The sequence below is a fragment of the Fodinicurvata halophila genome, assembly GCF_042651425.1.
GTDB classification, from domain to species: Bacteria; Pseudomonadota; Alphaproteobacteria; order Kiloniellales; family DSM-21159; genus Fodinicurvata; species Fodinicurvata halophila.
In genome coordinates this window covers 282,333-339,236 of the sequence record NZ_JBHSCW010000003.1, presented here as the reverse complement: position 1 = coordinate 339,236, position 56,904 = coordinate 282,333, and the positions used below count along the sequence as shown (strand labels likewise).

At 59.5% G+C, this 56,904-nt stretch carries 54 protein-coding genes (2 of these 54 running past the window's edge); 26 read left to right on the top strand and 28 right to left on the bottom strand.

Annotation, left to right across the window (positions count from 1 at the left end):
• On the bottom strand, positions 1–538 hold the 5' portion of the coding sequence (locus ACFOW6_RS06410; protein WP_382421515.1) for a LysM peptidoglycan-binding domain-containing protein. Its footprint begins 1,295 nt before the window's first position; the window shows 538 of its 1,833 coding nt (coding positions 1–538); the start codon lies at positions 536–538; its stop codon lies beyond the left edge, outside the window.
• A gap of 234 nt (positions 539–772) precedes the next feature.
• On the opposite strand from ACFOW6_RS06410, the gene ACFOW6_RS06405 reads away from it, so the two are divergent.
• The 4 genes from ACFOW6_RS06405 to ACFOW6_RS06390 all read left to right on the top strand — a co-directional run bounded on the left by ACFOW6_RS06405 (position 773) and on the right by ACFOW6_RS06390 (position 3,752).
• Positions 773–1,357 carry an LOG family protein gene (locus tag ACFOW6_RS06405; protein ID WP_382421514.1) on the top strand — a complete coding sequence of 195 codons (585 nt, stop codon included), beginning with the start codon at positions 773–775 and terminating at the stop codon, positions 1,355–1,357.
• Between the two features lie 109 nt (positions 1,358–1,466).
• Positions 1,467–2,684, top strand: a complete 1,218-nt coding sequence (locus ACFOW6_RS06400; protein WP_382421513.1) for an NADP-dependent isocitrate dehydrogenase — start codon at positions 1,467–1,469, stop codon at positions 2,682–2,684.
• Entirely contained in the window at positions 2,681–3,238 is a 558-nt protein-coding gene (locus ACFOW6_RS06395) for a peptidylprolyl isomerase (protein WP_382421512.1), read from the top strand. The genes ACFOW6_RS06400 and ACFOW6_RS06395 overlap by 4 nt, the downstream gene beginning before the upstream one ends.
• A 28-nt stretch (positions 3,239–3,266) precedes the next feature.
• Entirely contained in the window at positions 3,267–3,752 is a 486-nt protein-coding gene (locus ACFOW6_RS06390; RefSeq protein WP_382421511.1) for a peptidylprolyl isomerase, read from the top strand.
• A gap of 64 nt (positions 3,753–3,816) precedes the next feature.
• Here ACFOW6_RS06390 and alaS read toward each other — a convergent pair whose 3' ends face one another.
• The 9 genes from alaS to flgB all read right to left on the bottom strand — a co-directional run bounded on the left by alaS (position 3,817) and on the right by flgB (position 13,774).
• Positions 3,817–6,474 carry an alanine--tRNA ligase gene (gene alaS, locus ACFOW6_RS06385; RefSeq protein WP_382421510.1) on the bottom strand — a complete coding sequence of 886 codons (2,658 nt, stop codon included), beginning with the start codon at positions 6,472–6,474 and terminating at the stop codon, positions 3,817–3,819.
• A 227-nt stretch (positions 6,475–6,701) separates the two neighbouring features.
• On the bottom strand, positions 6,702–7,784 hold the full coding sequence (gene recA / locus ACFOW6_RS06380) for a recombinase RecA (RefSeq protein WP_382421509.1): 1,083 nt from the start codon (positions 7,782–7,784) through the stop codon (positions 6,702–6,704).
• A gap of 122 nt (positions 7,785–7,906) precedes the next feature.
• Complete coding sequence (locus ACFOW6_RS06375) at positions 7,907–10,279, bottom strand: ATP-binding protein (RefSeq protein ID WP_382421508.1); 2,373 nt, start codon at positions 10,277–10,279, stop codon at positions 7,907–7,909.
• Positions 10,280–10,367: 88 nt separating this feature from the next.
• The gene (gene flhB, locus ACFOW6_RS06370) at positions 10,368–11,465 is read right to left on the bottom strand and encodes a flagellar biosynthesis protein FlhB (protein WP_382421507.1); all 1,098 of its coding nucleotides are present in this window, start codon (positions 11,463–11,465) and stop codon (positions 10,368–10,370) included.
• Between the two features lie 18 nt (positions 11,466–11,483).
• On the bottom strand, positions 11,484–12,245 hold the full coding sequence (gene fliR, locus ACFOW6_RS06365; protein ID WP_382421506.1) for a flagellar biosynthetic protein FliR: 762 nt from the start codon (positions 12,243–12,245) through the stop codon (positions 11,484–11,486).
• A 5-nt stretch (positions 12,246–12,250) separates the two neighbouring features.
• Positions 12,251–12,517: a flagellar biosynthesis protein FliQ gene (gene fliQ, locus ACFOW6_RS06360; RefSeq protein WP_382421505.1), complete on the bottom strand. Its 267-nt coding sequence runs from the start codon at positions 12,515–12,517 to the stop codon at positions 12,251–12,253.
• A gap of 23 nt (positions 12,518–12,540) precedes the next feature.
• Complete coding sequence (gene fliE / locus ACFOW6_RS06355; RefSeq protein ID WP_382421504.1) at positions 12,541–12,870, bottom strand: flagellar hook-basal body complex protein FliE; 330 nt, start codon at positions 12,868–12,870, stop codon at positions 12,541–12,543.
• Positions 12,871–12,931: 61 nt separating this feature from the next.
• Entirely contained in the window at positions 12,932–13,339 is a 408-nt protein-coding gene (gene flgC, locus ACFOW6_RS06350) for a flagellar basal body rod protein FlgC (RefSeq protein WP_382421503.1), read from the bottom strand.
• Between the two features lie 24 nt (positions 13,340–13,363).
• Complete coding sequence (flgB, locus tag ACFOW6_RS06345; protein ID WP_382421502.1) at positions 13,364–13,774, bottom strand: flagellar basal body rod protein FlgB; 411 nt, start codon at positions 13,772–13,774, stop codon at positions 13,364–13,366.
• Positions 13,775–13,911: 137 nt separating this feature from the next.
• On the opposite strand from flgB, the gene csrA reads away from it, so the two are divergent.
• The 4 genes from csrA to fliP all read left to right on the top strand — a co-directional run bounded on the left by csrA (position 13,912) and on the right by fliP (position 15,700).
• Positions 13,912–14,151, top strand: coding sequence for a carbon storage regulator CsrA (gene csrA / locus ACFOW6_RS06340; RefSeq protein WP_382421501.1), 240 nt, complete (start codon positions 13,912–13,914; stop codon positions 14,149–14,151).
• 102 nt (positions 14,152–14,253) lie between these two features.
• The gene (locus tag ACFOW6_RS06335; RefSeq protein WP_382421500.1) at positions 14,254–14,595 is read left to right on the top strand and encodes an EscU/YscU/HrcU family type III secretion system export apparatus switch protein; all 342 of its coding nucleotides are present in this window, start codon (positions 14,254–14,256) and stop codon (positions 14,593–14,595) included.
• A complete protein-coding gene (locus ACFOW6_RS06330; RefSeq protein ID WP_382421499.1) occupies positions 14,592–14,930 on the top strand; it encodes a FliO/MopB family protein in 339 nt (112 codons plus the stop codon). The genes ACFOW6_RS06335 and ACFOW6_RS06330 overlap by 4 nt, the downstream gene beginning before the upstream one ends.
• Positions 14,927–15,700, top strand: coding sequence for a flagellar type III secretion system pore protein FliP (gene fliP / locus ACFOW6_RS06325; RefSeq protein ID WP_382421498.1), 774 nt, complete (start codon positions 14,927–14,929; stop codon positions 15,698–15,700). Before ACFOW6_RS06330 ends, fliP begins: the two co-directional genes overlap by 4 nt.
• A gap of 2 nt (positions 15,701–15,702) precedes the next feature.
• Here fliP and ACFOW6_RS06320 read toward each other — a convergent pair whose 3' ends face one another.
• The 9 genes from ACFOW6_RS06320 to ACFOW6_RS06280 all read right to left on the bottom strand — a co-directional run bounded on the left by ACFOW6_RS06320 (position 15,703) and on the right by ACFOW6_RS06280 (position 24,479).
• Entirely contained in the window at positions 15,703–18,903 is a 3,201-nt protein-coding gene (locus tag ACFOW6_RS06320) for a tetratricopeptide repeat protein (protein WP_382421497.1), read from the bottom strand.
• 6 nt (positions 18,904–18,909) lie between these two features.
• Positions 18,910–19,707, bottom strand: coding sequence for an OmpA/MotB family protein (locus ACFOW6_RS06315; RefSeq protein ID WP_382421496.1), 798 nt, complete (start codon positions 19,705–19,707; stop codon positions 18,910–18,912).
• Complete coding sequence (locus tag ACFOW6_RS06310; protein WP_382421495.1) at positions 19,704–20,342, bottom strand: hypothetical protein; 639 nt, start codon at positions 20,340–20,342, stop codon at positions 19,704–19,706. Before ACFOW6_RS06310 ends, ACFOW6_RS06315 begins: the two co-directional genes overlap by 4 nt.
• 65 nt (positions 20,343–20,407) lie before the next feature.
• Positions 20,408–21,055 (bottom strand): protein phosphatase CheZ, encoded by a 648-nt coding sequence (locus ACFOW6_RS06305; RefSeq protein WP_382421494.1) that lies wholly within the window; start codon positions 21,053–21,055, stop codon positions 20,408–20,410.
• Between the two features lie 11 nt (positions 21,056–21,066).
• Complete coding sequence (locus ACFOW6_RS06300) at positions 21,067–21,456, bottom strand: response regulator (protein WP_382421493.1); 390 nt, start codon at positions 21,454–21,456, stop codon at positions 21,067–21,069.
• 133 nt (positions 21,457–21,589) lie between these two features.
• Complete coding sequence (locus ACFOW6_RS06295) at positions 21,590–22,327, bottom strand: MotE family protein (RefSeq protein ID WP_382421492.1); 738 nt, start codon at positions 22,325–22,327, stop codon at positions 21,590–21,592.
• The gene (locus ACFOW6_RS06290) at positions 22,324–22,839 is read right to left on the bottom strand and encodes a DUF6468 domain-containing protein (protein ID WP_382421491.1); all 516 of its coding nucleotides are present in this window, start codon (positions 22,837–22,839) and stop codon (positions 22,324–22,326) included. The genes ACFOW6_RS06295 and ACFOW6_RS06290 overlap by 4 nt, the downstream gene beginning before the upstream one ends.
• Positions 22,836–23,924 (bottom strand): flagellar motor switch protein FliM, encoded by a 1,089-nt coding sequence (gene fliM, locus ACFOW6_RS06285; protein WP_382422095.1) that lies wholly within the window; start codon positions 23,922–23,924, stop codon positions 22,836–22,838. The genes ACFOW6_RS06290 and fliM overlap by 4 nt, the downstream gene beginning before the upstream one ends.
• Positions 23,925–23,957: 33 nt before the next feature.
• Entirely contained in the window at positions 23,958–24,479 is a 522-nt protein-coding gene (locus ACFOW6_RS06280) for a flagellar basal body-associated FliL family protein (protein WP_382421490.1), read from the bottom strand.
• A 270-nt stretch (positions 24,480–24,749) separates the two neighbouring features.
• Here ACFOW6_RS06280 and flgF point away from each other — a divergent pair, with 270 nt between their 5' ends.
• The 4 genes from flgF to flgH are packed head-to-tail and all read left to right on the top strand — an operon-like array spanning position 24,750 to position 28,159.
• Entirely contained in the window at positions 24,750–25,517 is a 768-nt protein-coding gene (gene flgF / locus ACFOW6_RS06275) for a flagellar basal-body rod protein FlgF (RefSeq protein WP_382421489.1), read from the top strand.
• A gap of 52 nt (positions 25,518–25,569) precedes the next feature.
• Entirely contained in the window at positions 25,570–26,355 is a 786-nt protein-coding gene (gene flgG, locus ACFOW6_RS06270; RefSeq protein ID WP_382421488.1) for a flagellar basal-body rod protein FlgG, read from the top strand.
• Positions 26,356–26,369: 14 nt separating this feature from the next.
• On the top strand, positions 26,370–27,353 hold the full coding sequence (flgA, locus tag ACFOW6_RS06265; protein ID WP_382421487.1) for a flagellar basal body P-ring formation chaperone FlgA: 984 nt from the start codon (positions 26,370–26,372) through the stop codon (positions 27,351–27,353).
• A gap of 23 nt (positions 27,354–27,376) precedes the next feature.
• Positions 27,377–28,159 (top strand): flagellar basal body L-ring protein FlgH, encoded by a 783-nt coding sequence (gene flgH, locus ACFOW6_RS06260; protein WP_382421486.1) that lies wholly within the window; start codon positions 27,377–27,379, stop codon positions 28,157–28,159.
• Between the two features lie 118 nt (positions 28,160–28,277).
• Here flgH and dksA read toward each other — a convergent pair whose 3' ends face one another.
• Complete coding sequence (dksA, locus tag ACFOW6_RS06255) at positions 28,278–28,694, bottom strand: RNA polymerase-binding protein DksA (RefSeq protein ID WP_382421485.1); 417 nt, start codon at positions 28,692–28,694, stop codon at positions 28,278–28,280.
• A gap of 115 nt (positions 28,695–28,809) precedes the next feature.
• The gene (locus tag ACFOW6_RS06250; protein WP_382421484.1) at positions 28,810–29,220 is read right to left on the bottom strand and encodes a flagellar assembly protein FliX; all 411 of its coding nucleotides are present in this window, start codon (positions 29,218–29,220) and stop codon (positions 28,810–28,812) included.
• Positions 29,221–29,484: 264 nt separating this feature from the next.
• Here ACFOW6_RS06250 and ACFOW6_RS06245 point away from each other — a divergent pair, with 264 nt between their 5' ends.
• From ACFOW6_RS06245 to ACFOW6_RS06195, 11 genes are all read left to right on the top strand, one after another.
• The gene (locus tag ACFOW6_RS06245) at positions 29,485–30,621 is read left to right on the top strand and encodes a flagellar basal body P-ring protein FlgI (protein WP_382421483.1); all 1,137 of its coding nucleotides are present in this window, start codon (positions 29,485–29,487) and stop codon (positions 30,619–30,621) included.
• Positions 30,621–30,980 (top strand): rod-binding protein, encoded by a 360-nt coding sequence (locus ACFOW6_RS06240; protein ID WP_382421482.1) that lies wholly within the window; start codon positions 30,621–30,623, stop codon positions 30,978–30,980. Before ACFOW6_RS06245 ends, ACFOW6_RS06240 begins: the two co-directional genes overlap by 1 nt.
• Positions 30,981–30,984: 4 nt before the next feature.
• Positions 30,985–31,449 (top strand): hypothetical protein, encoded by a 465-nt coding sequence (locus ACFOW6_RS06235; protein ID WP_382421481.1) that lies wholly within the window; start codon positions 30,985–30,987, stop codon positions 31,447–31,449.
• 35 nt (positions 31,450–31,484) lie between these two features.
• Entirely contained in the window at positions 31,485–32,009 is a 525-nt protein-coding gene (gene fliW / locus ACFOW6_RS06230) for a flagellar assembly protein FliW (RefSeq protein WP_382421480.1), read from the top strand.
• A gap of 188 nt (positions 32,010–32,197) precedes the next feature.
• Positions 32,198–33,511 carry a flagellar hook protein FlgE gene (locus tag ACFOW6_RS06225; protein ID WP_382421479.1) on the top strand — a complete coding sequence of 438 codons (1,314 nt, stop codon included), beginning with the start codon at positions 32,198–32,200 and terminating at the stop codon, positions 33,509–33,511.
• 52 nt (positions 33,512–33,563) lie between these two features.
• Positions 33,564–34,880 (top strand): flagellar hook-associated protein FlgK, encoded by a 1,317-nt coding sequence (gene flgK, locus ACFOW6_RS06220; RefSeq protein ID WP_382421478.1) that lies wholly within the window; start codon positions 33,564–33,566, stop codon positions 34,878–34,880.
• Entirely contained in the window at positions 34,877–35,851 is a 975-nt protein-coding gene (locus ACFOW6_RS06215) for a flagellin (protein ID WP_382421477.1), read from the top strand. Before flgK ends, ACFOW6_RS06215 begins: the two co-directional genes overlap by 4 nt.
• Before the next feature lie 80 nt (positions 35,852–35,931).
• Positions 35,932–36,132 carry a DUF2905 domain-containing protein gene (locus ACFOW6_RS06210; protein ID WP_382421476.1) on the top strand — a complete coding sequence of 67 codons (201 nt, stop codon included), beginning with the start codon at positions 35,932–35,934 and terminating at the stop codon, positions 36,130–36,132.
• 283 nt (positions 36,133–36,415) lie between these two features.
• Entirely contained in the window at positions 36,416–37,879 is a 1,464-nt protein-coding gene (locus tag ACFOW6_RS06205; RefSeq protein ID WP_382421475.1) for a glycosyltransferase, read from the top strand.
• Positions 37,876–41,319 (top strand): NfrA family protein, encoded by a 3,444-nt coding sequence (locus tag ACFOW6_RS06200; protein WP_382421474.1) that lies wholly within the window; start codon positions 37,876–37,878, stop codon positions 41,317–41,319. Before ACFOW6_RS06205 ends, ACFOW6_RS06200 begins: the two co-directional genes overlap by 4 nt.
• Positions 41,319–42,308, top strand: coding sequence for a DUF4434 domain-containing protein (locus tag ACFOW6_RS06195; RefSeq protein ID WP_382421473.1), 990 nt, complete (start codon positions 41,319–41,321; stop codon positions 42,306–42,308). The genes ACFOW6_RS06200 and ACFOW6_RS06195 overlap by 1 nt, the downstream gene beginning before the upstream one ends.
• Before the next feature lie 7 nt (positions 42,309–42,315).
• Here ACFOW6_RS06195 and ACFOW6_RS06190 read toward each other — a convergent pair whose 3' ends face one another.
• The gene (locus ACFOW6_RS06190) at positions 42,316–43,698 is read right to left on the bottom strand and encodes an ABC1 kinase family protein (RefSeq protein WP_382421472.1); all 1,383 of its coding nucleotides are present in this window, start codon (positions 43,696–43,698) and stop codon (positions 42,316–42,318) included.
• A gap of 39 nt (positions 43,699–43,737) precedes the next feature.
• Entirely contained in the window at positions 43,738–45,558 is a 1,821-nt protein-coding gene (locus ACFOW6_RS06185; RefSeq protein WP_382421471.1) for a M3 family oligoendopeptidase, read from the bottom strand.
• A 159-nt stretch (positions 45,559–45,717) separates the two neighbouring features.
• On the opposite strand from ACFOW6_RS06185, the gene ACFOW6_RS06180 reads away from it, so the two are divergent.
• A complete protein-coding gene (locus tag ACFOW6_RS06180) occupies positions 45,718–47,484 on the top strand; it encodes an AMP-dependent synthetase/ligase (RefSeq protein ID WP_382421470.1) in 1,767 nt (588 codons plus the stop codon).
• A gap of 256 nt (positions 47,485–47,740) precedes the next feature.
• On the top strand, positions 47,741–51,244 hold the full coding sequence (locus tag ACFOW6_RS06175; protein ID WP_382421469.1) for an indolepyruvate ferredoxin oxidoreductase family protein: 3,504 nt from the start codon (positions 47,741–47,743) through the stop codon (positions 51,242–51,244).
• Between the two features lie 91 nt (positions 51,245–51,335).
• On the opposite strand, the gene ACFOW6_RS06170 is transcribed toward ACFOW6_RS06175, so the two are convergent.
• The 5 genes from ACFOW6_RS06170 to ACFOW6_RS06150 form a co-directional block, all read right to left on the bottom strand.
• Positions 51,336–52,946: a BCCT family transporter gene (locus tag ACFOW6_RS06170; protein ID WP_382421468.1), complete on the bottom strand. Its 1,611-nt coding sequence runs from the start codon at positions 52,944–52,946 to the stop codon at positions 51,336–51,338.
• 349 nt (positions 52,947–53,295) lie between these two features.
• On the bottom strand, positions 53,296–53,544 hold the full coding sequence (locus ACFOW6_RS06165; RefSeq protein WP_382421467.1) for a DUF2312 domain-containing protein: 249 nt from the start codon (positions 53,542–53,544) through the stop codon (positions 53,296–53,298).
• 137 nt (positions 53,545–53,681) lie between these two features.
• Complete coding sequence (locus ACFOW6_RS06160) at positions 53,682–53,990, bottom strand: DUF1244 domain-containing protein (protein ID WP_382421466.1); 309 nt, start codon at positions 53,988–53,990, stop codon at positions 53,682–53,684.
• Positions 53,991–54,084: 94 nt separating this feature from the next.
• Positions 54,085–55,218, bottom strand: a complete 1,134-nt coding sequence (locus ACFOW6_RS06155; protein WP_382421465.1) for a carboxylate-amine ligase — start codon at positions 55,216–55,218, stop codon at positions 54,085–54,087.
• Positions 55,215–56,054 carry an N-formylglutamate amidohydrolase gene (locus ACFOW6_RS06150; RefSeq protein WP_382421464.1) on the bottom strand — a complete coding sequence of 280 codons (840 nt, stop codon included), beginning with the start codon at positions 56,052–56,054 and terminating at the stop codon, positions 55,215–55,217. The genes ACFOW6_RS06155 and ACFOW6_RS06150 overlap by 4 nt, the downstream gene beginning before the upstream one ends.
• Before the next feature lie 81 nt (positions 56,055–56,135).
• On the opposite strand from ACFOW6_RS06150, the gene ACFOW6_RS06145 reads away from it, so the two are divergent.
• A protein-coding gene (locus ACFOW6_RS06145; RefSeq protein ID WP_382421463.1) for a 4-hydroxyproline epimerase crosses the window boundary here: on the top strand, positions 56,136–56,904 show its 5' portion. 242 nt of this gene lie beyond the right edge of the window; 769 of the gene's 1,011 nt are visible here — the first part of the coding sequence; it begins with the start codon at positions 56,136–56,138; its stop codon lies beyond the right edge, outside the window.

The window sequence follows — 56,904 nt, the reverse complement described above, 5'->3', positions numbered from 1 at the left end:
CTTCCTCCGAGTCGGCCGCATCCAGGGCTACCCGATCTTCGGAATCTGCAGGCTCCGATGTGGTCTGAGGCGAGGTCTCCTCCTGGCCTTGCTCCCGGGATGAGGCCGTGGAGCCTTCCTGAACACCATCTGCTTCTTCGCTGGCAACGGATGGTGTATCGCCCTCGCCCTCCTGGGGGGGCACCGCTTCTCCTTGGGAGAGTGCATCTCCATTCGCGGCGGAAGACGTTGTCTCCGTAACTTCAGAGGTTTCTTCCGCTTCAGAGGTTTCTTCCGCTTCAGAGGTTTCTTCCGTTGCGGTGGTTTCTTCGGCTGCGGTGGTTTCTTCGGCTGCGGTGGTTTCTTCGGCTTCGGGGGTTTCTTCGGCTGCGGGGGGTTCTTCAGCGCGTTCGGTCTCGGAATCCGTCTCGCTCACACCGTTTTCGACGGTCGCGACACTCTCTTCCGTTTCACGATCCTCATCGCCGAAGAAGATAATGCCACCCGCGACAACCAGGATTCCAAGGGCGACAACAGCAATAACAAGAAACGACTTCAAGGCGACGAGAACTCCTCAGAGACAATTTTTAGACATTAATATGCCGCGCTAGTCGTGACAACGACACAGCATTCACCTCTTACATAAGAAAAAAATGAAGATTCCCCAAACGCCTGGTGCTTCAGGTGCCCCCCTCTTATCCTGCGCAGTGGGCTTGCAGTATCCCCCGCTTTGAGGTTTCTTCCCCCGCTCATGATAGAGTTCAGCTGCCCCTTGGATCAGGATGAGGCTTTGATGCCCGAGATCACGTCATTGTGTGTCTACTGCGGTTCCTCGAAGGGAAACGACCCGGCCTACGTGGAAGCTGCCCGTGAACTGGGGTATGCAGCGGCCGCCCGGGGCATAAGAATCGTCTTCGGCGGCGGGCGCGTCGGCCTTATGGGAGAATTGGCCGATGCAGTGCTGTCGGCACACGGCGAAGTTCTGGGGATCATTCCCCGTCACCTCATGGAGTTCGAGGTCGGCCACAATAACCTGACCGACCTGCGTGTGGTCGAAAGCATGCACGAGCGCAAATTCGAGATGTTCCGGGAATCCGACGCTTTCTGCATCCTTCCCGGCGGCTTTGGCACCCTGGATGAGACCTTCGAAATGATTACCTGGGGTCAGCTTGGCCTGCACGCCAAACCCGTCGGCCTGCTCAATGTCAATGCCTTCTGGGCCCCGCTGGTCCGGATGCTGGAACATCAGGCCCAAGAGGGATTCATCAGGCAGCATGATCTGAAACGCTGCTTTGTTGCCGAAACGGTCGAGGACTTCTTTACGCAACTCGAAACCACCCCGGTGATCCCTGAAAACCCGAAAACCAAGTGGAGCTGAGCGGGTTCCATCCGGATCGAGGGCCCGGCTCGCAAGGCTTGTAGCCTTGGGCAAGCCTGCTATTCTGCGCGCCATCTGACACCCACCCTAGGACAAGACGGAAGAGGCAATGGCAAAAATCAAGGTTCAGAACCCGATCGTCGAGCTCGACGGTGACGAGATGACTCGCATCATCTGGGATTTCATCAAGAACAAGCTGATCCTGCCCTATCTGGATGTCGATCTTAAGTACTACGACCTCAGCGTCCAGGAACGCGACCGCACGGACGACCAGATCACCGTCGATGCCGCCGAGGCCATCAAGCAATACGGCGTCGGCGTAAAATGCGCCACGATCACTCCCGATGAAGGCCGTGTCGAGGAGTTCGGTCTCAAGAAGATGTGGCGCTCCCCGAACGGCACCATCCGCAACATCGTCAATGGCACGGTCTTCCGCGAACCGATCATCTGCAAGAATGTTCCGCGCCTCGTGCCGGGCTGGACGCAGCCGATCATCATCGGGCGCCATGCCTATGGCGACCAGTACAAGGCCACCGACTTCCGCGTTCCGGGACCGGGCAAGCTGACCATAACCTTCACGCCCGAAGGCGGCGGCGAGCCCATCACACACGAAGTGCACAACTTCCCGGACAGCGGCGTGGCAATGGGCATGTACAACGAGGATGAATCCATTCGCGGTTTCGCGCGCTCCTGCTTCAACTACGGACTGCAGCGCGGCTATCCCGTCTATCTCTCCACCAAGAACACGATCCTGCAGTCCTATGACGGCCGTTTCCGGGATCTCTTCCAGGAGGTCTTCGACGCCGAATTCAAGGAAGCCTTCGACAAGGCCGGCATCACTTACGAGCATCGCCTGATCGACGACATGGTGGCCGCCGCCCTCAAGTGGTCTGGCGGATTCGTCTGGGCCTGCAAGAACTATGACGGCGACGTACAGTCCGACACCGTGGCTCAGGGCTTCGGGTCGCTCGGCCTCATGACTTCGGTGCTGATGACGCCGAACGGCAAGACCGTCGAGGCGGAAGCCGCACACGGCACGGTCACACGCCACTATCGACTGCACCAGGAAGGCAAGGAAACCTCGACCAATCCGATCGCCTCCATCTTTGCCTGGAGCCGGGGTCTCTTCTATCGTGGCACCTTTGACGAAACACCGGAGGTCGTGGACTTTGCCCGGAAGCTGGAGCAGGTCTGCATCGATACCGTCGAGGATGGCGACATGACCAAGGATCTCGCCCTGCTGATCGGCCCCAACCAGAAGTGGCTGACCACCAACCAGTTCCTCGACAAGCTGGATGCCAACCTGCAGAAGGTCATCAACTCGTGAGTGGGGTCCTGAGAAGCCTGGCCTTGGCGCTATCCCTCCTGTTGCCGCTGCAGATTGCAGCGGCCCAGGAAGGCCCCGACAGCGAGAATGTTCTCGTGATGGAGCTCGAGGATGGCCGGGTGCTTATCGAAATGTTGCCGGAGGTCGCTCCGGATCATGTCGAACGCATTCGCACACTGGTTCGCGATGGTTTCTACGACGGGCTGAAGTTCCACCGGGTCATCGAGGGCTTCATGGCCCAGACCGGTGACCCAACCGGAACGGGCCGCGGCGGGTCGGAACTACCGGACCTGGAAGCGGAATTCTCCGATATACCCTTCGAGCGGGGAACCGTTGGCATGGCGCGCAGCAGTGAGCCTGACAGTGCCAACAGTCAGTGGTTCATCACCTTCGACCGTGCCCCCTGGCTGGACGGCGAATACACGGTTTGGGGGCAAGTCCGCCAAGGCATGTCCTTTGTAGACCAGATCCGCAAGGGCAACCAGCAACGCGGCGGGATCGTCGACGATCCGGACGAGATCGTGCGCATGCGTGTTCTCGCCGATATCGAGTAAGCGCAGCAGCAATAGGAGGGACCAGGGTTTGTCCTCGGATACCGACAACACGCTTATCCTCGAACTTGACACTGGTTCTGTGACAATCGCCCTAAGGCCCGATCTGGCCCCTAATCATGTGGCCCGGGTCAAGGAGCTGGTGCATGAAGGATTCTATGATGGCCTGCCCTTCCACCGGGTCATAGAGGACTTCATGGCGCAAAGTGGCTGTCCGCATGGCACCGGCACCGGTGGCTCCGGACACAACCTGAAGGCCGAGTTCAGTGACGCACCCTTCCAGCGTGGAACGGTCGGGGCCGCCCGCGCCCAGCATCCGGACAGCGCCGACAGCCAGTTCTTCATATGCTTCGGGGATGCCGACTGGCTTCAGGGGCAATACACTGTCTGGGGCGAGGTCATCGAGGGGATGGAAGCTGTGGACGCACTCACCAAGGCCCCATCGGGTGCACCGGGTGGACTTGTTCCGGAGCCCGACCGGATCGTAAAGGCCTGGTTGCAGGACACCAGAGAATAAGAAAAGGACCGGCCTCTTTTAGCAACCGGTCCTTTCTTATCTTGAAGGGCTCTCCTGCCGATGCTCAGTAGGCCGAGATGGCCGCTTCGATGGCCGCGATAGCGGCGTCGGCCTGAGAGGCATTGGGTCCTCCGGCCTGGGCCATATCCGGACGCCCGCCTCCACCTTTTCCGCCCAGGGCTTCGGCCCCGACACGAACCAGATCAACTGCAGAATAGCGCTCCGTCAGATCTGACGTGATTCCGACCACCAGGGAGGCTTTGCCCTCATTCGTCGAAATCAGGGCGGCGATGCCCGAACCAAGCTGCTTTTTCAAATCGTCAGCCATGGGCTTCAGGTCCCTGGCCGGAATGTCCTCGAGGACACGCGCGGCCAACCGGGTTCCATTCACCTCACGGGTCATGGTCTCGCTTGCCCCACCCGTCGCCAGTTTGCGGCGCAAGTCCGAGACTTCCTTTTCCAGTCGGCGGCGCTCCTCGAGAAGTGTCTCGATACGTTCCGGAAGCTCCGTGGGGGACACACGAAGGCTGGCCGCCGTATGACCCAACAGCTCCTCCTGTTGCTCCACGTATCTCAGAGCGGCCGAGCCCACCATGGCCTCTATACGTCGGACCCCGGCGGCTAGTGCATGTTCGGAAATGATCTTGAAAAAACCGATATCGCCGACACGGTTAACGTGGGTGCCACCGCAAAGCTCGGTCGAGAAATTCCGGTTGGGCCCCTTCTCCTCGTCGGGCCCGCCCATGGAGATGACACGCACCTCCTCGCCATACTTCTCGCCGAACAGGGCCAGAGCGCCTTCCTGGATCGCTTCATCGGGTGTCATAAAACGGGTTTGCACCTCGGCATTCTGGCGGATGCGTTCATTGACCATGTCCTCGATCGCAATGAGATCGTCCCGCGTCAGAGGATGCGGATGACTGAAATCGAAGCGTAGTCGGTCAGGCGCCACCAGCGACCCCTTCTGGGTGACATGCTCGCCCAGTCGCCGCCGCAGGGCTTCATGCAAGAGATGCGTGGCCGAATGATGGGCCCGCAGGTTCCGGCGCCGGGTGCTGTTTACACGCATTTCCACGGCAGTTCCCACACGCAATGTGCCCTTGCGCACCTGCCCATGGTGGACATGCACGTCACCAGCCTGCTTGGTGGTATCCTCGATCTCCACCTCGACACCGTCCGGGGAGAAGACCACCCCGGTATCGCCCATCTGGCCACCGCTTTCGCCATAGAAGGGCGTCTGGTTGGTCAAGAAGGCAATCTTCTGGCCCGCCTCGGCCTCTTCGGCTTCACTTCCATCCACCACGATGGCTTGGACGATGCCCTCGGCCGTCTCGGTCTCGTATCCCAGAAACTCCGTTGCACCGTGCTTGTCCCTCAGAGTAAACCAGAGCGCCTCCGTGGCGGCTTCACCGGAACCGCTCCAGGACCTGCGGGCCGCTTCGCGCTGGCGTTCCATGGCCGCCTCATAGCCAGCCACATCCACGCTCAGGTTCCGCCCGCGCAGAATGTCCTGGGTCAGATCCAGGGGAAAACCAAAGGTGTCATAAAGCTTGAAGGCGACCTCGCCCGGCAGGGGCTGGCCCTCGCCCAGGCGCGAAACCTCGTCCTCCAGAAGTTTCAAGCCACGCCCCAGCGTGTCCTTGAAGCGCGTCTCCTCCAGCTTCAGGGTTTCCTCGACCAGCGCCTGGGCGCGGTTCAGTTCGGGAAAGGCCGTGCCCATCTGCTTGACCAGGGCCGGCACGAGCCGCCAAAGCAAGGGATCTCGCGCACCCAGCATGTGCGCATGACGCATGCCGCGACGCATGATTCGCCGCAGGACATAACCCCGCCCCTCATTCGATGGCAGAACACCATCGGCAATCAGGAAGGACGTGGCCCGCAGGTGGTCCGCGATCACACGGTGAGATACCGCGTGGGACCCATCCGGATCGGTCCCGCTGGCCTCCGCGGAGGCTTCGATCAGGGAGCGCATCAGGTCGATGTCGTAGTTGTCGTGCTTGCCCTGCAGGACGGCGGCGATGCGTTCCAGACCCATGCCGGTATCGATCGAGGGCTTCGGCAGTTCGACACGTTCCCTGCCGGCCATCTGTTCGAACTGCATGAACACGAGATTCCAGATCTCGATGAAGCGGTCGCCGTCCTCGTCCGCGCTGCCCGGCGGACCGCCGGGGACGTTCTCACCATGATCGAAGAAGATCTCCGAACAAGGTCCGCAAGGCCCCGTATCTCCCATCGCCCAGAAGTTATCCGAGGTGGGGATGCGGATAATACGATCCTCGGGCAACCCGGCTATTCGGCGCCACAGGTCATAGGCATGATCGTCCTCGTGATAGACCGTGGCCAGCAGCCGATCCTTCGGCAGACCGAACTCCTTCGTCACCAACTCCCATGCAAGCTCGATCGCGCGCTCCTTGAAGTAGTCCCCGAAGGAGAAGTTGCCCAGCATCTCGAAGAAGGTGTGGTGCCGCGCGGTATAGCCCACGTTTTCCAGATCGTTGTGCTTGCCGCCGGCGCGCACGCACTTCTGGGAGGTGACCGCGCGCGAATAGGGACGCGACTCCGCACCCGTAAAGACGTTCTTGAACTGCACCATGCCTGCATTGGTGAACAGCAGGGTCGGATCGTTGCGCGGCACCAGAGGCGAGGACGACACGATCTCGTGCCCGTTGCGCTCGAAGAATTCCAGAAAGCGACTGCGAATGTCGTTGGTCGTTGTTGTCATGACTGTCTGTTGCATACCCACGTGTGTCTGCCGGAGATTTAAGGCGCATGCGTCCCTTTACACAAGGCAGGATTTGGGTCGGCCGTCCTGCGAGAGCAATGCCCGGTCACCAGACAGGTCCGAGGCGTGGAATCCACAATCGCCTGCCCTCGTGATGCGCACGAGCAGAAGTCCCGACACACCATCAATGCAACAAATTCATGCCCGACTTGTAGGCACGCCGAGGTTCACTCGTCGTTATCGGACTCCGCGGCCTCCTCCGACTTGCTGTCGGCCAGCATGGCCTCTGAAACCATTCCCGCATTGGATTTCACGGCATGCTGAATGTTCTCGGCAACATCCGGATTTTCCTTAAGGAAACGCCGCGCGTTCTCCCGGCCCTGGCCGATGCGCTGTCCCTCGTAGGAAAACCAGGCGCCGGACTTCTCCACCACGTTGGCCTGGACTCCCAGGTCCAGGATTTCTCCGGCCTTTGAGATTCCCTCGCCGTACATGATGTCAAACTCCACCTGCCGGAAGGGCGGTGCCATCTTGTTCTTGACCACCTTCACCCGGGTCTGGTTGCCCACCACGGTATCCTTCTCCTTGATCGAGCCGATGCGGCGAATATCCAGGCGGACCGAGGAATAGAACTTGAGTGCATTGCCGCCGGTCGTGGTTTCCGGACTGCCGAACATGACACCGATCTTCATGCGGATCTGGTTGATGAAGATCACCAGCGTGTTCGAACGGGAGATCGAAGATGTCAGCTTGCGCAGAGCCTGGCTCATCAGGCGCGCCTGCAGGCCAGGCATCTGATCGCCCATGTCACCTTCCAGTTCGGCCCGCGGCACCAGGGCGGCCACGGAATCGATCACCAGCACATCCAGACCTCCGGAACGCACCAGGGTATCGGCGATTTCCAGCGCCTGTTCGCCGGCATCCGGCTGGGCAATCAGCAACTCCTCGATATCGACGCCGACCTTCTTCGCATAGCTCGGATCAAGTGCGTGCTCGGCGTCCACGAAGGCACAGGTTCCGCCCGCCTTCTGGGCTTCGGCCACGGCATGCAGGGCGAGCGTGGTCTTGCCGGAAGATTCGGGTCCGTAGATCTCGACCACCCGGCCACGGGGCAAGCCACCGATACCAAGGGCGATATCAAGTCCCAGCGAACCGGTGGAAACAGATTCCGTCTCAACCACCTCACGCTGGCCGAGACGCATCACAGAGCCTTTTCCGAAAGCCCGTTCGATCTGGGAAAGCGCTGCATCAAGCGCTTTGTTGCGGTCGGAAGTTTCTTTGTTCACGAGTTCGAGCACCATTTCTGACATTGGAAGAGCTTCTCCTCTTATCCCATGCGCGTGGAGTCGCTGCAATGGTCAGAATGTACTTGATATGTTCTCCCCCAACAAGAAAAAGATCAAAACAGGAACACTTCCTCGAACCCGCCGGTTCACCCCATCACTTCCTTCACCTTGCCCGCCAGTTGCTTGAGACTGAAGGGCTTGGGCAGGAAATGGATCCCCTCGTCATTATCCATCTGCTCGCGAAAGGAATCCTCGGCATAGCCCGAGATGAAAATGACCTTCAGCTCGGGGAACAGCCGCCGCGCCTCGCGTACGAGAGAGGGGCCGTCAAGCTGAGGCATGACCACGTCGGTAATCAGCAGGTTGATGTTGCCGGGATCCTCCTCCCCGGACTCCGGCGGAGCCTGCAGCATTTCCAGGGCCATTTCCCCCGACCGGGCTTCCAGCACCTGGTACCCCTTGTTGCGCAAGGCCCGAGCAGAGAAGGCTCGCACCGCCTCTTCATCCTCCACAAGCAACACGGTACCCCGCCCCGTCAGATCCCGGGACGACTGGACATCGATGTCCTCTTCCTCGCTGTGTGCCCGGCTGTGCTGCGGCAGATAGATGGAAAAGCGCGTACCCTTGTTCAGGTGGCTGTCGACGAAGATATACCCCCCGGTCTGCTTGACGATTCCGTAGACCGTGGAGAGCCCGAGGCCTGTTCCTTCTCCCACCTCCTTTGTCGAGAAGAACGGCTCGAAAATCCGGTTCAGGTTCTCCCGTGAAATGCCGCAGCCCGTATCCTCCACCTCGACCAGCACGTAGTCGCCTGGCGGCACGGTTTCGTTACCAATCCGCCGCGAACTTTCGAAAGCCACATTGCTGGTACGGATCAACAGGCGACCACCCTCCTGCATGGCGTCACGCGCATTCACGGCAAGATTGATGATCACCTGTTCCAGTTGCCCCTGGTCCGCCTTGACCGGTCCCAGGTCACGCCCGTGCACCACCTTCAACTCTATGCGCTCACCGATCAGGCGGCGCAGCAGGTGGGAAATCTCGGCCAGGATATCGGTGACGTTGAGCACCCGCGGTTGCAGGGTCTGCTGCCGGGAGAATGCCAGGAGCTGACGCACCAGATTGGCGGCCCGATTGGCGTTCTGCTTGATCTGCATAATGTCCACGAAGGACTGGTCCCCGGGACGGTGGCGCAGCAGGAGAAGGTCGGAGAAGCCGATCATCGCGGTCAGCAGGTTGTTGAAGTCGTGCGCGATACCGCCTGCCAGCTGTCCCACGGCCTGCATCTTCTGGGACTGTGCGAACTGGATCTCCAGAGCCTTTTGCTCCGTCGTATCGATCATGTGCGCGATCAGGCCGTCTTCCGCATCTTCCCCGAAACTGCGCAGCGTCAGGGAACAGCGTAGTTCCCTGGCACAGGCTAGCTGGATATCGGCAAAGGAGGGCCCGCTCGCGACAGGATCGGGGGCCAGCGCCTGCTCCACCGTCGCATGCACGCGTGCGCGCGAACCTTCTGCCACAAGATCGGCCAGCGGCTGACCGACCGGACTTCTGCCATGGTCGTCGACCATCTCCTGGAACGCTTGGTTACACTCGCTTACGCGGCCATCCCGGCTCAGGAGTGCAATTCCGACCGGGGCCTCGCTAAACAGCCGCTGGAAGCGCTGCTCCGTCAACTCCAGGGCGGCTTCGGTCTGACGTTCGGCCGTCAGATGACGCACCACCGAACGGGTACGCAGCTCACCTGCACTTCCTGAATCCTCGACCTGGTCCTGAATGATCAATGCCGTGAAGCTGCTTCCATCGGCACGCAGCAACTCGACCTCTCCCTCTCGGCGGTCCGTGGGAAACGGCAGATACGCCTCGTCCGGACGCATCGCCTGGGGCGCCAGGATATCATGCAGGCGCAAGTTGCCTTCCGTGAATTCACTTACCCCCCGTCCCAGCCATTGCGCCAAGACGCGGTTGACGTAAATGAAGCCCCCTTCGCCATCCACCGAATAGAATCCGACCGGAGCGTGTTCCAAGAGGTCGAAGAAGCGCTTGTGCTCGTTTCGCAGCACCAGTTCCATTTGCCGGCGCAGCGTGATATTGCGCATGGTCCACAGCGTATCCTGGGATTTCCCGATAAAGGGGAAAGCACTCACACGGAACCACTGCTCGGTCTCCTCTCCGTCCTCTCCTAAGGGCAGCGAGATTTCGGTTTCCGCGTGTGCACCAGCTTCGATCTGACGCTTGAGGCGTTTGATTTCCGCCCGCTCGTCCTCAGTCTCCAGCTGCTGCAGGATCCAATCCGGCAAGGGATGGCGCCCCTTTATCGGCAGAGCCTCACAGGCCGGATTCGACAGCAAAACCCTCTGCCCCCGACGCACCACCTGCATCGGGTCCTCAACAGCTTCCGCAGCAGATTCAAATAGTCTGAGCCTGTGCTTGACCTGCACATACCGCCACGCAAGGACAGCAGCCCCGACGATCAGGGCGCTGATCAATGCCAGCTCGAGTACCGCCCCCCAAATCATTGTACCTGAATGCCCCTTCCCCGATCGAGAACGCCATATCTGTTAGCATGAATGGTCGCGCCGGAGGAAATCTCTCCTTCTTCAGGACTCACGAAGGCCGCGATCCTGATCCCCCTGATAATTGTCCCTTGATGCGCATGACATAGCCGATGATTTCGGCCACGGCCTTGTAGTGTTCTGGTGGGACCTCTTCGTCGATCTCGACCGCATCGTAAAGGGCATGAGCCAAAGGACGGTTTTCCACCAGGGGCACTTCGTTCTGGCGAGCCACGTCCCGGATGCGCAAGGCAACGTCGTCGATACCCTTGGCCACGACTGTCGGCGCATTCATCTCTTCCGAGTTGTACTTCAGGGCAATGGCGTAGTGCGTGGGGTTGGTGACAACGACATCCGCGGAGGGCACGGCTGCCATCATGCGGCGCCGGGAGCGTTCCATGCGGATCTGACGCAGGCGACTCTTCACCAATGGGTCGCCTTCGGACTGCTTCGTCTCGTCGCGCACCTCCTGCCGGGTCATGCGCATTTCCTTGATGTGCTTATAGCGCTGATAGGCAAAGTCCGCAGCCGCGATCACTGTCATCATGGCCAATACGGCGATGAGGAGGCGCAAGGATTCTGCCCGCAGGAACACAAGAATCTCCTGCGGCTGCAGATCGCTGAGGTTCAGGATTTTCTGCCCCTCAGGCCAGATGACAGCCGCGATAACCACCCCGATCAGTGTTATCTTCAGAATTCCCTTCAGGAACTCCATGATTGCCCGACTGCCGAAGATCTTCTTGAAGCCGGAGACAAGGGAAAGCTTCGAGAGCTTGGGCTTGAGAGATTCGAAAGAAAAGATCAGGCCGAACTGCAGGAATCCGGAAGCCAGGGCCAGAACAATCATGGCAAGAAACGGCAGGGACAGCGCGATGGCGACCTGCATTACCGTGTCGTACATCAGGGTCTGTGCCGTGCTGCTTTCCACGATTATGTCATGCGGACGCTCGATAAAAGGCAACAGCGCAAGGCCGATACGATTGACCACCCAGGGTGACATGACACCCAGAATCAAGGCGAACCCCAGTATGATGAACCAGTGGTTGACCTCCTGGGAACGCGCGACCTGACCCTTTTCGCGTGCATCCTGCAGGCGTTTCGGGGTCGGTTCCTCGGTTTTCTGGGAATCGTCTTTCTGTTCCTCGGCCATGCCCTGAACCCTTGAGCCTCAGTCGCCCAGGAAGGAGAGGAAGGTGCTTTCCATCTCCCCCAGGAACAAACGCATAATAATCGGAAGACTGAGCATCAATACAATCAATCCAAGCGCAATCTGTAGCGGCAGGGCAATGAAGAAAACCTGCATCTGCGGCATGAGGCGCGAAAGCAGCCCCAGGCCCACATAGAAGAACATGGCCACGGCAATGAAGGGGGCCGACATCTTCACGGCCAGAACAAAGGTGTCCGCCACAGTGCGCGTCACCATGTCCGCCATATCCCCGATGGGCACCCTGTTACCCGGCTCCATCACCTCGTAGCTGGCAACCACTGCTTCCAGGGTCAGGTGGTGAATCTCCAGGATAAAAATCAGCAGCAAGGCCGTGACGGTCAAGAATCCACTCGCAATCGAAGCCTGCTGGGCACTGATCGGATCGTTCACCAGCGCGTTCGCCATGGCCGTGGTCTGGGCAACGATCATTCCAACGACGTTGAGGGCATTAATGAACAGCCGGCCCAGCGTGCCCAGGAAAACGCCGATGATGATTTCGCCGGCCAGCAGGACAAACAGCATCAGCGGCGCACCCGGCATGGCCGGCAGGCCCTCGGCCAGTACAGGATAGACAACCAGTGTAACCATGAGAGCCAGGGCCAGGCGGGTGCGGGTGTTGATATAGGTCTCCCCGATGCCCGGCAACAGAATGAAGGCCGCACCCACACGCGCGAAGATCAATAGAAAGGCGAAGACCCCCGCAGGCAGCAGTTCTTCCAGCATCAGCCTCAGCCGGACGCCACGATATGGTCAACCAGCCCTTCCGTGAACTCGGTCAGGGTCGTCAGCATGAAGGGCAGAAAGAGTATGATCGAAAGAAAGATCGCCAGGATCTTCGGGACGAAGGAGAGCGTCATTTCCTGCATCTGGGTCAGAGCCTGGAAAAGTGCGATGATCAGGCCTACGGCAAGTGCGACGATCAGCACCGGCCCCGAAACCTTCAGCATGACCCAGACAGCCTCGCGGGTGACCTCTATGGCCTCGACAGCCTCCATGATGCAACAACCGACCTAGAGTGTCAGATCGGCATGCGCAGAATATCCTGATAAGCCTGCACAGCCTTATCCCTTATCGACACCACTGTCTGCAGTGTCAACTCTGCCTTGCTGACCGCCATGACAACCTCGTTCATGTCGGCATTGCCCATGGTTGCCCGGAAACTCTGTTCCTCACCGCCGCGCATCGTTTCGATCGCTCCCTCGGTGGCCTCCTTGAGAGCTTCCGTGAAATCGCCGCCCTCGCCTCCACTCCCGGAAACCGGAGTGCTTGCCGTACTCGCACCTGCCGCCTTCCCGGCAACGCCACCCAACTGCGAATAGGCGGATACGGCTTCGTTGAAACTGACCATTGTCTGTCCCTTTCAGGTATTCTCTGGCTGTACTTCAGCCGTCCTGGCCGTTGCCGCCCGCCTAGCGCAGCAGGTTGATTGTCTGTTCCAGCATCTTGCGGGAACCTTGTTGGACGCGCAGGTTTGCCTCATAGCTTCGCTGGGCTTCGCGCATATCCGTCAACTCGATCAGGGTATTCACGTTCGGCATCAGGACATAACCGTCCTCGTTGGCGGCGGGATGTCCCGGATTGTATCTCTGGTTGAATTCGCTGGGATCCAGGCTGACCCGGTCAACCTCCACGGTTTCCGCCCCGATTTGCCTATTCAGGACATTCTTGAAGTTGACGAGCTTGCGCTGGTAGGGCTCACCACCGGGTTCGGAGGCTGTGGAATCCGCATTTGCCAGGTTCTCAGCAATGACCCGAAGGCGGGTTCCCTGCGCCTTCATGCCGTCCGCGGAAATCGTGAGCGTGTTGAAAAGATCCATGATTTTCTAGTCCATCCCTGGGCTTCAGCGTGCCCCGCCGCCGGCGGCCATTTTGAACATTTGGGTATACTTGGCGTAGAGGTTCGTGACAGTCGAGTGGTGCATCTGCGTATTCGCGATCTTGCCAAGTTCATCCTCGACCACGACCGAATTGCCGGAAGGCACCGTTTCATAGCGATCCCTCACCTCGTCCCGACGCACGCTTCCGGAGCCGGGATCGCGCGTTCCGCTCATATGGCTTGCATGAGTCGCGGTCGTCTGCAGCAGAAGATTGCGCCCCCTCAGCATGCGCTCGAAGGAACCTTCCTTGAGATCCTGGCTGACATAGCCGGGCGTATCCGCGTTGGCAATATTCTGCGACAGCACGGACTGTCGCTGGGACAGCCAGTCCATTCGCTTCGCAAAGACATCAAAAAGTGCGAACTTGCCGCTCATTACGTTCTTCCGGCCAGAGTACAGTTGGTCACGGTGACGGTGGCACAAGACTTGTTAAGAAAGTGTAAATGCTGTTACAAACGATTCAGGCTGGATTCGCTGTAGTCTGACCGCCGGAACAGGAGCCTCACCCGCCGATGCTGTATCTCACGAGAAAGATAGGTGAATCGGTCATCATCAACGATGATATCGTGGTGACGGTGGTTGATATCCGCGGCAAGTCCATAAAACTGGGTTTCACCTTCCCATCGGATGCCAGCGTTCTGCGCGAAGAAATTTATGAACGTATCCAGGCGGAGAACCGGGCGGCTGCCAACGGCAGCGCGGCGCTTACCCTTGAAGAGGAAGAAACCGCCAAGGACAGCGCCGAATCCTGAACGGAATGGACATTCGACGCCTGCCCTCAACACTTCATTAACCATAGTCCTTCATTCTGGCCCGCAGCAGATCCTTCTCTCAGGCAACAGAATGGATGCCCCATGGCGGAGCCGCCGTCCAAGCGCAACGAAAAACCTGTGCTTTCCCGGAACGTAGAGGAAAAGAGGCCCCTCGCCGTTGCTCTGAGCGGTGAGGATGGCGAAAGCACGCGCGTCGTGGCCCGGGGAGAAGGAGCTCTGGCCGAACAGATTCTCTCGCTTGCCTTCAGTCATGGCGTGAAGGTCCGGCAGGATGCTGCCCTTGCGGAGATCCTTTCGACACTCGAGCCGGAAAGCGAGATTCCGCCCATCGCCCTTGCCGCGGTTGCGGAAATTCTCAACCACCTTTATCAGGCGGAAAGACGCTACAGGTCGGACTCCTCGACTCCGACTCGCCAGGAATGAACGGACACATCATGGGGCCTGCGGACTACATACAATTTCTCATCGCCCTGGGCATCGTAATTGCCCTGTTGCTCGGCCTCTCCTGGGTCGCAAGGCGTTCGGGACTGGCCGGCCGGTTGGGGGCACTTACCCCTACGGCAAAGCGCGAAAAGCGACTGAAGGTCCTGGAAGCTCTGCCTCTCGACTCCAAGAAGCGCCTTGTTCTCCTGCAGTGGGACAACCGTGAACATCTCATCCTGCTAAACCCCGGCAGTGCACCTGACCTTCTGATCGACAGCTCATCACAGCCAGATACCAGGCCGCCCGAATCATCGAACGGGGGAGAGCCCGCGTGACGTTCGCAAGAGATTTTGTGAAGAACCGCGTCCTGCTGACGGTTCTGCTGTCGGCCATCCTGGCTGTCGCAGCCATCTTTCTAAGTCAGCCTGCCCTGGCCCAGAGCCTCAGTCTCGACCTCGGTGGCGAGGAAGGGTCGACGACCAGTCGCATCCTGCAGCTCGTCGCCCTGATTACCGTTCTCAGCCTGGCGCCTTCGATCCTGGTCATGGTGACGTCCTTCACACGCATCGTGGTGGTGTTGTCCTTCCTGCGCAGCGCGCTTGGCCTGCAGCAAACGCCGCCCAATATGGTCCTGGTTTCGCTCGCACTCTTCCTGACGGCCTTTATCATGATGCCGACCTTTGACCGGGTCTATGAAGAAGCCATCGTACCGCTCGTGGAAGAAGAGATCGACGAGATGACGGCCTTCGAACGGGCGAGCGATCCCGTCCGCGACTTCATGCTGACCCATGTACGAGAGCGCGACCTTCAGCTGTTTGCCGATCTTTCCGACGTCGAGGAAATCGAAGCCCCTGAGGCCACTCCGCTGCGCATTCTGATTCCGGCCTTCATGATCAGCGAGCTCCGGCGCGCCTTCGAGATCGGTTTCCTGATCTTCCTGCCGTTCCTGATCATCGACATGGTCGTGGCCTCGATCCTGATGTCCATGGGCATGATGATGCTGCCCCCGGTCATGATCTCGCTGCCCTTCAAATTGATCTTCTTCGTGCTGGTCGACGGCTGGTACCTGATCGCGGGTAGCCTGATCCAGAGTTACGGCGGCTGACGTCAACGCAGGCCGGACTCTGCGTACTCCTGAAGCTTGTCACGATAGCTGGTCATGAAGCTCCTGGCTTCAGCAACACTTGAGAGGTCGGCGGTTATCGAACTTTCCTCATGGGGATCGAAATCGTCGACCAGAAGGGCATAGGCTTCGGCGTGTGCACTGTCCTGCATGGCCGCGTCATAACGTGATGCCAATTCACCCAGTTCCGTACTGCGTCCCGCCAGGGTAAGCGCCACCGCATAGTTCAGAACTCGCCCGGAGTCACTCTCTGTGAACTCTTCGCCTTCCTGCGACACATCGGGCAGTATGCCCGACAGGGCATCGGCTGCTTCACTCCAGCGAGAATTGCGCCAAAGGATTTCCGCCTGCAAGTCCCGCGCCTGTGCACTGTTGTCGCCCTCCAGCAGCTCCAGGGCCGCTTCCACCTCGCCCTGCTCGCTGCGCGCATGGGCGCGCAGGTATATCCGTTGCCGGGACAGATCCTGCTCCAGCCCGGAAACAGCTGTTTCCTCGAGCGCGTCCAGCGCCGCTTCGGGATCGTCATCCAGCAGGTGCAAGGAGGCCAGACGCGCACCGACGCGGGATTTCTCCGTGCCTGCGAGACGATACTCCACCTGATATTGCAGAAGCCGTGCGGCCCGTTCCAACAGGTCCATGGCCACCAGTTCGTCGGCAAGCCGAGCGATCAGACGTTCCCCTTCCGGACCCGCCGGCATAAGTTCACGGAATTCTTCATAGAGAGCCAAGGCTTTCATGGGCGTCAACTGATCCAGACGCTCCTCGTCAAGCAAGGTATCCCGAAAAATCTTGCGCATGCGCCTGGCCGCTTCGTCAGCACCCGGCGCCTCCGGGAAGTAGGTCACCGCTCTTCGAAGTGAACGCAGCGCCTCTGCGGGGCGGCCCGTCTCAAGCTGGAGATCCGCCAGGCGCGTGAGAAGCGCGTACTCGAAGTTATCGCCACGCCAGGCAAAGCGCAGGCGCTGCAACTCATCGATGGCCTCCTCGTAGCCGACGTCCCCACTCTCCAGCCTGTCATCCAGCAAGGCCAGGCGTGCTTTCGCAGAGGCTGCATTGCTGGAGCTTTCGGCGGCACTCCTCCAGAATTCCCTGGCCTTCTCCATCTCTCCGCGCCCTTGGGCAAGGCGACCTGAGAGATAGTCCTGGCGTGCCCTGGCGAAGGAACTCGAGGCATCTTTTCCGGCAAGAGCAAGATACTCTTCCGCTGCATCGAAATTATCCTGATGCAGCGCAGCCTCTGCCGCCATGTGTCTGAGATCGAGCCGAATGTTGGCCGGGTAGTCGTCAATCAGTTCACGCGTCTCGGCGAAGGCGCGTGAGGCCACTGGCCAGTCCCGGGCCCGGGCGGCATAGGCCGCCTGCCAAAGGCCCGCCTCAGGCCTGTTCGCCAGAACGGGTCCGCCAAGCCGCCCTGCTGCAGCCTCGTACTCTTCCGTCATGATGTTGGCCGCCGCTCGCATGACACGCACTTCCGGATCATGAACCAGGCTTGGCTCCTCCTCGACGAGCCGGTCGAGAGCGCCCAGCGCCTCGGCCATCAGCCCACGGGAGAAATAGAATCGTGCCAGGTCCAGGCGTCCGAGCACCCGGGCATGCCCTGTCGCACCGGATAGATTGTCCTGCAGTTGCTGCCTTGTTTCCGTGTACCCTTCGCCCGTGTCGAACCGCCAGGTCTCAAGGTCGAACAGTCGCTCTTCCGGAGATTCGGCCGCGGGGTTCTCAATATCCGCCGTATCTGCTGCCGCGGAGAGATACAGGCCGTCTTCGGCCACCACGTTCACGGAGTCCTCATCCTCGCCGACCGTCACCGAAACGCGCTCATCCAGGGGCTGAACAACAATGCCCTGCAGCGTTTCCATCAGGGAAAACTGCGGGAAATGCCGCGGCCGGGGGAATAGCTGGCCGTCCGAAGTCAGCGGCACGACCCGCAAGGAACCGCGTGAGCTGTCTTCGACTTCGATCACCTCTCTTGCACCGCTGGCGGCTATGGAAAGCTGCTGTCCTTGCGCTGTTTCCTGTCGCTCCAGCAACGGTGCACGCGGGCGCACCGGCTCCTCGGGGCTGAGGATAATACGCCATTTCCGCCCTTCGCCTTCCACGCTGGCCTGCAAGGGATAGGACAGGGGAACCTCCAGGACCGTTACGTCCTCCCTATCTCTCGTGCGAACGCCGGAAAATTCCGGTGCGGCTTCCCGCAACCTCTCCTCGAAGCCCTCCGGCGCAAGACGGTCCAGGACCACCAGCAGCCCCTTCTCCACTTTCAGGGCAGCCAGACCGGTCGCTTCCGGCCAGCGCAGTTCGAGAATGACCTCATCCGGCCAAGGTGCGGTATGACCTGTATGCGGAAACCTGTCCTGCCGACGCGGCTGACGCGTGATATCCAGACTCACAGCATCCGGACCCTCCTCCTTTTCGGCAAGCGAAGGAGCGTCCGAAGCCAGGGGCCCATCCAGGACAGGCTGCGGAGGGGCCGCAAGCGCAAAGGGAGAATCGGACGCGAGGCCTGCGCCGGGCTCACCTACATCCACCTCGACAACATTCTCCCGGCTGCGACTTTGGAGTTGTGCCCCCGGCTCATGGTGAAGGGTCACCCTCAGCTTGTTGTCCGCCAGATCGGAGTCGATTTGCGAGACACGCGGGAGTATCGAAACCATGTCATCGGGAAACTGCAGAGACCCGGCCCCTTCAAAATGAAGTGTACTCCGGTCTGCACCGCTTTCCAGGCGATAGGATACGGGCGTCTCCCAGGTGAACCGCAAACGATCGAAGACCTCGTGGGGCTCGCCTTCCACCAGCACATCCGGAGGTGGCGGCGGAGGCGGCACTGCAGGTCGCAGATCCAGCACGATCCGTGAGCCGCTGAAGCTGCTGCGGACCTTTCGGCGATCACTGAGCTCAAGCAGAATACGTCGCCCGTAGTCCGCGATCTCGACGGCACCGAGAATGGGTCCCAAGCTGCTGCGTGCCGGGGTGAAATCAAGTTTGACAGGACGATTGAACTGCAGCACCAGGTGTCGACCTTCGACCTCTGCCTGCAGGTTTGGCGTGTCTTCAAAATCCAGGACCAGACGATAGAAACCCGGGTGAATGCCGCCCTGTACGGGCACCGCACCACTGTCCGTTTGCGCCCCTGCTCCAGAAGTCGTCAGGGCAAGTGCAAGCACCAGAAAAAGAAAACGCAGCACCGCAGCTTACTCCAGATCGCCGGCATCCCGCAGGACCACAATTTCCGTACGCCGTCCCTGCCGGAACCCATCAGATGAGTTTTCACCCGAGGCTTGGGTCAGTTCCTCGAAACGTCCGTCACCGTGACCGCGAATGACGATATCGGGACGATACCCGGATTGCTTCAGGAAATGCGCCACCCAGGCGGCACGTGCAAGAGAAAGTTCCCAGTTGCTGTGCGGTCCGTCCTCGATAGGTTGGGGGTCGGTGTAACCTACCACCTCGATACGGTTCCTGATCCGGGCCAACAGGCCGCCAATCGTGAAGATGGCTCGCTCCGCACGGGGGATAGGCTCTATTGCCCCGGTTTCAAACAGCATGTCGTGCGGCAACTCGACGATCAAACGGTCTTCTCGCCGATGGACGGCGGCTTGATCAAGGTATTCGCTGCCTGCGAATTCCGCTCGAAGCTGGGCCGCCAGGTAGTTCAGGTTGATCCCCGGCCTCAAGCGGGCTGTCTCCATGTCCTTTTCATGATCCGGAGAGACAACGGGATCTTCCTTGAGGGTCTCGAGTTGCCCCAGGAAGTTGCTTCTCAAGGCGTCCCAGTTCTGTTCGTCCAACGTCATCATGGCAAACATCATGACAAAGAAGGCAAGCATCAGAGCCACCAGATCCGTGAAGGTCACGAGCCATGCACCGCTCTTGCCGCCAGCACCAGCGCCCGAGGGAATGCCTCCTGTCGCCCCCATCCCTGGCGCAAAGGGAATATAGGGACCCTTTTTGCCCTGTTCCGTGCCCCTACCGCCGTCTTGGGACGTCATGGCCTGGTCTCCGGGACATCATCGGGTTCACCCTCACCACCCCAGAGACGAACCACCATGCGAACCTGCCCTTCCTCGCCGGGCAGGAGACCGCCGGAAAGCTTGGATTCGGGCAGGTCCCGATCAATGAAGGCGCGCACAAGAGCTCCGGCACGCATGAAGACAGGATCCTTGCCCGCACTGTCCAGAAGATGGCCCATGGACTGTCGGGCAAAACCATTGAACAGCTCCACGTCGTAGTCCTGCTCGTTGGCCTCACGGACAGCCAACTCGGCGGCGATACGGTCTATCAGGCGTTCTGCACGGCCATTGAGTCGCGTGCTGCCATTCAGGAAGACGTCCTCGACCGGCACTTCCAGGCGCAGTTCCCCCAGAGCCGGATCGACTTCCATGTTCGCGTTGGGCAGGTAGGAACGGAAAAGACGACTGAGTTCACTCAGGGCAGGAGCGCCCCCCTGCTGGATTCCATCGGCACCCGGCAAGGGATCGATGGCGCGGTTGACTTCAACGCGCCCCTCGAAGGTCTTGTTCACGCTTGCGACGACCTTCTTGACCCTTTCGGTCTCGAATTGTGCCAGGACAGTCAGAAGTATGAAGAAGGCCAGCAACAGGAGCTTCAGGCTCAACAGGGCCATCAGGCTGCTTGTACTGGATCCGGATCCCTGCCTTTGAATGCCTGGCTCTATCCGCATTACACGCCTCAGTCAAAGCTGGCGAGCAACGCGTCGATGTCATCCTGACTGATGGCGCTTTCGCCGGACTGCGGCCCGTTCATGAGCGCGGCATCCGCTTCTTCGGAAGTCTTCTGTGGCTTGCGCTCACGCACTGGCCTGTCTCCCGGTTCACCGAAAGTCTCCAGCAAGGCGTGAACCTTTTCCTCGATATGCGTCAGACAGTGAATCACCTTGGTGATACGCTGTCCTGTTATGTCCTGGAACCCGCAAGCCTCATAGACATTGGTGACGGCGTTCGTGATTCGCTCCGCGGTTTCCGGCGGCAGGTTCGCCGCCTCATTCTCGATGGCCTCCACGGATTCCATGATCGTATTCGTGGCCTGCTCGGTGGCGCCAACGATGGCTTCCAGCTCTTCGCCGGCCGCCGGAATGTGTTCGTCGGTGATTTCGTCGGGCCTCAGGGAGGCGATTTCCTGACGCGCCGAATGGATATAGCGAGAGAGCGCCTCGATCTCGCCGTAGACCTTCAGATTGACGCTGGAGAGATCGCCCTGGGCCGTATTTATGATGCCCTCCACGATACTAACCAGATCATCCGGATTGATGTCCTTGTAGCGGGTGACCAGAGCCTCGAGGCGCTGTTCGTATCCGTTTGTTTCTGTTTCGGCTGCCATGCTTCATGACCTCAGAACGCGCCGAGAACGGCCTGCAGCTTATTCTTCAGCGTTGCAGCGTTGAACGGCTTGACGATGTAGTTGGTAACGCCGGCCTGCTTGGCAGCAACCACGTTTTCACTCTTGCTTTCCGCCGTGATCATGACGAAGGGCAGATCTTTCAGCTTGGTGTCGGTACGAACTTCCTTGAGCAGCTGCAGCCCGCTCATGGGCTCCATGTTCCAGTCCGAGATGACAAGCTGATAGGGCTTGTCGCGCAGCTTCTGAAGGGCCGTGGCTCCGTCCGTCGCTTCATCGACATTATTGAAACCAAGCTGCTTCAGCAGGTTGCGAATAATCCTGAGCATCGTCTTGTAGTCGTCAACGATGAGGATCTGCATATTCATGTCCACACCTGCCATGTAAAATACTCCGTCTTTTTTCCGTGTGTTCCGACTTCTTGCCTTGGACAGTACAGAACTGCCCTGATAAGCAAACTAGTCGCTGCTTCTTAACGTTGGGTAAAGCCGCGCAAAATTTATGGTGCTGGGGTGATTATTCGCCCAGGACCGGAAGTTCGCGCTTTTCTGCCATGCGCACGGTGATCTGCTGCGCGCGATCCGGGCGCATTTCCGCCAGTATCGGCGCCGAAATGCGCTGCTTCATGCGGGTGATCACGGCCAGGAGAACTTCCATGTCCAGCTGCTCGAAGATGCGGGCCGCATCCTTGGGCTTCATCTTCTCGTAGATCTGAACCAGGTTCTCCAGCTTCTGCTGCTCTTCATCGTCGAATTCGCCCAGAAGGCCCTCGATCCTGCCCTGCATTTCCTCGAGCCTGGCAATCTTCTCCTCGACACGGGTCTCGGTCGCCTTGAGCAAGGCTTCCTTCTCTTCCAGCGCCTTCTCGCGCTGTTCCAGCTCCTGCCGACGCCCGGCCAGGGATTGCAGGAGCTCGATCTCCGTCTCCGTCATGGAAAACGGATCGACGGCGGAAAGACTCTTTTCTCCGTCAAGTGCCTGATCTGCGCGCGCCTTCCCCTCTTCCGGCGCTTGAGGATCGGTCTCGGCCACCTGGTCTCCTGCTTGAGCGGCCTGCTGGTCCTTATCCTCGGCACGCGCGTTCTCCTGGCCTTCTTCGGCGACGTCCTCCTGGGCGGCGACCTCCACACCCTGCCAGACGTCGATGACACGAAAGCCAAGGGTCAGCGTCGCGAGAAAAATGACCAGAGGCAGGAGTCTCAGGCGCGGCGTCCGTTTCAACTGCACGGCGCCATCCTTCAGCGATACCGTCATCGAATTCCATCCAGTGTCTTGAGTAGCTCTCGTGCTTCCGGAGAAACGGATTCGGCGGACTTGCTTGCCTGTTTCTTTTCGCGATTTCCGGCAGTTCCGGCCGTCTTCTTGCTGAGCGGCTCGACTTTCCCACTCTGCACATCACCGTCCGAAGGCTGCGGGCTTGCCGATAGCCCCCTTGAGACGGCCGTCTCAAGGCGATCGGCCACGGAGGTCCCCTTCTCCACCAGGAAAACCAGATCATCGGCCAGGCTGCGCGCCTCCGAAACACGTCCCTCGACGGCACTGACATGGGTCTCCAGGTCGCTTCCCAGCGTGTGCGAACGCTCCTGCAAACTGGCGATGCCCTTTTCCGCATCCTGGGTGGCCTTGGCAAAGTCACCAACCATGCCCTGCATTTCTTCACGCAGATTGCGGAACTGGTTGAGTTTTCTGTTTAGAACGATCGCATAAACGATTGTCACCACGAGCAGAACGGCAAGTCCTGCATCTATCATCAATTCCACTGTCATTGGTCGAACTCCCCGGGCCCGCGGATCAACTTGTCGGAAATCCTTGCGGCAATATGGCCGTTGCGCCGCCCCATTTGTCCCTTGAACATCTCCACGTCCCCGCAGCGCAGGGCAACCTTGGAACTGGGTGTCTTGTTGAGGGGGATCTGATCCCCGACCTTGAGGTTCAGGATACTGCTCAGCGGCATTTCAAGCTGGTCGAGCACGGCGTCGATCGCCACCTCGGTATGCCAGAGTTCCGCACTCAGATGGCTTTCCCAGATGGAGTCCCGGCCGAACTTCTCACCCATGAACATCTGCAGCAGCAGTTCGCGGACCGGCTCCAACGTGGCATAGGGCAGGACAAGCTCGACGCGGCCACCGCGATCCTCCATGTCAATGCGAAGACGCGTATTGATCGCCGCATTGGCGTTGCGTGCGATGGCGGCAAAGCGCGGATTTGTCTCAAGACGCTCGAAGCGGAAGGTCACCGGAGACAAGGGGTCGAAGGCCGCCGACAGATCCATCAGGATCACGTTCATAAGCCGCGTAATCAGGTTGCGCTCGATCGTGGTGTAGGGACGCCCTTCGATGCGCATGGCCGCCGTTCCACGACGCCCGCCCAGCAGCACGTCGACGATGGAATAGATCAGGTTGCTGTCGACGATCATCAGGCCGTAGTTGTCCCATTCCTCGGCCTTGAAGACGGCCAGCATCGCCGGCAACGGAATGGAATTGAGGTAATCGCCGAAACGTTGCGAAGTGATGTTGTCCAGGCTGACCTCCACGTTGTCGGACGTGAAATTGCGCAGTGAGGTGGACATCATGCGTACCAGGCGGTCGAAGACCACCTCGAGCATCGGAAGCCGCTCGTAGGACACCCGCGTCGAGTTGACGATGGCATTGATGCCCTCGTTGTCTCCGCCCCCTCTGCCGTCATCATCGAAGCCCAGCAGGCTGTCGATCTCGCTCTGATCGAGCACGCGCTCGGAAGACCCCTCGACCTCCTCGCCGTCTTCCGAATCCGCCATGGCCTCCCACTCGGCCATCAGGGCATCGTAGTCTTCGTCGGTCTCCGCGTCCGGGGTCTCGTTGTTGTCCGGCATATCACTCATGGGGCGTCCACTGCTCTCCGGGGTTTACTGAACCAGGATCTGGCGGAACAGCACATCGCTGATCTCGGGCTCGTCGACCGTCGTATTGGCGCGCATCAACAGTTCCTCGCGCAGGCGCTGCATTCCGGCCGACCCTTCCAGGTCGTCGACGCGCAGTTCCCGAAGGTAAACCTGAAAACTGTCGATAATCCGCGGCTGGACCTTCTCGAGAGCCGCCAAGGCGGCAGGATCCTTGAGCTCCAGGCTGATGGAAAGCTTCAGATAGCCGGACCGGCCGTCATTTGAATTGAGATTCACCAGCATGTCCGGAAGCTCGTAGAAAACCCTGAGGTCCTCGGTTTTCCCCTCCTCTTTCTCACCGGCCTCCACCGGCACCAGCAGCTTGTCCAGCATGCCGGTGAAATAAAGGGCAGCGGCGCCGCCCCCCAGAATCAGAAGGGGAAGAAGGATGAAGAGGACAAGCTTTTTGCCACTCAGACCAGACTTCCGGGGCAGAACCTCGACTTCATCATCCCCGGTATCATTGTCTACAACCGCATCGGCCATTCTGGTCGCTTCCTGAATCATTTCGTTATCTGCAGGTTCCGCAAACCTAACGGACGATGGTTAACAACTCGTTTCTCCGCAGCAGAAGTTTCGTTGCGGCAGCTTTTGCCCGCCGGAACGAAAAGATTTCCGAAATCCCCCGTCCGCCTTCAGATCGAATTCCATAACTCATTGAAATAAAATAATTTAACGAACTGGCACGCTTCCTGCTTCTGCGAAGGTGCAAGAAGCTCACAAAAGAGCTCGGCACGAAATAAGGACAGACGAACCATGGAAAGCCCAAGTTACATAGCCCTGTCACGGCTGACCGGCCTCCGCCGGGAAATGGATGTCGTGACGAACAACCTGGCAAACATGAACACGCCAGGATATCAGCGGGAATCGATGATGTTCTCGGAATATCTTGCCGATACCCGTGACATGGGAGCCGGCGCCTTCCGCAAGATCAGCATGGTCCAGGACCTGGCGAGCGTGCGCGATCTGAGTGAAGGTCCGATGATCAACACCGACAATCCGTTGGACGTGGCCATCTCCGGACCCGGCTACTTTACGGTCGAGACCGAAGATGGAGCGCGCTATACCCGAAAAGGCAACTTCTCGCTGGATAACAACGGTCAGATCGTGACCTCCGAGGGGGATCCGGTCATGGGCATGGACGGCGCCCCCATCGTATTGCCTCCGGAAGCTTCGGACGTTGTCATCAACAAGGATGGCACCATTGCGGTCCGTGATCCCGCCAATCCCTTGGGAGGTCTCCCCATTGGCCAGATCGGAGTGGTGCAGTTCGAGGAGGAATATGAACTCAAACGCGAGGCCGGAGGACTTCTGAATGCGGAAGACCAGGAGCCCATGGCCGCGGAGGCAGAAGACGTCTCCATCCTGCAGGGTATGCTCGAGGATTCAAACGTTCAGGGTGTCGTTGAGATGACCCGCATGATCGAAACCATGCGTAGCTACCAGTCTACCAAGAACATGATGGACCAGGAACACGAACGGCAGAAACAGGCCATTCAGATCCTGGGTTCATCTGGACGCTAGGCATGACCTCGAACAGGACAGCCCTTCGGTTTACAGGAAAGGAAATCTGATCATGCGCTCTCTCAGCATTGGCGCAACCGGCATGCTTGCTCAGCAGATGAACGTGGATGTCATCTCGAACAACATCGCCAACATGAACACCACCGGCTTCAAGCGCGGCCGGGCCGAATTCAACGACCTGCTCTATCAGGACCTGCGTCGCGTCGGCTCAGCCTCCTCGGACACCGGAACGATCGTTCCCTCGGGGGTTCAGATCGGTCTCGGCGTCCGCACGGCAGCAGTCTATCGCATTCACGAGCAGGGCAACCTGGAGATCACGGACAACAGTCTGGACCTGGCGGTGAACGGCCGCGGCTACTTCCAGGTGGAAATGCCCAATGGCGAGACGTCCTATACCCGTGCCGGCTCCTTCCAGATGAGCCCGGACGGGGATATCGTGACCCCGGACGGCTTCATGGTGGAGCCTGGCATCAATATCCCGGCGGAGGCCACATCCATCTCCGTGAACGAGAACGGGGAAGTCTGGGTCAAGCTGGACGGCCAGGTAGCTCCGCAGCAGGTGGGCCAGTTCGAACTGGCTGTCTTCCCCAACGACGCAGGCCTCGAAGCCATGGGCCAGAACCTGTTTCTGGAAACACCCGCATCGGGCGCGCCCCAGGCTGCCGTTCCCGGAGAGGCAGGCTTTGGCACGATAACCCAAGGCGCTCTGGAAACCTCCAACGTGGACGCGGTTCAGGAAATCACCTCGCTGATCAGCGCCCAGCGTGCCTACGAGATGAATTCCAAGAGCATCCAGGCATCCGACGAGATGCTGCGCAGCGTCACCCAGCTTCGCTGATACGGGAGGATAACATGATGAAAAACTCACTACTGACGAGCCTCCTGACAGCCGGCTTTCTATCCATCGCCGTCCCTCAGTTCGCTGCAGCCGAAACGGAGCCGGATGTCGAGGAGATGATCTCCCTCAACCGCTCCATCGTTGTCGAAGAAGAGTTCGTGAGGCTCGGCGACATCTTCAGTGGTCTCGAGGACCAGGCCGACACCCCGATCGGACGCGCTCCGGCAGCCGGGACGACGGTGCAACTGGAAGCCCGCTGGCTGGCCACATTGGCTCGCAACTACGGAATCGACTGGGCTCCTCGCTCTCGATTGGAGTATGCCGAAGTGGAACGGTCCAGCATTCGCCTGGAGCGCGGAGAACTCCTCGACATGATCGAGCAGGCTTTCCGTGTTCGAGGCGAGGACATGGACCTCGACATCTCTCTGGAGGACCCGCAGGAAACCCTGCATGTCCCACGCGTCGACAACGCGGAAGCTGGCATTGTTGGGCTGGAGCGCAACGAAGAGAGCAATCGCTTCCGCGCACGCCTGGTCTATCCTGACAACGGCTCTCCCCTGGTGCGGGTGGAGTTGAGCGGGCGCGCCTATGAACTGGTGGATGTCCCCACGCTCAATCGGCGCATCAGCCCCAGTGATGTCATCCGCGAGGCGGACATCAGCTGGGAGTCCGAGCGGGCCGACCGCCTTCATGCCGAAGCCGTGACGGACCCGGTCCAGATGATCGGCAAGAGTCCCCGCCGTACAGTGCGCGCCGGCACCAGCCTGCGTGCGAGCGACCTCAAGGAACCTGTTCTTGTCACAAAGAACAGTTCCGTGACCATTCGCTATCGTAACTCCAACCTGCATCTTACCGTTTCCGGGCGGGCACTGGAGGAAGGCACGGACGGCGCTGTCATTCGTGTCATGAACGCCAAGTCCAATCAGATCATCGAGGCTGTTGTGGAGGATACGGGACTCGTGTCCGTAGGCGGCCACAGTACGGCCATGCTGAACTGACCATGTCCGGAAGGATCCAGATCATGAAAATCACCTACATCTCCCCCCTGCCCCGCTTCATGGGCAAGCTCGTAATGATCGGCCTGCTGGGCCTGGCTCTGGCCGGCTGCAATGCTGCCGAACGTCTCTCCCGGGTCGGCAAGGCGCCGGACATGTCGGAAATCGATATCCCGGTCAGCCCTCAGGCCCAGCAACAGGCCGCTCTCACGAACCCGCGGCAGCAGGCGGCACCTGAACCCCAACAGCACGCCAACTCGCTGTGGAAAAGCGGCAGTCGTACCTTCTTCGAAGACCAGCGTGCCAGCGAAGCGGGCGACATCGTAACCGTGGTTATCCAGATGAATGACAGCGCTGAGATGAACAACACCACGAATCGCAGCCGTAACAGCGACGAGAACTCGTCCCTGAATTCCTTCTTAGGCTACGAAACCAGGTTGCGGAACGTCCTGCCAAACGCAGTCGACCCCGGAAACCTTGTCTCTGCCGGAAGCACTTCGGAAGCCGGCGGCACCGGTAATATCTCCCGCGAGGAGGAGATCGACCTCAGGATTGCGGCCATCGTCACCGATGTCCTGCCTAACGGGAACCTCGTCATCTCGGGACGCCAGGAAACCCGGGTCAACTTTGAACTGCGCGAGCTAAAGATCGCCGGAATCGTGCGGCCCGAGGACATCACGACCCTCAACGAGATCAGCTACGACCAGATTGCTGAGGCGCGTGTTTCCTATGGTGGACGTGGAGAGCTCTCCGACGTGCAGCAGCCGCGCTATGGCCAGCAGGTCTTCGACATCATCTGGCCCTTCTGAGGCCGGGAAAACGGATACTTCCAGGCGTCTGTCCCGAGCTTGGAAAACTCAGGGCCGGTTCATCGAACCGGCCCTTTTTTCATGACTTCAAAAGTAGATACCGTGCATAACGCGCGGATCAGTCGTCGCGCTGGGTACGCTCCAGGCGTTCATGACGCTCTTGCGCCTCAAGCGACAGCGTTGCAATCGGCCTGGCTTCCAGCCGACGGATCGCAATCGGCTCACCCGTCTCTTCGCAATATCCATAGCTGCCATCCTCGAGACGCTGCAGAGCGTCATCAATCTTGGCGATCAGCTTGCGTTCCCGGTCGCGTGTCCGCAGTTCCAGGGAGCGATCGGATTCCAGTGATGCGCGATCGGCCACATCCGGCTCGGCCAGGCTTTCACTTTGCATGTGATTGATTGTTTCACCGGATTCCTTGAGAAGCTCGGCTTTCCATTGAAGCAGCTTCTGGCGAAAGTATTCCCGCATCTGCGGATTCATGAAGCTTTCGTCTTCGGAAGGCCGATAGTCGGGAGGCAAGGTAACCGTCATACGGAACTCTCACGGCAAATGCTAAATGCGCGCGGAGTATATGATTTTTGAGGGCGGGGACAAGCCCCCTGAAACGGCGCAATTCCGCTATTGCCGAGCTGACCCATTCTCCCGCTCAGCGCTGCAGTTTCGCCAGTTCGACCGCAGCGCGAAGCTCGATGTCCTGCAGGATGCCTTCCAGCTGCGGATCGCCACTGTCTTCCGGGCGGTCCGCAAGCAACTTGCCGATACGCTCCAGCAACGAGAGGGACAGCCGTCCCGAGAGAAGCTCCAGGCGCAATTCCTCGAGTTGGTCCAGGACGTCCTTGGCATGCTGATGGCTGCGTTGGCGCTGATCGGATCCGCCCCCCACCTCCTGCAGGCTGAGAAGGGAATCCACCGTGCCGACCGGTCCGCTTTGATTGACCGAGCTGCTCTGACCGCTGTCACCGAGGATCCGCGAAAAAGATCCATCCCCGCTGCGGCCACTGGATGTGCGGCGCTTCGCGCCAGTCGATTGCGTTGAGGAGAATGAGTCGATCTTCATGAGCTGACAATTTGCCAAGCGTTGATTGATGGAATCGCAGTCTGCCGTGGAATGGTTAACGACGGATGAAGAGGTCATACAGCCGGGAAAAAATTACCCCCTGCACCAGGAACTTCCGCTCACCTGGCGCTTGGAAAAATTTTCACCTCCGCATAATACATTGTTTTCGAACAAGAAATTTAAAAAGGGGAATCTGGCATGATCCTCGCATACCATTCCTGCAAGAAGGCCGGAAAGGCCGTTTGGACAATACGGGACAGAAAGATGGCCATGCGTTACCTGCGCTTCATGAGCACCGTGATCTCCCTGACGCTGCTGCTTGCCGTCATGGCGATTTCAATGGAACGGCCGGCTCACGCACAGAACCGGATCAAGGATATCGCCTCATTCGAAGGCGTGCGCAGCAACAAGCTAATTGGTTATGGCCTTGTGGTGGGACTGAATGGGACGGGCGATGACCTTTCCCGTTCGATCTTCACCCGTGAAAGCCTGATCGGCATGCTTCAGCGCATGGGCGTCAACACGCGCAGTCCCGATCTCAAGACCGAGAATGTAGCCGCTGTCATGGTCACGGCCGAACTGCCGGCCTTTGCGCGCCAGGGCACCAACACTGATATTACTGTCTCCGCCCTGGGCGATGCAGACAGCCTTCAAGGCGGAACGCTCCTGGTCACACCGCTCTTGGGTGCGGACGGGGAAGTCTACGCAGTTGCCCAGGGGCCGCTTTCCGTCGGAGGCTTCGAAGCAGAGGGAGCAGCTACGTCCGTGACTCGCGGCACCCCAACCAGTGCCCGCATTGCCAATGGCGCCACGATCGAGAAGGAGATCGGATTCGAATTGAACAGCCTGCGCGAAGTCAAGCTGTCCCTGCACAATCCCGATTTCACCACCGCACGCCGCGCCGCGCAGTCGATCAATGCCCTGCTCAACAACCGCACGGCCGAGGCCATCGACAACGCCACCATCAACATTCGCGTACCTGCCGACTACCCCGGCTCCACCGTGGACCTGCTGACCGACATCGAACAGTTGCCGGTGCGCGTGGACCAGCCGGCACGCGTCGTCATCGACGAGCATTCCGGCGTGATCGTGATGGGCGAACAGGTCCGCATCTCCGAAGTGGCGATCGCTCAGGGCAACCTAACCATCCGCATCACCGAAACCCCCCAGGTCAGCCAACCCAACCCCTTTGGCGAAGGCGAAACCGTGGTGGTGCCGCGCACGCAGATCGAGGTGGATGAGGACGAGGAGCGCAAGCTTGCCGTCATGCCCGAGGGCGTCAGTCTGCGGGATCTGGTCAACGGTCTGAATGCACTGGGTGTCGGCCCGCGCGACATGATCAAGATCCTGGAAGCCATCAAGGCTGCCGGCGCACTGCAGGCCGATCTGGAGGTGATGTGATGAACGCACTCGACGGGACAGCCACATTCCAGACGCTGCAAGGCATCGCCCGGGACAATATTGCAGCCACCAATGCTCGCCAGGCTGCAGCCAAGGCTGAAAAGGCAGGCCAGAATGGGAGTGAGATGGATCCGCGGATCCGGGAAACGGCACAGGATTTCGAAGCCGTCTTCCTCTCCCAGATGCTGGCGCCGATGTTCGAAGGCCTCGAAACCGAAGGGTATTTCGGTGGTGGGCAGGCAGAAGGCATGTACCGCTCCCTGCTGGTCGACGAAATCGGCAAGTCCGTGGCCCAGCGCGGCGGCATTGGAATTGCCGACACGGTGGCCCGCGAAATGGTCAAGATGCAGGAGGAATAAGACAATGTACGGTAATCAGGCCATTGCACAGCCTCCGGAGGAAACCTCGATGATGCGCCTCATCGAACTTGCACGCGAGCTGACCTCCGTTCTGGATCGTGAGATCAACCTCCTGCGCCAGCTCGAGATCAGCAGCATCCAGGAATTGTCCGAACAGAAGGCCCAGTTGACCGAGGAATACCGTCTCCAGGCTCGCGAACTGCAGGAGAACCCGGGTTTCACGGAAAGCCTTGAACCGCGATTGCGTGACGAGCTCGAGGATGTGGTCGACCGATTGAGTGAAACTGCGCGCGCCAACGAGAATGCCCTGAAAGCGGCCATGGACGCCCACGATCGCGTATTCAGGGCCATCGCCGGGGCCGTCGAGGCCCAAAGGCGCGAGGCCAGCGGTTACGCGTCCTCGGGTCAGCACAGCAGCGACCAACCGGGCAGCGCCCCCGTTTCGCTTCGCATCAACGAAAGCCTTTGACCGCTTGCCGGTCCCAGCAAGGAAAGACACAGACCATGACATTGCAGTTCCGCGATACGAGCCACACCGACGGCCTTCATGTGCCCGGCATCTCCGTTCCCCATGCCGGCATTCCCCACGGCTTTCGCCCGGCCCGCGAGACCGGCAAGCACAGGAAGGGGGCCAGAACCTGCATCGAGCTCTCGTTCCCGCGTGGCTTGCTGGGCTATCCCGAAGAACAGAATTTCCGACTCAGTCCGATGGCCGAAAGCCAGTTGCCGAATGCCTTCCTGCTGAGCAGCCGGAAGGATGGCGGACCACGATTCATCGTCGTGCCCCCCTCCTCTGTCGGCGGGGAACTTCCGGAAGACGAGACGGAATGGGCCGAGCGGCGCCTTGGTATTGCGGCGGGCGACCTGCGCACACTGTTGATCGTCACTCCGTCACGCTGCGCGCGGGGAACCCGCTTTTTCGCCAACCGCCGGGCACCTCTGCTGCTCGACTGGCGGCGACGGATCGGCTGGCAGCGCATCCTGATGGATGAGATCCTGCCCATTCGTCATCCGATGGCCGCCGAATGAACGGCATGCGCATGACGACAGAAACTTCACCCGGGCGGCAAGAACTGCCCCGCCCCGTCCCGAAGCCAAGGACACTGGATAGAAATCCAAACTATATCAACAAGCTGAAGCACGATTTCTTTGGCACGAACCTTGCTTGTCTGCAATCGACAGATAGGTCCCATCCACTCCTTGAGGGATAGAAAGACATGAGCGTCTATGGAGCAATGAACACAGCGGTCAGCGGCCTGGGGGCCCAGTCCTCCGCCCTGGCCAACATCTCGGACAACATCGCCAACTCGCGGACCACGGGCTACAAGCGCGTCGACACCGCCTTCTCCACCCTGGTCACCGCCTCCGACCAGAACCAGCACCAAGCCGGCGGCGTCCGCGCTCGCCCCTCGTTCCGTCACGACGTCCAGGGCAACATGGAACAGAGCCAGGTCAGCACGCACCTCGGTGTGACCGGCAAGGGCTACTTCTCGGTCAGCCAACCGGAAAGTGTGGACCCCAACAGCGGTGAAGTGAACTTCAAGCCCAGCAGTTTTTATACACGCGCCGGAGACTTCGAAGTCGACAAGAATGGCTACCTCGTGAATTCGTCAGGCTATCACCTGAATGGTTGGGATGTGGATCCGGGAACAGGAGTTGCCAATACGGCAGACGTGAAACCCATTCAGATTTCACAGTTGCAGGACTCACCCGTTCCAACCAGTAACATCCAGTATGCGGCGAACCTGCCCTCTCAGTTGGATCCGAGTACAACATTGCCGGCAAACTCCATCCAGATATACGATTCCGTTGGCAACCAAAGGAATCTTGACCTCGTATGGAGTAAAACTGCCACCAACAATATCTGGGAGCTGTCCATCAATTCTCCCGATGGCACTCCTGTCAGCTATGGTCCCGTCGAGTTTGAATTTGACAACGGGCGGATTGCTGCTAACGGCATCGATACAAGTGCGGATCCAAACATAACACCGCCCGCCACCCAGGCAGCTGGAGACCCAGCCGAGATAACTCTGCAGGGCCTTGATTTCGGGTCGGGGATTGATCCCCAGGATATCACCATCAACCTGGGAAATTTCGAACGAGCCAATGGCACGACCCAATACACGGGCACTGAACTGCAACTCAACTCCCTGGACCAGAACGGTGTGCCTCCCGGAGCTTTCAAGGATCTCTATGTCGATGACGCGGGCTATGTGAACCTGAACTACGACAATGGTCAGACCAAGACTTACTTCCAGGTCCCCCTGACCCAGTTCAACAACCCGAATGGCCTGACCCGCCTGGACGGCAATGCCTTCCAGCAAAGCCCGGAGTCCGGCGTGCCGCGCCTGAATCCGCCGGGTCTGGGCAGCAACGGTACGATCTCGTCGCAAACGCTCGAGGCCTCCAACGTGGACATCAGTGACGAATTCACCAAGATGATCACGGCCCAGCGAACCTATTCGGCGAACTCCAAGGTGATCTCCACGGCCGACGAGATGCTGGCCGAAGTGATCAATATCAGCAGGTAATCGTTAACCTTTCAGTCCTAGACTGAAACAAACCAGGGAAAGGAGGCCGGACATGTCGTTGAGCGTCGCGTTGAACAATGCCTTTGCCGGCCTCCGAGTTTCCCAGGCCGGCACCGAGGTTGCCAGCTCCAATATCTCCAATGCCCAGGACCCGAACTACACCCGCAAGGTCCTGCAGCATTCCAGTCATTCCAGCACTGGCCTGTCCGGGCCATATATCGAGGGTGTTGAGCGCCGCGTGGCAGATCGGATCGCCGAGGACGTCCGCAGCCTGACCTCCCAGGCCTCCGGCAACGAAACCCGAGCCGAAACGGCCGAACGGCTGGGCGAGATGCTGAACATCGATGCCGATAATCCACGCCTGATGCAGCTCTTCAGCGACTTCGAGACCGCACTGCGCGATTTCGAGGCCACACCGGAGAACAACACCATGGCGACACGGGTAATCAGCACCGCTGATGCACTGGCCAAGGAAGTCAACCACCTCTATGCGCAAACAGAGAGCATGGAGGGGGAAATGCGGGAGGAAGTTGGAAAATCGGTGGACCACCTGAACGACAAGCTGCTCGAGATCGAGAAGCTGAACAAGGAGATCGCCAGCACCAAGGCCTCGGGTGAGACCGTCGGCAACCTCGAAGACCGACGCGATGCCGCCATCAAGGAAGTCTCGGGTCTCGTCGACACCCGTGTGCTTATGGACGAGCAGGGCCGCGCTCAGGTCTACACCTCCAGCGGCACCCAACTCGTTGGCATCTCGGCTCAACAGTTCTCCTGGGATGGCGACGATATCATAAAGGAGAACGATGGCAGCACCGTCACCAATGCCTTCAAGGATGGGGAAGTGGGTGCACGAGTGCGCATGCTGGACGACACGCTCGCAGGCAACAACGATCCGGCGGCTGGCACGATCCAGAAACTCAAGGATCAGCTGAATGGCTTGGCTGTGGATCTGCGAACCACGGTGAATGATGCCTATGGCGGAGCCGGAGACATTTTCTTCCAGACCCCTGCCGCCCCTGGCGCCGGTACATTGCAGGTCAAGCCAGCGATCTTGAATGGCACTGAAGCCCTCCAGAACGACGCAGGCGGCACTGTGTCCCAGGCCCTGATCGACGACAACATCGGCGGCCAGCTTGGGGGCATCATAGAGAACACCGCCAGCTTCAAGGCGGAAAGCAAGCACAACCTGGAGAACGCCACGGCTTCGCGCGATGCGCTGGAAGCGAAGTTTCGCGGCAAGGTCGGTGTGGATGTGGACCAGGAGATGGCGGACCTGATTGCCCTGCAGAACGCCTACGCCGCCAATGCGCGGGTCATGCAGACCGTCAGTGACATGATGGATACTCTTATGAACGCGGTGGCACGATGACTTCCATCAACAGCACATATGGCCGTTTTCTGGATCTGACCCGGCAGACACAGTCTCTGAACAACGAGCTTTATAGTCTTCAGGAGCAACTGGCGACGGGCAAGAAGCCCGGTGGCCTCGCCGGCGTCTCGCGCGACGCCGGGCAGCTGCTGAAGGGCAAGGAAGTGACCCAGCGCACGGAGTCCTACCTGCGTAGCCTGAATGCCGTGGATCGGCGCACGGAGATTTATGCGAATTCTTTGAATTCCCTATCGGAAACAGCTTCGGATGCTCGCGAAACCCTGATCCGATTGGATGATCAGGATAAGGTCACCGAACAGATCCTGACGGATCAGATCGACGGCTGGCTAAACGATATCGAAGCCGCTTTGAGAACCAAGGATGGAGACCGTTTTCTCTTTTCCGGGTCGGCCACCGAGGAACCTCCTACAGTCAGCCTTACCGATATTGACGTCACTGATATCACAACCCTGAAACAACCAGGAGATCCGGCTGAAGTTCCCGGCGACTCCCCTGCCTATGCAAATGGGGCAATTAACGGTGCGGATCTTTGGAACCGTGATGGTATCCATATCGATGATAGCGAGAGAATGGAATACGGTGTCAGCGTAGCTGAACCGGCCATCCAGGATTTTGTGAATTCCCTGCTCTATGCCAAATCCGCGGTCACCGACACCACCGTGGCTGATCCTGACGCCCGTCTTGCCGAAGCTCGCGACTGGCTGCAACGTGCCGTTACAGGATTGGGAGAACTTGAGGCCCGCAACGGCTTCAACCAGGAACGAGCCGCCGCGAAGCGCGAGGTTCACAATGGAACCCTGGACTTCCTGGAGAAGACCGCCGGCAAAATCGAAGATGCCGATCTGGCCGAGGTGTCAACCAAGCTTTCCATGACCCAGACGGTTCTGCAGGCCAGCTACCAGAGCACATCCCGTCTGCTCCAGACCTCGCTGGTGAACTTCCTGCGCTGAACGGGCTTGGCGCCTGCCCGACAGGTTTCCTATATCCCCAGAGATGTAAGCACCCACTAAGTTCTCAGGGACAGTGCGGCATGTCACGCACCTTGATCATTCTCGGCCTCACCATCCTGGTCGCGGGACTTCTGTGGCCCTGGCTCAGCCGCCTGGGTCTGGGGCACCTGCCGGGCGATATCCTGATTGAGCGGGAAAACTTCACGCTCTACATCCCGCTCGGGACCGGCCTGCTCGTCAGCATCGTGATCTCGATCATTCTCTGGTTCATCAATCATTGATGGCAATCCTGCCTTGAAAGGCAGATATACCCTCTTGCCAAAACCTCTCTACATAAGCGCAGCTCTCGCTTGAAATGCGCTTTGATGCTGGTGTGGCCATCCCCTCATTTCTTCGGAAGAAAATCAATTAGACGATTGATACACATGATTTTCATTTCAGGTCAGAATATTTTAGGGCACAACCATTAACTATAGATTTTTGTTGATATGCATTTAAAATTGTTTTTACCTTTTAAGTGCGCCCCCTAGATCCCTCTCGGAAAAGCTGTTCAAGAGCCACACCATGGATCCCTTTCTGAGCTATGATCTCTACTTTCTGGTGCAGGCTGCGATACTGCTTCTCTTTCTTCTCGCCACCTTCGTACAGCTGATCTCAGCCCTGGACGATCTCTTCCTCGACCTGGCGGCACTCGCCTGCAAGTGCGGGCTTCGCAGCACCTCCAACTGCGGCACCCATAACCTGATAACGCTGCTGGAGAGCGGCAAGCCCGAAAAACCCGTGGCGATCATGATACCGGCCTGGAAGGAGGCCGCTGTCATCCGGAGCTCAGTGGAACATCTCCTGAAATACGTTGCCTACCGGAACTATCGCATCTTTATCGGCTGTTACCCCAATGACCCGGATACGATCCGGGTCGTAAGTGCCCTGGCCAAATCTCATGATCGGGTCGAGATGGTCGTCCTGCCGCACGACGGAGGCACCAGCAAGGCCGATTGCCTCAATCACATCGCTAGTGCAATCCACAAGTCGAACAAGGCTAGAGCCCATCCCTTCGAGGCACTCATCCTCCAGGATGCTGAGGATGTCGTGCATTCTCATTCCCTGCGCGTGTTCAATTATTTCCTGGACGAGCACGATGTCGTTCAGTTGCCGGTCGTGGCCCTGCCACGAGCCTGGCACGACCCGACCACCGGGCACTACCAGGACGAATTTGCCGAAATGCACGGCAAGGAACTGCTTGTGCGTGCTGCCTTCAGTGGCCTCGTTCCGGGAGCCGGCGTCGGAACTGCCTATTCGGCCAGCATTCTGGAGAAGATTCGGACCAAGGGGGATATCTTTCGCACCGATGCCCTCACTGAGGATTACGATCTCTCCTTCAGGCTTCATCGGATAGGTGCTCGTTTCTGCTTTCCACAGGTGCACGATGGGCAGCGAAGCGGCCTTGGAACTCGCCGTGATCTGGTGGCGACGCGCGAATATTTCCCTCACAGATTTTCCAAAGCGGTGCGCCAGAAGACACGCTGGACACTCGGTATCGGGTTCCAGGGATGGTCACGTCTTGGCTGGCATGGCTCACCCTGGCTTCGCTACCTGCTGTGGCGGGATCGCAAGACACTCTTCTCGGGCCATGCAGCCGTGATTTCCTATACCGTCCTGGCGTTCCTGCTTCTTCAGCCTCTGCTCCATGCGCACCTTTCCTTCACGCCCCATCCAATTTTGCCGCCCGGCCATGTGCTCTGGCTGCTGCCGCTCGCCAATATAGGCTTCTTCGTCTATCGCCTCGCCCATCGTCATTTCTGGACCTGGCGTCTCTATGGCTGGACGGCCCTGCCCATGCTCCTGCCCCGCTATTTCTGGAGCGTGGCCATCAACTACTGCGCCCTGGCACGTGCCAACTGGCAACTCTGGGCCGCCGTCTTCCTGGGTCGCCCTCTGGCCTGGGAGAAGACAGACCACAGTTTTCCCGACCCCTCGGACCTGGATGACGATGAACCACCTCCCGACGACCGCGGAAAGGGCTCATGAAGAACATCCTCGGAAGTTGCCTGAGCATGATGGGCAGGATAGTCCTGATCGTGCTGAGCATCGCCATTCTCTACAGCCTGTTCTTCACTCAGTCCGGAAAGGCGCTTCCGGAAGATCATGAGAGCGCTTATCTCAAATGGACCGGTACGCATCTCGAACGAATTCGCCTTCGCCACCCGGCGACAGAATCAGCTGACATGGCGCTCTTGCGGAAGCTCGCCGGGGACGCGGAACCATCCTTCTGGAAGAGAACTCTCCAGCGTTACCAGGGCATCCGAGCCGCAAGACTTGCCACGGACCGCGCACCCGAGCATTCCGTGCATTCTCTGCAGACAGTCGTCCTCGAGGCACCGGACAATCCCTTTGTAAACTATCACCATCTCCAGAACCTGATTGCACGCAAGCAAACACAGGCAGCGCTGCGCAAATCCCTTATGCTTTCGGCAAGCCATCCTGAATTCGGAGCTGCGGCACGGGTGGCAGCCCGTCTAACAGCAGACATCGGGAGACCCAACGAGGCCACAGTCCTGTACCGACAGGCTCTCGCTGCCTGGCAAAGTGAAAGCGCCTTTCTCGAAAGCCTGGAGGAACTCCTCCACCTCCTGCGCCAAGAGAATCAGAACAGAGATATTGTCACTCTCTACAATAAGTTGGTTGAATATGCTCCCCTGACGCATGACCACTACATGATCGCCGCCTACAGCCATCTGGCTCTTGGCCTGGAGCTGCGCGCCAACGAGCTGTTCATGAAGGTCAGTCAACTCCCTGAAACTCCCGATCGCCTTGCGCGGCAGGCGCTTTTCATGAGCGCTGTGATCCTCGAAAGACAGCGGCGCATTGCGGAAGCCCTTCTTGCGCTCGAAGGTGCTGTCGCTTTGGAGCGTTTTCGCAGCGCTGATCCAAGAGAACGCAGCCAGAGAGCCACAATGATCGGACACCTGTCCGAAAAGCTGGGGGCCAGGCGCGTCACGCCAGCGTATTTCGGCCTGGCCCACCAGATCCTGCCAGCGCCAGAGAATAGCCGCCGGTTCGTGCGGGCACTCGCCACCAGTCGACGTTCTTCGCAAGCCCTGCAGCTCCTTCTCGAACGCCAGGCAAGGCATGACTGCTGGAACACAGCTTCCGATATCTCCAAGTGCCTGACACGATTGGCGTCCAACGAAGACAGCCGCCGTATTTCACAACCCGGGCTCGAAAGCCTGCTCCAATCGCGCGACGGCCAGACACAGCTGCTGGACATTGCTCATGGCCTGCAACAGAGCGATGAGCCGCTTCGCGCCGCAGAGCTCTTCGCCTTGCTGGCCGGCAACGCTCCGACAAGATCTATCCAGCAGGCCCGGTTGCTGGATCAAGCGACTGCTCTCGCCCGTGCCAGCAGACATGACAAGGCCGCAGTCATATATCTCAAGGCCCATAGACTCGTGCCGAACAAGGAAAGCTGGCACAGAGCGGTCAGCGCGACTCAACGCACGAAGGACTGGAGAACACTGGACATGCTTTTCCGGGATAGCACCCGTCCCCGGAACATCCCGCCTGTCTTGCAAGCACTCGCCTGTCGCACCGACGCCAAACTGGACAACCTGGACGCTGCCTTCTCGTGCTATACGAACTTTGTCCGGCAACACCCTGAGGAAGAAGCCCTTATCCGCGAAGCTGTGGACCTGGCCGATCAACACCAGAAACCGGAAATGGCCATTTCTTATCTGGAGGCGCTGAAGGGAGTGAGGTCAGCGGAGGAACTCCTGGATCTGGGGTACAGATACAAGAGCCTGCAGCGCACGGCGGAAGCCGAAGAACATTTTGATCGCGCCTATCAGGATAAAGGCCTGGCACAAGCCGGACTCGCCCTGGCACTGTCCCTGCGCAAGAGAGGACGGATAGCCCGCGCAGCTGCCTATTTCAAGGAGCTGCACCATCGTCCTGATCTGCCCCGGAGAAGCCGCCTTCTGGTCGAGAAGAGCCTGGGCCACATTCATGCCCGCAGCCATGATCACGCAAAGGCCATCGAACACTGGACGGCAGCACTGGAGCTCAGGGACTCCGCCAGCGTGCGGCTTAGATTGGCCAACTCACTGGCAAGGGACGCGCGCCACCAGGAAAGCCTCAGCGAACTCGAGACAGTCGACCGCACGTCCCTGAGAGATGCGGAGAAAGCGCTCTATCACGACCTCCACGCAGAGCATTCCTTGCAGGCTGGCAATCAGGACTACGCTCTCGTTCACCTCAACTATGCACTGCAGCAGGAAGCCACTGCAGATCGATACCTGGCGCTTGCCAGCGAACTGAAAAGAGCCGGACACGACGGTGATGCCTTGCATTTCCTGGAAGAAGCTCAAGCCAGGTACCCCGAACGCGAAGTCTTCCGCGTCGAACAGGCCTATCTTCTGTCCAGAACCGGCAAGGATACGGACGCGGCAGAGCTGCTGGAACGGGCCCTGGAGCAGGATCCGCACTTTCCGGGTGCGCGGGCAAACCTGGGCTTCACCTACCTGAGACTTGGCGAAACGCAGAAAGCCGGACAGGCACTGCGTCAAGCCATGGACGAAGGGAACTATGCACGACTGCCGGAGTCCAAACCTGCCGACAAACCGCCGAAAGCCGTCCTCCAGCAACAGCACAGGCAGCTTGATCGCCCCTTTTCCCTGACCTTCAGCAACTTCCTTTGTTTTCCTGAGGGCGCGGCCTGCCAACGCATGATCAGTCCGTTCGGACAAAGCCATGACTTAGGGTATGGACAGTTCTCGGCTGGCTGGCGCCCTCTGGGCGGAACCGCTTTTCATGGCTGGTCGCACCTTCTCGAGTTGACCGCACGAGTTTACTGGAGCAACAAAGCAGGCCTTACGACCGGTAATCTCGACACCTCACAAGCCGCCCTCGGCATGCGAACCTACCCCTTTCCCGATCGCAATTACTGGCTGAGCGGCGAGCGTGTCCTGCCTGTAGGAGATCAGGCGGTCAGTGGTTGGCTATTACGTGCCGGATTCTCCGAGAGCCTGGGCGATGATTGGCGGCTGCCCGGTGCTGGGCTTCGCTTCTACGGGCATTCCTATAACGAAGCCGCCCGTCTGTTTTCGGACAATGACCTGACCTCCGCCTTTTCGGAAGGCCGTGCCGGCCTCTCCTGGCAAGCGGGCAGAAGACTGATGTTGCTGCCCTTCGGTTACGTCAGGGGCGGCGGACAGATCATTAAGAGTTCGGACAAGCGACGTGATGTCAGGGAGAACGAAACCAGCAGAACCGTAATCCTGTATCCCGACACGACGGGCGATGTCTGGGTGGAGGGAGGCCTGGGCCTGTCCGCACGCTGGCGTTTCAATCACGACCGCTACAACGGCTATCTGGGGCAGACGGAAACCCTGTTGCGGATCGGACGCGATATCCACACGACCTGGGGCAAGCCTGCCACGCGTGTCTCCCTGCACTTCCAGGTCTCGTTCTGATGAGACTGCCGGGACAGGTATTTCTGACCTTGGTCCTGCTCGCTTTCACGGGCCTGGCAAATGCCGATAGTGATCAGGCCTGTCCTGCTTTCTTCAAGGAAAGTTTCCTTCAGCCTACGAACGCCCAGAAAGCCTGGAGCGAGGACAAATGGACCCGCCTCCTTGGAGAGTGGCGCGCCCTGGGGCTGGAAAGCCTCATTCTTCAATGGTCACGCTATGGCGATACCGATTTTCATTCAGGGAAAACAGCATCCTATGGAGAACTGCTTGACCGGATATTTAAGGCGGCCCGGAACCATGACATCCAGCTGACCCTCGGCCTCAAGTATGACCCGGCGTTCTGGGAGCGCATCGAGAAAAGCACAGCTCACCGGGCGGTCTATTTCGAGCAACGCCGGATGGAGCGAGCGCATCTGCTGGAAGGATTGGCGCATTACGCCCATCATCCCAACTTCGCAGGATGGTACCTTCCCGACGAGATCGATGACATCAACTGGCGGGGGGCTGCCGAGCGCACCCAGCTGATTGCCTATCTCAAGACTGCGCGCCAACAGATCAGCCGGCACTCCCCGCATCCCGTCAGCATTTCTGCTTTCGCGAACGGTGACCTGCCAGCCGACAACTGGGCCAACTTCTGGCAAGAAATCCTCGAACAAAGCGGCATCGACGAACTCTATTTCCAAGACGGGCTCGGCGTCGGGAAGCTGGAGCCCACGGAAGTCACTCTCTACCTAGAAAGCATGACACAAATGCCCTTCGCCGCAGCGGGCAACCTGAAAGTCATCACGGAACTTCTGGAAAGCGACGAGCAGGAGAGCTTCCGGGCCACCTCGTGGGACCGGCTCAAACAGAACATGCGTCTTCCTGCCCAGGGGGGACTGGAAACCGCTGCCTTTGCCTACCACCCCTATCTGAATCCCAATGAGGGCCATGCGGCTGCCAAGCTTTACAGGGATTACAGAAAGGCCTGGAAACGCTGCGCAGAGTAATTGGCTCCTAGGGAATCTCCTCCGGCAGCCCCACCTCCTTCAGCAACGTCTTCTGGCGCTTGTCCAGGGTTTCGGCATCAAAATCCTGAATGATCTCATGGAACAACTGGTACCAGTTGACCTCGGCCTTCAGGCGCATGAAGACCGAGCCCAGGCCGATGGCCGCCCGATCCATCAGGACGAATTCCCGCGGCGGCTTCACGCCGCCGAGCCGGCGCAGTTCCTTGTGTACCTGCCCCACGGTCTCCGCACCCTTGGCCCCGCCGGGGTCGTCCAGGATCGGTTGCTTCCTGTCCTCGAGCAGCGGCTTGTAGACGAACTTCGCCCAGATGTTCAGCGCCTCCAGCAGGTCGGGCCGCTCCGCCACGTCCTTGAAGCCCCAGGTCTGGTAGGCCGCAATCGCCAGATCCCGGTCGTCGTCGTGCAGGGCATGATAGAGGTCGATCACGCCCTTCACGAAGGAAGCGTCGAAAACACGGATACAGCCGAAATCCAGCAGGTTGATGCTTCCGTCGTCACGGACGGTGTAATTGCCCAAGTGCGGATCGCCGTGAATCACCCCGTAGTAATAGAAGGGCGTGTACCAGGCCCGGAACATGTTGTGGGCAACCTGGTTGCGCAGCTCCTGATCGGCATACCTGTCGATGAAATCGATGAGGGAATGCCCCTCCAGCCAGGTCATGGTCAGCAGGCGCCGTGTCGTCAGGTCGAGGATCGGTTCCGGCACATGGACGGTCTTTTCCTCCGCCAGCATGCGACGATAGAGTTCCATGTGCTTGGCCTCGCGCTCGTAATCCAGTTCCTCGCGCAGGCGGGCGGTCAGTTCGTGGTAGATGTCCGAGGTGTCGATCGCCTTGTCGTACTGGCGATAGACGCGGAAGGCCCATTTCAGCTGCTCAACGTCGGCCTCCACGGCCGAGGCCATGTCCGGGTACTGCAATTTGCAGGCAAGCTTTTGCCCGTTCTTCTCGGCCCGGTGTACCTGCCCCAGCGAGGCGGCCGCCGCGGCCTCCTTCTCGAAGCTGTCGAAGCGCTTCTGCCAGCCCGACCCCAGTTCGGTGCGCATGCGTCGACGCACGAAGGGCCAGCCCATCGGCGGCGCATGCGACTGCAGCTGCCGCAACTCCTCGGCATACTCGCGCGGCAGGGCCTCCGGGATGGTGGCCAGGATCTGCGCGGCCTTCATCAGCGGCCCTTTCAGGCCGCCCAGAGCGGTCCGCAGCCCCTCGGAATGTTGCTGGCGATCCAGCGGACGCTTGAAGACGCGTGCACCCGCCAACTGGGCGGCCAGCATGCCGACCTCCCCGCCGACCTGAGCATAGCGGCGCCAGCGGCGGGAAAACCGTGGATCCTCGTCCTCGAAGGACTTGTCGTTCTCGCCATCTGTCATGAAGTCCTGCCTCTTGTCACGAGGTTCCGGTAAGGAAGGTCATTGCGCCGCAGACTGGCCATCAAGGCTTTCCAGTTCGTCGATCATGCCTTCGATGACAGACAGGCCCTTCTGCCAGAAGGTCGGGTCGGAGGCATCCAGGCCGAACGGCGCCAAGAGCTCCCGATGCCGCTTGGTGCCCCCGGCACGCAGCATGTCCAGGTACTTATCCGCGAAACCTTCATCGGCCTGCTGATAAACGGCATAGAGTGAATTCACCAGGCAGTCGCCGAAGGCATAGGCATAGACATAGAAGGGCGTATGAATGAAGTGCGGGATGTAGGACCAGTAGATCCGATAGTCCTCGTCCAGGTCGAAGGCGGGCCCCAGGGCCTCCCTCTGCGTCTCCATCCAGATGTCGGCCAGATCCTGCTGTGACAGCTCTCCTTCACGTCTCCGGTCGTGGACCCGGGTTTCGAAGTTGTGGAAGGCGATCTGGCGCACAACGGTGTTCAACATGTCCTCCACCTTGGAGGCCAGCATGGCCTTGCGCTTGGCCGGATCCTGAGTGGACGCCAGCAGCGAACGGAAGGTCAGCATCTCCCCGAACACACTGGCCGTTTCCGCCAGAGTCAGCGGCGTATCGGCCATGAGCGGTCCCTGCGGCCCGGCCAACACCTGATGCACGCCATGACCGAGTTCGTGGGCCAGGGTCATGACATCCCGGACATGCCCTTGGTAGTTCAGTAACAGGTAGGGGTGGGCCGCCGGTACCGTGGGGTGTGCAAAGGCCCCCGGGGCCTTGCCGTGGCGGGCCGGCGCATCGATCCAGTCCTGTTCGAAGAAGCGCTCGCCCACCTTGGCCAGATCGTCCGAAAAGGCGGCATAGGCATTCAGGACGGTGTCCTGGGCTTCCTCCCAGGGAATGATTCGCTCGTCGTTTTCCGGCAGCGGCGCGTTGCGGTCCCAGAAAGCAAGCTTGTCCAGGCCCAGCCACTTCGCCTTCATGGCATAGTAGCGATGGGACAAGCGCGGGAAGCTCTCCGTAACCGCGGAAACCAAGGCGTCCACCACCTCGTCCTCGACGAAGTTGGCCAGGTTGCGCGAAGAGACGGGGCGCGCGAAACCGCGCCACTGGTCCTCGATCTGCTTGTCCTTGGCCAATGTGTTGGTGATCAGCGCGAAGCTGCGCTCGTTCGCCTTCAGTCCGGCCGCGAAGGCCCGCGCCGCCCGTTCACGAAGCGCCCGGTCCGGAGAACTCAGCTTGTCGAGGATCTCCGTGCTGGTCAGGGCCTTGCCGTCCAGGTCGAAGCGCAGGTCGGCAAAGGTCTCGTCGAACAGCCGTGTCCAGGCGGCACGCCCGGTTACATGCTTTTCGTGCAGCGTGCGCTCGACATCGTCGCTCAGCTGATACGGCTGGTAGGCGCGCAAATCCCGCAGCCAGGGCGCATACCTGGCCAACCGTTCGGAGGACTCGAGCATGGATTGAAGCTGGGACTCCGCCAGACGATTCAGCTCCAATTCGAAGAAGAGCAGATGACTGGAGATATCCGTCGCCTGCTCCTGCATCGATTGATAGAAACGGCGGTTCTCGCCGTCCGCCATGTCTGCGGCATACACCAGTTGGGCATAGCTCATGATGCGGCCCAGCATTTCCTGGACCTCTTCATAGGTCTCGATCGCACTGCCCAGCTGATCGCCGCTCAGGTTGGCAAGTCGCCCGGCATGATCGGCTTCGAAATTGCGTGCCTTCTCGCTGGCATCAGCAAGATCTCGCTTCAGTTCTGCGCTGTCCTTGCCGGGATAGAGGTCGTCCAGGTTCCAGACCGGCAACTGCCCCAGATCCTGGTTTTCAACGGATGAATTCTGCGCGTCGTCCATGAACTTTGTTTTTCCTGCCTTGAAACTGTCTGATCCTTGCTACGCCATATAGCCTTCGGGGCCCCTTGCACCAATAGCCCTACAGATCATTTCCGGACTCTGTGCTATGCCTGTCCGCAAAAGAGACGACAGAAATCAAGGATAACGCCGGGGTAGGAGATGGATTACAGCAAGGTAGCAAGCCTGCCGAGCGCCTTTTTTGACAAGGCCGACGAGATGGGTGAGCGCCCCTTTCTTTGGGCCAAGACGAACGGAGCATATCAGCCCTGGTCGTGGGACAAAGTGCGCCACCAGGTCATGGCCCTTGCCAGCGCGCTCAGCCATCTGGGCCTGAAAAAGGGCGAGCGTGTCCTGCTTGTCTCCGAAAACCGACCGGAATGGTTCATTGCCGATTTTGCCGTCATGGCGTGCGGGGGAATCACCGTACCCGCCTATATAACCAATACGAGCGAGGATCACGAATACATCCTGAAGGACAGTGGAGCCGGGATTGCCATCGTCTCGACGGAGACATTGGCAAAACCTCTCGTGAAAGCTGCCGTGCGAACCAACGGCTGTCGTCTTGTAATAGCCATGGAACCATTCGAGGTTCCCCAGGCCGATGCCCCGGAAGAACTTCATCAATGGGACACGTTGCTACAGGAGCACCAACAGGCCTCGTCCTTTCCCCAGACGACCCTCGAACAGCTCCGGCGTGACGATACCGCCTGTTTCATCTACACCTCCGGAACAGGCGGTGCCCCGAAAGGCGTCATGCTGAGCCACGGGAATATCCTGGCCAATTGCGTGGGCGCCTATGACCTTCTGTCAGAATTCGGCTTAGGCCGGGAAAGATTCCTTTCCTTCCTGCCGCTGTCCCATTCCTACGAACACACGGTGGGCCAGATCTTCGCCATGACCATCGGGGCGGAAATCTATTATGCCGAAGCGGTGGAATCCTTGCTGACAAATATCTCCGAATGCCAGCCAACCATCATGACCGCGGTTCCCCGCCTCTATGAAATGCTCTATCAACGCATCAATCGCAGGGTGGAGAAGGAAGGACGGCTCAGGAAATACCTGTTCCGACAGGCCGAAAGGCTTGGTCGCAAGAAATACCACAATGGGGAAAAACTGCCCCTCTGGGATCGTCCCCTCGATCTTCTGGCCGAAAGGACGGTGCGCAGGAGCATTCGGGATCGGTTCGGAGGTCATCTCAAGGGGATGGTCTCGGGCGGCGCCGCCCTGAACACCGACCTGGGCCTTTTCTTCCATGCGCTGGGCCTGCCGATCCTGCAGGGCTACGGACAGACGGAGGCCTCCCCTGTCGTTTCGGTCAATCGGCCGCACCGCATCAAGATGGACACCGTGGGCCCGCCCCTCAAAGGGGTTGAGGTCCGTACTGCCGAGGATGGAGAAATCCTCGTGCGCGGTGAATTGATCATGCAGGGCTACTGGAACCGCCCGGACGAGACGCAGGAGACGATCCGGGAGGGCTGGCTTCACACCGGGGACATCGGCGCGATCGATGACGACGGTTATATCCGCATTACCGACCGGAAGAAGGATATCATCGTGCTCTCCGGCGGCGATAATATCTCGCCCAGCCGGATCGAGACTCTCCTCAACCTGCAGCCGGAAATCGCGCAATCCATGGTCTATGGCGACAAGCGCCCTCACCTGGTGGCGCTGGTCGTACCGGACACCGAGTGGCTGAAAAGTCGGCAGAACGATCCGGAGGAAGCAGGACAAGAGGCCATGGCACAAGCTGTCCGGGAGGCCGTGAACCGCGTTAATCAGGGCCTGTCGGTGGTGGAAAAGGTCCGGCGGTTCACCATTACGACCACCCCCTTTACCGTCGACAACGACATGCTGACGCCGACCATGAAGATCAGGCGGCACGTCATTCTCGAGCAGTACGGCAAGTCCTTGGAGTCACTCTATTGAACCACGTCCGAACGCCTGAAATCCTCCGGTAATCCAGTCACCTCAATCTGCCCTTCAAGAGCAACTTCCTTTCGAGCCATCACCGGCTCGACCCGCTTGAATTGCTTTTTTTCCCGCTCGTTGCGTGATCTATCGACAGCGGAATCGAGCGGCATTACGCTCTGACGGATGGTGCCGCTGTGGAAGCGACCCTCAATGCCAAGGCCGGAGAAACGGCCAGCCTCCTTCACCCTCGAAGGACCAGGGAAGGTACATAATGCCCGAGGCGTCTGTTCGACTAGACGACAAGTACAGGCTTGAAAGCGGCCGGATCTTCCTGACCGGCACGCAGGCGCTCGTACGCCTGCCCATGATGCAGCGCCAGCGCGATCTGGCCAATCAGCTGAACACGGCCTGCTTCATTTCCGGCTATCGGGGATCGCCTCTGGGGGGACTGGACCAGCAGCTCTGGAAGGCGCGCGGCTTCCTCAAGGAAAACCACATCCATTTCCAGCCCGGTGTTAACGAGGATCTGGCGGCGACGGCTGTCTGGGGCAGCCAGCAGAGCACGCTCTATGGCGATGCGAACTACGACGGTGTCTTCGCCATGTGGTACGGGAAGGGCCCGGGCGTCGACCGCAGCAGTGATCCTCTGCGCCACGGCAACTACGCCGGCAGTGACCGGCATGGAGGCGTCCTCGTGGTCGCTGGCGACGATCACGGTGCGAAGTCCTCCACCACTGCCCATCAATGCGAATTGACCTTCCTGGATCTTGCGATCCCGCTCCTGAATCCGGCCGGGATCCAGGAATTTCTCGACTTTGGGCTCTACGGCTGGGCCATGAGCCGCTATTCCGGGTGTTGGATCGGCTTCAAGGCAGTCACGGAAACCGTCGATACCAGTGCCTCCTGCAGCGTCGACCCCCATCGCATCCAGATCGTGGAGCCGACGGACTTCGACATGCCCGAGGATGGCCTGAACATCCGTTGGCCCGACCCGGTCCTGACGCAGGAAGAACGCCATCATCGTTACAAGCTCTACGCGGCACTGGCCTTCGCCCGTGCCAACAACCTGAACCGTGTCGTTCTGGATTCTCCGAAACGAAGGGTGGGCATCATCGCCACAGGCAAGGCCTACCTGGATGTGCGTCAGGCCCTGGACGACCTGGGAATCGACGAGAAACTGGCCCACGAGATGGGCCTTTCGCTCTACAAGGTGGGTATGTCCTGGCCACTCGACCCGCAAGGTGTCCGCAACTTCTGCGAAGGCCTCGACGAGGTCCTTGTGGTCGAGGAAAAGCGCGCCTTCGTCGAGAATCAGGTCAAGGAACAGCTCTACAACTGGCACACCGCCCATCGCCCGCGCATTATCGGAAAGTTCAACCGTGATTACCCGGATGAGCCGGCCTCTCCCATCCTGCCCGCCTATGGCGAGTTGAGCCCGGCCCAGGTTGCGCGCGCCATTGCCGCCCTCCTGAACCGGCATGACATCACCACCAGCGACATTGAAAGCCACGTCGCGTTCCTCGAGCAGCTGGATGCGTCCCTTTTCAGCGAGAAGGCACCGATCCAGCGGCTGCCCTATTACTGTTCCGGATGCCCGCACAACACCTCCACCAAGGTCCCCGAGGGCAGCCGTGCGATGGCGGGAATCGGCTGCCACTACATGGTCCAGTGGATGGATCGGAACACCAGCACCTACACGCACATGGGGGGCGAAGGGGTAACCTGGGTCGGCCAAGCGCCCTTTACGCAAACAGGTCATGTCTTCGCCAATCTCGGCGACGGGACATACTATCATTCGGGAACGCTGGCCATCCGCCAGGCTGTGGCCGCCGGTGTGAACATCACTTACAAGCTGCTCTACAACGATGCTGTTGCCATGACCGGCGGACAGCCGGTGGACGGCCCACTGGACCCCGCCATGATCACGCGCCAGCTTCATGGCGAAGGTGTCCAGAAGACCGTCGTGGTCAGCGACGAACCCGAAAAGTATCCGCTGGGCACGAAGTGGGCTCCCGGCGTCACGGTGGAACATCGGGACGAGTTGGACCGCATCCAGCGCGAGCTGCGCGACGTTCCAGGGGTTACGGTCCTGCTGTATGACCAGACCTGTGCCGCGGAGAAGCGCCGCCGCCGCAAGCGCGGCACTTTCCCCGATCCGCAGAAACGCGTTTTCATCAACGAAATGGTCTGCGAAGGCTGCGGCGATTGCTCGGTGCAGTCCAACTGCGTCTCCGTCCAGCCCAAGGAAACGGAGTTTGGCACCAAGCGTACGATCGACCAGTCCTCCTGCAACAAGGACTTCTCCTGCCTGAAGGGCTTCTGCCCCAGCTTCGTGACTGTGCATGGCGGCCAGCTGCGCAAGGGCCAGAGCGCCCAGGTCGATCCGTCAAAGCAGAAACTGCAGGAGGTTCTGCCGGACCCCGAGCTGCCGGATCTGGAAGCCCCCTACAACATTCTCGTGACGGGGATTGGCGGAACCGGTGTGGTGACGATATCCGCACTGCTCGGCATGGCAGCCCATATCGAGGGCAAGGGTGCGAGTCTCCTGGACATGGCCGGTCTCGCCCAGAAGGGTGGCGCGGTTCTCAGCCATGTGCGCATCGCGCAAACGCCGGAAGAGCTGCATGCCGTGCGCATCTCGACCGGCAATGCCAATCTCATCCTCGGCTGCGACAATGTCGTTGCAGCCGGTCAGGATACGCTTTCCAAGGTCCGCAAGGGCCATAGCCGGGCGGTCATCAACAGCCACGAGACGGTCACCGGCGACTTCGCCCTGGACTCCACGAGCTACCGCTTCCCTTCTCAGGATATTGCCCGTGTCCTGCGCGACGTTTTCGGCGAGGAGGCCGTGGATTTCGTCGACGCCTCCCACATTGCCACAACGCTGCTCGGAGATTCGATCGCCAGCAACCTCTTCATGTTGGGATATGCTTGGCAGAAGGGGCTGATTCCCTTACAGCAAAGGTCCATCGAACAGGCCATCGAACTGAACGCCGTAGCGGTAGACTTCAACAAGCAGTCCTTTCTCTGGGGACGCCGGACCGCTCACAACCCTGCCGAGGTCGAGAAGACCATCACCCCGCGCGAGGACAAGCCCTCCGTGGATCATCCGCAGACCCTGGCCGAGTTGATCGAACGGCGGGCAGCCTTCCTGAAGGACTACCAGAACGACGCCTATGCCCAGCGCTATCGGGATCTTGTGGAGCGAGTCCGCCGCACGGAAGCGGACAATGTTCCCGGACACGAAGAGCTGGCGACAGCCGTCGCCCACTACGCCTTCAAGCTGATGGCCTACAAGGACGAGTACGAGGTCGCACGACTTTACAGTCATCCGGATTTCCGGCGGCGCCTGGAAGAACAGTTCCAGGGCGACTACAAGCTCAGTATTCACCTGGCTCCGCCCCTGATGGCCCCGCGTGACCCGCAAAGCGGTCATCTGCGCAAGAAGGAATATGGCCCTTGGGTTCTCGGCATATTTCGGGTTTTGGCCAAGATGAAAGGCTTGCGTGGTACTGTCTTTGACCCCTTCGGCTATACCAGGGAACGCTGCCACGAACGCCAGCTGATCGAAGACTACTTCGCAACGGCCGAGCGGCTCTGCGAAAACCTCGACCGGGACAATCACTCACTCGCCGTGGAGATTGCCAGTCTGCCCGACCAGATTCGCGGCTATGGCCACATCAAGGAAGAAAACATCGAACGCGCCCGCAAGCAGGAGGCCGAGTTGATGGAGCGTTTCCTGGCGCCCAATCCGGTCCTGTCCGCCGCGGAATGACGTCAGATCCTATAGAGATGAAACGGACATGAATGGAAAAGGGCGGTGCCAAGACACCGCCCTTTTCCACACGACCCGGAGCGCTGGGTCATCACTCTTTCAGAGCGCCCTTGACCGTACGCCCTCTGCCCGCATAGCCGGGGCCCGGCACTTCTTCGCGCAAGGCCCGCATCAGGCCGATGACCATGAAGATCATAATGACCGAGAATGGCAGGGCAGCCGTGATGGAAGCCGTCTGCAGGGCAGACAGCCCCCCTGCAGCCAGCAGGACGGCAGCCACCGCGCCTTCACTGAGGCCCCAGATTACGCGATGTACCATTGGCGGCTCCGGATTGCCCATGGAGAGCAGCGTGTTCACCACCAACGTCCCGGAGTCCGAAGAGGTGATGAAGTAGGTCGCGATCAGGAGGGTTACCACCGTGGCCGCAATGGTCGTGAGGAAGCCGAGGTCAAGCGCGTCGAGCGTTGAATAAAGCGCAAGCGTCACGTCCTCGTTCACGGCCGTGACGATACCGGCATTCTCGAAAAGCTGCAGATAAATTGCCGTGTTCCCAAAGATCGTCAGCCAGATGAAGGCCAGGACGGTCGGGACGAGCAGCACACCCAGGATGAACTCGCGAATGGTGCGCCCCCGGGAAATGCGTGCGATGAACATGCCCACGAAAGGCGCCCAGGCGATCCACCAACCCCAGTAGAAGGCGGTCCAGCCGTCCTGCCAGCCCTCGTCCTGATGCGCATTCGACCAGAGGCTGAGGGGGATCACATGTCCGACGTAGTCCCCGACATTCTGAATGTAGGAATTCAGGATATAGCGCGTGGGACCGAAGGCGAACAGGAATACGAGAATGCCGATGGACAGCCAGAGGTTAAGCTCCGAGAGGATCTTGACCCCCTTTCCGACCCCGGACATCACAGAAAGTGTGGCAATGGCGGAAATAACGGCAATCAGCACCATCATGGCCAGAATGCTTGGGGCCTGCCCGCTGTCCGTCTGGGTCACGAAGAACTGCATGCCCGTCAGTTCGTACATGCCGGTCGCAATCTGCTGCACCCCTAGGCCAAGGGACGTGGCGACCCCGAAGACCGTACCGAAGACGGCAAGGATGTCAGCGGCATGTCCGATCGGGCCGTAGATACGTTCTCCGATCAAGGGATAGAGCGCCGAGCGGATGGTCAGCGGAAGCTTTCGGCGATAGGCAAAATACGACAGCGTCAGCGCCACGATCACGTAGATTGCCCAGGGATGCAGGCCCCAGTGATAGAATGTCAGACGCATGGCTGTCTGAGCTGCATCAGGCGACATCGGGTCTATGTTTGTACCTTCGCCGATGAAGGGATTGGCCTGGAAATGATAGATCGGCTCGGCAATGGACCAGAAGACCAGCCCGATGCCCATGCCGGCCCCGAACAGCATGGAGAACCATGAGAAATAACTGAACTCCGGGCGATCGTGATCGTCACCCAACCGTATGTTGCCGAACCGGCTGAACAGCAAATAGATCGTGAAGAACAGGAAGCCTGCGACAACTGCGAGATAATACCACTTCAGGGCGAGCAGAATGGCGTCCTGTATTGCCTGAAAAACTCCTCCGGCCGTTTCCGTCCAGACGGCGGCAAACACCACCAGTGCAAAGACAATGAACTTGGACCAGATGGCAACCGTCGGATTCAGTCCCTTCAAGGGACCGCTTTTTGCAATCATCTGCTTTCCCCTGCCTTGATTGTTTCGTATGAGCCATCCCTGCCTGATAGCAGGGAGTGACTGGCATGCCCCCCATGCCCACGATCAGACTGAGTTATAATGATCAGCAAGGAAGGGAAGCCCAAGGGCCACTCCGGAGTCCTCTCATATCTTTACAGAAAAAGCACGAAATAGTCCGAGGAGCATGGTAGTGGCCCGGTGAACGGTGTTCACACCTGTGGGCTGTCGGTGCCGTTTCCGACCATCTCAGCCGCCGCCCGCCCCGTTCCAGTTGTCATGACAGGGCCAGGCGCCGAAAGTCCGTTGGACTGTGATATCCAATGATTCAGCCCGGACGTTGCATTCTGGGCTATTCTGACATGCCCAGAGCCTGTTTATAGACTTCGAGAACTGTTTCCTGCTCTTCACGGTCCGACTGGTCCATTTTGCGCAGGCGCACGACCTGGCGCATGATCTTGGTGTCGAAGCCGGCTGCCTTGGCTTCCGAATAGACTTCACGAATATCGCTGGTGAGACCGGCTTTCTCTTCTTCCAGCCGCTCGATCCTCTCGATGAAGGATTTCAGACGATCCGCCGCAACACCGCCGACATCGCTCATGTCCCAAGCTCCCGAAATGATGGTGTGTATGTGTTCAAAGACGTGCGTGGCCTGCTTCTCCAGGCCGGACGGCCGCGAACCTATCCCTTCGCCTGCCCTCGGGCAATGGAATAGGAACGAAACGGCTTCAGGAAAACTCAGTGTCTGCCCCCTCCGGCCTGGAATTGCTTGTTCTGCTCGTCGGTTGCCTCTTTCTGGTACTTTTCCTTCCACTCGCTGTAGGGCATGCCATAGACGATCTCCCTGGCCGTTTCCTTGTCCAGGTCGATGCCCTTTTCCTGCGCGGACTCCTGGTACCAGCGTGACAGGCAGTTGCGGCAGAACCCGGCTAGGTTCATCAGGTCGATGTTCTGCACGTCCTTGCGCTCATCAAGATGCGCCAGCAGCTTGCGGAAGGCTGCCGCCTCCAGCTCTGTGCGGGTCTGGGGATCAAGATCGGGTTTCATCTTCGCCTCCAATCAGCTCTTGCCGGGAGACATCCGTCTCCGAGAATGTGTCGATGAGTCCTATGAAACCTGTCAGGCTCGGGGTTTCAAGCCCTCACAGGCCGGCTGAGGTCTCGCGGATCAGAAAATCGACCACCTCTTGCAGAGCCGCCTCTGAACTGCGTCCCTTGTCCAGTTCTTCCTGATAGACTGCCAACTGCCGATGAGAACTGGTGCCGCGCTGCAGAATCTCCCTGGCTTCCTGCACCTCATCCCAGCACTCCAGGGCTTCTGCATCCTCCTGTACCAATTCAAATATCTCCTCCAGCAGGTCGGCATAAGGCACGATCTCACCGCGCCCAAAATCCACCAGACCTTCATCGACTCCATAGCGCTGGGCGCGCCAGCGGTTTTCCTGGACCAGCATGGTGGAATAGCGTCGCCAACGCTGGTTGCGCCGTTTGAGGCGCCAGAGCATGCGCAGCAGGGACTGGTAGAGACCGGCAATGGCGAGCCCATCCTGCAGACGGGTACAGATATCGGGAATCCGCAGTTCCAGGGTTGGAAAGCGCGCAGAAGGGCGAAGGTCCCACCAGATCTTGCTGGCGTCGTCGATCACTCCGGCCTGGATCAGGACCTTCAGATGGCGCTCGTACTCTCCCCAGGACTCGAAGCTGACAGGCAGGCCGGTGCGCGGCAGCTCGTCGAAGACCGCCATGCGATAGGATTTCAGGCCGGTATTCTCCCCGCGCCAGAATGGCGAGGAGGTCGAAAGGCTGAGCAGGTGCGGCAGGAAATAGGCCACCTGCCCCATCAGGTCCATGCGTAGGTCGTCGTCATCCAGACCCACGTGCACATGCATGCCACAGATCACCAGGCGGCGAGCCACTGCCTCCATGTCCCGTCGCAACAGGTTGTAGCGTTCCTTGTCGGTATGCTTCTGGGCCTCCCAGGCGGCAAAGGGATGCGTCGAGGCGGCAATCACCGCCAGGCCGTGGGTCCCCGCCACCTCGCTCACCGTGGCCCGCAATTCCCGCAATTCCTCTGCAGCCTGCTTCAGGTTGCGACAGGTGGTGGTGCCCACCTCGATCTGCGACTTCAGGAATTCCGGACTGACCCGACTGCCCAGACGTTTCTCGCAGGTCGCAAGCAATTCGGCTGGCGGATCCACGGCCAGGTTCCGCGTATCGGGATCGACGAGAAGGTATTCCTCCTCGATTCCCAGGGTGAAGCTCGGCTCGCCCGTCATGTCTGCAAACGATCCGCCTGGGCCACCAAGGGGTTCAGCACCGCAGCTATGATACGAGCCCACTGCTCGGCCCCATTGCGAGTATCGATCAGGTCCTGCCTGACCTCCAGGAGTACCGGCGCAAGACCGCGCCCCTCCCCATGCTTGTGCAGGCTGTAGTCTTCCGGCGAGGCTCCGGAATAGGGCTCGTTCTCACCGACCGTGCACCCTTGGGCACGAAAGCCCTCGATCACCGGCCGTGCCAGGCGTTCGTCTTCGTTCCACAACACGCCAATCTGCCAGGGACGGCGAACCCCCTCCATGATCGGTGTGAAGCTGTGCAGGAAGACCAGCAGCGGCCGCACGCCCTTCGCCAACTGTGCCTCGATCATCCGGGCCACAGCTGCGTGATAGGGCTTGAAGAAAGCATCCACACGCTGCTGCCGGCATTCTTTGCCAAGATTGCGGTTGCCGGGAACCGGCGTTTCGTCGCTGATCTCGGGTATGGAACCTTGCGACTCGAGGTGTCGGTTCGGATCTATAACCAGGCGGGAGAATCCGGCCAGCAAAGTCGGTGCATCCAGCATGCGCGCCAGAAACGGCGCCACATCGGCCACGCCTATGTCCCAGGCAATGTGTCGGGCCAGAGCGGACCCGTCCAGACCCAGCCCAGCATAGGATTCAGGGATATGGCGGGACGCGTGATCACAGAAGATCAGCACCGGCGAGGCGCCGGAAAGACAGAGAAATTCAAAAGGAGGAGGTTCGCCCACAGCCTCCCTGTCCACCGCCCGCGGTGGATGTGCGTGTCCTCTGAACAGCTCGTGCACGGGTGATTGGGCTGCGTCCTGTTCCATTCTCTTGCCATTGTCCTGAAAAGTGATCATGTCGCGTCAGCATCGATTGACCCCGGAACCTGCATAAGACTAAATCTCGCCATGGAGATAAAGCCCAACACTTTCTTCTGCGTGGACGGCCACACCTGCGGCAATCCAGTGCGCCTGGTTGCCGGCGGGGCCCCGCTTCTGGCCGGTGAGAGCATGAGTGCGCGCCGCCAGGATTTCCTGAAACGTTATGACTGGATCCGCACGGCGCTCATGTTCGAACCGCGCGGACACGACATGATGTCCGGTTCCATACTGATGCCGCCAACGCGGGAAGATTGCGACATCGGCATCCTTTTCATCGAGACCAGCGGCTGCCTGCCAATGTGCGGCCACGGAACCATCGGCACCGTGACCTTTGCCCTGGAACGCGGCCTGGTACAGCCCTCTGAAGCCGGTCTGTTGAAACTGGATGTACCAGCCGGCCGCGTGGATGCCGAGTACAAGACGGACAGTACAGGCCGTATCGAGGCGGTGCGTATCCGTAATGTGAAGAGCTACCTGGCCGTGGCCGAGCAGCAGGTGGAGTGCCCGGAGCTGGGACCTCTGCGGGTCGACATCGCCTACGGCGGTAACTTCTACGCCATCGTCGAACCGCAGAGGAATTATTCCGGGCTGGAGGAATTCACGCCTGCACAGATCCTGCAGATCTCGCCACTTTTGCGCCGCAAGCTGAACGAGATTGTGGAGGTGGTACATCCGGAAGACCCCACGATTCGCGGAGTCAGTCACATACTCTGGACCGGCGAGCCTCGAGCGGAAGGCGCGCATGCCCGCAATGCCGTCTTCTATGGCGACCGGGCCATCGACCGCAGTCCTTGCG

Excerpts from the sequence above, each read along its gene's own strand:
- ACFOW6_RS06405 (WP_382421514.1), top strand. The coding sequence starts at position 773 with ATGCCCGAGATCACGTCATTGTGTGTCTACTGCGGTTCCTCGAAGGGA.
- ACFOW6_RS06400 (WP_382421513.1), top strand. The coding sequence starts at position 1,467 with ATGGCAAAAATCAAGGTTCAGAACCCGATCGTCGAGCTCGACGGTGAC.
- alaS (WP_382421510.1), bottom strand. The coding sequence starts at position 6,474 with ATGACAACAACGACCAACGACATTCGCAGTCGCTTTCTGGAATTCTTC.
- recA (WP_382421509.1), bottom strand. The coding sequence starts at position 7,784 with ATGTCAGAAATGGTGCTCGAACTCGTGAACAAAGAAACTTCCGACCGC.
- ACFOW6_RS06375 (WP_382421508.1), bottom strand. The coding sequence starts at position 10,279 with ATGATTTGGGGGGCGGTACTCGAGCTGGCATTGATCAGCGCCCTGATC.
- flhB (WP_382421507.1), bottom strand. The coding sequence starts at position 11,465 with ATGGCCGAGGAACAGAAAGACGATTCCCAGAAAACCGAGGAACCGACC.
- fliR (WP_382421506.1), bottom strand. The coding sequence starts at position 12,245 with ATGCTGGAAGAACTGCTGCCTGCGGGGGTCTTCGCCTTTCTATTGATC.
- fliQ (WP_382421505.1), bottom strand. The coding sequence starts at position 12,517 with ATGGAGGCTGTCGAGGCCATAGAGGTCACCCGCGAGGCTGTCTGGGTC.
- fliE (WP_382421504.1), bottom strand. The coding sequence starts at position 12,870 with ATGGTCAGTTTCAACGAAGCCGTATCCGCCTATTCGCAGTTGGGTGGC.
- flgC (WP_382421503.1), bottom strand. The coding sequence starts at position 13,339 with ATGGATCTTTTCAACACGCTCACGATTTCCGCGGACGGCATGAAGGCG.
- flgB (WP_382421502.1), bottom strand. The coding sequence starts at position 13,774 with ATGAGCGGCAAGTTCGCACTTTTTGATGTCTTTGCGAAGCGAATGGAC.
- csrA (WP_382421501.1), top strand. The coding sequence starts at position 13,912 with ATGCTGTATCTCACGAGAAAGATAGGTGAATCGGTCATCATCAACGAT.
- ACFOW6_RS06335 (WP_382421500.1), top strand. The coding sequence starts at position 14,254 with ATGGCGGAGCCGCCGTCCAAGCGCAACGAAAAACCTGTGCTTTCCCGG.
- ACFOW6_RS06330 (WP_382421499.1), top strand. The coding sequence starts at position 14,592 with ATGAACGGACACATCATGGGGCCTGCGGACTACATACAATTTCTCATC.
- ACFOW6_RS06315 (WP_382421496.1), bottom strand. The coding sequence starts at position 19,707 with ATGACGTCCCAAGACGGCGGTAGGGGCACGGAACAGGGCAAAAAGGGT.
- ACFOW6_RS06310 (WP_382421495.1), bottom strand. The coding sequence starts at position 20,342 with ATGGCCCTGTTGAGCCTGAAGCTCCTGTTGCTGGCCTTCTTCATACTT.
- ACFOW6_RS06305 (WP_382421494.1), bottom strand. The coding sequence starts at position 21,055 with ATGGCAGCCGAAACAGAAACAAACGGATACGAACAGCGCCTCGAGGCT.
- ACFOW6_RS06300 (WP_382421493.1), bottom strand. The coding sequence starts at position 21,456 with ATGGCAGGTGTGGACATGAATATGCAGATCCTCATCGTTGACGACTAC.
- ACFOW6_RS06295 (WP_382421492.1), bottom strand. The coding sequence starts at position 22,327 with ATGACGGTATCGCTGAAGGATGGCGCCGTGCAGTTGAAACGGACGCCG.
- ACFOW6_RS06290 (WP_382421491.1), bottom strand. The coding sequence starts at position 22,839 with ATGACAGTGGAATTGATGATAGATGCAGGACTTGCCGTTCTGCTCGTG.
- fliM (WP_382422095.1), bottom strand. The coding sequence starts at position 23,924 with ATGCCGGACAACAACGAGACCCCGGACGCGGAGACCGACGAAGACTAC.
- ACFOW6_RS06280 (WP_382421490.1), bottom strand. The coding sequence starts at position 24,479 with ATGGCCGATGCGGTTGTAGACAATGATACCGGGGATGATGAAGTCGAG.
- flgF (WP_382421489.1), top strand. The coding sequence starts at position 24,750 with ATGGAAAGCCCAAGTTACATAGCCCTGTCACGGCTGACCGGCCTCCGC.
- flgG (WP_382421488.1), top strand. The coding sequence starts at position 25,570 with ATGCGCTCTCTCAGCATTGGCGCAACCGGCATGCTTGCTCAGCAGATG.
- flgA (WP_382421487.1), top strand. The coding sequence starts at position 26,370 with ATGATGAAAAACTCACTACTGACGAGCCTCCTGACAGCCGGCTTTCTA.
- flgH (WP_382421486.1), top strand. The coding sequence starts at position 27,377 with ATGAAAATCACCTACATCTCCCCCCTGCCCCGCTTCATGGGCAAGCTC.
- dksA (WP_382421485.1), bottom strand. The coding sequence starts at position 28,694 with ATGACGGTTACCTTGCCTCCCGACTATCGGCCTTCCGAAGACGAAAGC.
- ACFOW6_RS06250 (WP_382421484.1), bottom strand. The coding sequence starts at position 29,220 with ATGAAGATCGACTCATTCTCCTCAACGCAATCGACTGGCGCGAAGCGC.
- ACFOW6_RS06245 (WP_382421483.1), top strand. The coding sequence starts at position 29,485 with ATGGCCATGCGTTACCTGCGCTTCATGAGCACCGTGATCTCCCTGACG.
- ACFOW6_RS06240 (WP_382421482.1), top strand. The coding sequence starts at position 30,621 with ATGAACGCACTCGACGGGACAGCCACATTCCAGACGCTGCAAGGCATC.
- ACFOW6_RS06235 (WP_382421481.1), top strand. The coding sequence starts at position 30,985 with ATGTACGGTAATCAGGCCATTGCACAGCCTCCGGAGGAAACCTCGATG.
- fliW (WP_382421480.1), top strand. The coding sequence starts at position 31,485 with ATGACATTGCAGTTCCGCGATACGAGCCACACCGACGGCCTTCATGTG.
- ACFOW6_RS06225 (WP_382421479.1), top strand. The coding sequence starts at position 32,198 with ATGAGCGTCTATGGAGCAATGAACACAGCGGTCAGCGGCCTGGGGGCC.
- flgK (WP_382421478.1), top strand. The coding sequence starts at position 33,564 with ATGTCGTTGAGCGTCGCGTTGAACAATGCCTTTGCCGGCCTCCGAGTT.
- ACFOW6_RS06215 (WP_382421477.1), top strand. The coding sequence starts at position 34,877 with ATGACTTCCATCAACAGCACATATGGCCGTTTTCTGGATCTGACCCGG.
- ACFOW6_RS06210 (WP_382421476.1), top strand. The coding sequence starts at position 35,932 with ATGTCACGCACCTTGATCATTCTCGGCCTCACCATCCTGGTCGCGGGA.
- ACFOW6_RS06205 (WP_382421475.1), top strand. The coding sequence starts at position 36,416 with ATGGATCCCTTTCTGAGCTATGATCTCTACTTTCTGGTGCAGGCTGCG.
- ACFOW6_RS06200 (WP_382421474.1), top strand. The coding sequence starts at position 37,876 with ATGAAGAACATCCTCGGAAGTTGCCTGAGCATGATGGGCAGGATAGTC.
- ACFOW6_RS06195 (WP_382421473.1), top strand. The coding sequence starts at position 41,319 with ATGAGACTGCCGGGACAGGTATTTCTGACCTTGGTCCTGCTCGCTTTC.
- ACFOW6_RS06190 (WP_382421472.1), bottom strand. The coding sequence starts at position 43,698 with ATGACAGATGGCGAGAACGACAAGTCCTTCGAGGACGAGGATCCACGG.
- ACFOW6_RS06185 (WP_382421471.1), bottom strand. The coding sequence starts at position 45,558 with ATGGACGACGCGCAGAATTCATCCGTTGAAAACCAGGATCTGGGGCAG.
- ACFOW6_RS06180 (WP_382421470.1), top strand. The coding sequence starts at position 45,718 with ATGGATTACAGCAAGGTAGCAAGCCTGCCGAGCGCCTTTTTTGACAAG.
- ACFOW6_RS06175 (WP_382421469.1), top strand. The coding sequence starts at position 47,741 with ATGCCCGAGGCGTCTGTTCGACTAGACGACAAGTACAGGCTTGAAAGC.
- ACFOW6_RS06170 (WP_382421468.1), bottom strand. The coding sequence starts at position 52,946 with ATGATTGCAAAAAGCGGTCCCTTGAAGGGACTGAATCCGACGGTTGCC.
- ACFOW6_RS06165 (WP_382421467.1), bottom strand. The coding sequence starts at position 53,544 with ATGAGCGATGTCGGCGGTGTTGCGGCGGATCGTCTGAAATCCTTCATC.
- ACFOW6_RS06160 (WP_382421466.1), bottom strand. The coding sequence starts at position 53,990 with ATGAAACCCGATCTTGATCCCCAGACCCGCACAGAGCTGGAGGCGGCA.
- ACFOW6_RS06155 (WP_382421465.1), bottom strand. The coding sequence starts at position 55,218 with ATGACGGGCGAGCCGAGCTTCACCCTGGGAATCGAGGAGGAATACCTT.
- ACFOW6_RS06150 (WP_382421464.1), bottom strand. The coding sequence starts at position 56,054 with ATGGAACAGGACGCAGCCCAATCACCCGTGCACGAGCTGTTCAGAGGA.